The 57,671-nt window shown below is 53.8% G+C and carries 38 protein-coding genes and 1 pseudogene (1 of these 39 running past the window's edge); 24 read left to right on the top strand and 15 right to left on the bottom strand.

What is annotated here, in order from left to right; translation table 11 throughout:
* The 4 genes from LX87_RS07265 to LX87_RS07250 all read right to left on the bottom strand — a co-directional run.
* On the bottom strand, nt 1-715 hold the 5' end (the start) of the coding sequence (locus LX87_RS07265) for a hypothetical protein (RefSeq protein ID WP_111627562.1). The gene continues 1,499 nt to the left of window position 1, outside the view; the window shows 715 of its 2,214 coding nt (coding positions 1-715); the start codon lies at nt 713-715; its stop codon lies off the left edge, out of view.
* 34 nt (nt 716-749) lie between these two features.
* Nucleotides 750-1,961 carry a sialidase family protein gene (locus LX87_RS07260; protein ID WP_111627561.1) on the bottom strand — a complete coding sequence of 404 codons (1,212 nt, stop codon included), beginning with the start codon at nt 1,959-1,961 and terminating at the stop codon, nt 750-752.
* A 3-nt stretch (nt 1,962-1,964) separates the two neighbouring features.
* Entirely contained in the window at nt 1,965-3,029 is a 1,065-nt protein-coding gene (locus LX87_RS07255) for a polysaccharide deacetylase family protein (protein WP_111627560.1), read from the bottom strand.
* A 118-nt stretch (nt 3,030-3,147) separates the two neighbouring features.
* A complete protein-coding gene (locus LX87_RS07250) occupies nt 3,148-5,400 on the bottom strand; it encodes a ligand-binding sensor domain-containing protein (RefSeq protein WP_229310629.1) in 2,253 nt (750 codons plus the stop codon).
* Nucleotides 5,401-5,563: 163 nt separating this feature from the next.
* Here LX87_RS07250 and LX87_RS07245 point away from each other — a divergent pair, with 163 nt between their 5' ends.
* The 11 genes from LX87_RS07245 to LX87_RS07195 all read left to right on the top strand — a co-directional run bounded on the left by LX87_RS07245 (nt 5,564) and on the right by LX87_RS07195 (nt 24,881).
* Nucleotides 5,564-6,949 carry a purple acid phosphatase family protein gene (locus LX87_RS07245; protein WP_111627558.1) on the top strand — a complete coding sequence of 462 codons (1,386 nt, stop codon included), beginning with the start codon at nt 5,564-5,566 and terminating at the stop codon, nt 6,947-6,949.
* A gap of 181 nt (nt 6,950-7,130) precedes the next feature.
* Nucleotides 7,131-7,670 carry an RNA polymerase sigma factor gene (locus LX87_RS07240; protein ID WP_111627557.1) on the top strand — a complete coding sequence of 180 codons (540 nt, stop codon included), beginning with the start codon at nt 7,131-7,133 and terminating at the stop codon, nt 7,668-7,670.
* Nucleotides 7,671-7,839: 169 nt separating this feature from the next.
* A complete protein-coding gene (locus tag LX87_RS07235) occupies nt 7,840-8,883 on the top strand; it encodes a FecR family protein (protein ID WP_111627556.1) in 1,044 nt (347 codons plus the stop codon).
* A gap of 153 nt (nt 8,884-9,036) precedes the next feature.
* The gene (locus LX87_RS07230; protein ID WP_111627555.1) at nt 9,037-12,606 is read left to right on the top strand and encodes a SusC/RagA family TonB-linked outer membrane protein; all 3,570 of its coding nucleotides are present in this window, start codon (nt 9,037-9,039) and stop codon (nt 12,604-12,606) included.
* Nucleotides 12,607-12,633: 27 nt separating this feature from the next.
* Nucleotides 12,634-14,328 carry a SusD/RagB family nutrient-binding outer membrane lipoprotein gene (locus tag LX87_RS07225; protein WP_111627554.1) on the top strand — a complete coding sequence of 565 codons (1,695 nt, stop codon included), beginning with the start codon at nt 12,634-12,636 and terminating at the stop codon, nt 14,326-14,328.
* 173 nt (nt 14,329-14,501) lie between these two features.
* A complete protein-coding gene (locus tag LX87_RS07220) occupies nt 14,502-17,918 on the top strand; it encodes a SusC/RagA family TonB-linked outer membrane protein (protein WP_111627553.1) in 3,417 nt (1,138 codons plus the stop codon).
* A gap of 18 nt (nt 17,919-17,936) precedes the next feature.
* A complete protein-coding gene (locus tag LX87_RS07215; RefSeq protein WP_111627552.1) occupies nt 17,937-19,577 on the top strand; it encodes a SusD/RagB family nutrient-binding outer membrane lipoprotein in 1,641 nt (546 codons plus the stop codon).
* A 60-nt stretch (nt 19,578-19,637) separates the two neighbouring features.
* Nucleotides 19,638-21,014, top strand: coding sequence for a PhoPQ-activated pathogenicity-related family protein (locus tag LX87_RS07210; RefSeq protein WP_111627551.1), 1,377 nt, complete (start codon nt 19,638-19,640; stop codon nt 21,012-21,014).
* Between the two features lie 62 nt (nt 21,015-21,076).
* A complete protein-coding gene (locus LX87_RS07205) occupies nt 21,077-22,861 on the top strand; it encodes a purple acid phosphatase family protein (RefSeq protein ID WP_111627550.1) in 1,785 nt (594 codons plus the stop codon).
* Nucleotides 22,858-23,649 (top strand): glycerophosphodiester phosphodiesterase, encoded by a 792-nt coding sequence (locus tag LX87_RS07200; RefSeq protein WP_111627549.1) that lies wholly within the window; start codon nt 22,858-22,860, stop codon nt 23,647-23,649. The genes LX87_RS07205 and LX87_RS07200 overlap by 4 nt, the downstream gene beginning before the upstream one ends.
* A 188-nt stretch (nt 23,650-23,837) precedes the next feature.
* Nucleotides 23,838-24,881, top strand: a complete 1,044-nt coding sequence (locus LX87_RS07195) for a sugar phosphate isomerase/epimerase family protein (RefSeq protein ID WP_111628315.1) — start codon at nt 23,838-23,840, stop codon at nt 24,879-24,881.
* 25 nt (nt 24,882-24,906) lie between these two features.
* Here the strand turns inward: LX87_RS07195 and LX87_RS07190 are convergent, their stop codons facing one another.
* Nucleotides 24,907-26,190: a hypothetical protein gene (locus LX87_RS07190; RefSeq protein ID WP_111627548.1), complete on the bottom strand. Its 1,284-nt coding sequence runs from the start codon at nt 26,188-26,190 to the stop codon at nt 24,907-24,909.
* 128 nt (nt 26,191-26,318) lie between these two features.
* On the opposite strand from LX87_RS07190, the gene LX87_RS07185 reads away from it, so the two are divergent.
* The gene (locus LX87_RS07185; protein ID WP_111628314.1) at nt 26,319-27,560 is read left to right on the top strand and encodes a DegT/DnrJ/EryC1/StrS family aminotransferase; all 1,242 of its coding nucleotides are present in this window, start codon (nt 26,319-26,321) and stop codon (nt 27,558-27,560) included.
* A 63-nt stretch (nt 27,561-27,623) separates the two neighbouring features.
* The gene (locus tag LX87_RS07180; RefSeq protein ID WP_111627547.1) at nt 27,624-29,942 is read left to right on the top strand and encodes a hypothetical protein; all 2,319 of its coding nucleotides are present in this window, start codon (nt 27,624-27,626) and stop codon (nt 29,940-29,942) included.
* A gap of 7 nt (nt 29,943-29,949) precedes the next feature.
* On the opposite strand, the gene LX87_RS07175 is transcribed toward LX87_RS07180, so the two are convergent.
* The 4 genes from LX87_RS07175 to LX87_RS07160 form a co-directional block, all read right to left on the bottom strand.
* Complete coding sequence (locus LX87_RS07175; RefSeq protein WP_111627546.1) at nt 29,950-30,621, bottom strand: 3-keto-disaccharide hydrolase; 672 nt, start codon at nt 30,619-30,621, stop codon at nt 29,950-29,952.
* A gap of 118 nt (nt 30,622-30,739) precedes the next feature.
* Nucleotides 30,740-31,903 carry an AraC family transcriptional regulator gene (locus tag LX87_RS07170; RefSeq protein ID WP_111627545.1) on the bottom strand — a complete coding sequence of 388 codons (1,164 nt, stop codon included), beginning with the start codon at nt 31,901-31,903 and terminating at the stop codon, nt 30,740-30,742.
* An 89-nt stretch (nt 31,904-31,992) separates the two neighbouring features.
* Nucleotides 31,993-33,243 (bottom strand): MFS transporter, encoded by a 1,251-nt coding sequence (locus tag LX87_RS07165; RefSeq protein ID WP_111627544.1) that lies wholly within the window; start codon nt 33,241-33,243, stop codon nt 31,993-31,995.
* Nucleotides 33,244-33,319: 76 nt separating this feature from the next.
* Nucleotides 33,320-35,899: a family 20 glycosylhydrolase gene (locus LX87_RS07160; protein ID WP_111627543.1), complete on the bottom strand. Its 2,580-nt coding sequence runs from the start codon at nt 35,897-35,899 to the stop codon at nt 33,320-33,322.
* Nucleotides 35,900-35,986: 87 nt separating this feature from the next.
* On the opposite strand from LX87_RS07160, the gene LX87_RS07155 reads away from it, so the two are divergent.
* The 3 genes from LX87_RS07155 to LX87_RS07145 all read left to right on the top strand — a co-directional run bounded on the left by LX87_RS07155 (nt 35,987) and on the right by LX87_RS07145 (nt 41,631).
* On the top strand, nt 35,987-37,126 hold the full coding sequence (locus LX87_RS07155) for an acyltransferase family protein (RefSeq protein WP_111627542.1): 1,140 nt from the start codon (nt 35,987-35,989) through the stop codon (nt 37,124-37,126).
* A gap of 113 nt (nt 37,127-37,239) precedes the next feature.
* Nucleotides 37,240-39,117 carry an exo-alpha-sialidase gene (locus LX87_RS07150; RefSeq protein WP_229310578.1) on the top strand — a complete coding sequence of 626 codons (1,878 nt, stop codon included), beginning with the start codon at nt 37,240-37,242 and terminating at the stop codon, nt 39,115-39,117.
* 87 nt (nt 39,118-39,204) lie between these two features.
* The gene (locus LX87_RS07145; RefSeq protein ID WP_229310577.1) at nt 39,205-41,631 is read left to right on the top strand and encodes a hypothetical protein; all 2,427 of its coding nucleotides are present in this window, start codon (nt 39,205-39,207) and stop codon (nt 41,629-41,631) included.
* Nucleotides 41,632-41,720: 89 nt separating this feature from the next.
* On the opposite strand, the gene LX87_RS07140 is transcribed toward LX87_RS07145, so the two are convergent.
* Nucleotides 41,721-42,701, bottom strand: coding sequence for a Gfo/Idh/MocA family protein (locus LX87_RS07140; RefSeq protein ID WP_111628312.1), 981 nt, complete (start codon nt 42,699-42,701; stop codon nt 41,721-41,723).
* 38 nt (nt 42,702-42,739) lie between these two features.
* Nucleotides 42,740-43,564 carry an HpcH/HpaI aldolase family protein gene (locus LX87_RS07135; RefSeq protein ID WP_111627540.1) on the bottom strand — a complete coding sequence of 275 codons (825 nt, stop codon included), beginning with the start codon at nt 43,562-43,564 and terminating at the stop codon, nt 42,740-42,742.
* Nucleotides 43,565-43,770: 206 nt separating this feature from the next.
* On the opposite strand from LX87_RS07135, the gene LX87_RS07130 reads away from it, so the two are divergent.
* The 4 genes from LX87_RS07130 (at nt 43,771) to LX87_RS07115 (ending at nt 47,429) form a co-directional block, all read left to right on the top strand.
* A complete protein-coding gene (locus LX87_RS07130) occupies nt 43,771-44,478 on the top strand; it encodes an orotidine 5'-phosphate decarboxylase / HUMPS family protein (RefSeq protein WP_111628311.1) in 708 nt (235 codons plus the stop codon).
* 67 nt (nt 44,479-44,545) lie between these two features.
* Nucleotides 44,546-45,571 carry a zinc-binding dehydrogenase gene (locus tag LX87_RS07125; protein ID WP_111627539.1) on the top strand — a complete coding sequence of 342 codons (1,026 nt, stop codon included), beginning with the start codon at nt 44,546-44,548 and terminating at the stop codon, nt 45,569-45,571.
* Between the two features lie 82 nt (nt 45,572-45,653).
* A complete protein-coding gene (locus LX87_RS07120; protein WP_111627538.1) occupies nt 45,654-46,430 on the top strand; it encodes an SDR family NAD(P)-dependent oxidoreductase in 777 nt (258 codons plus the stop codon).
* Between the two features lie 102 nt (nt 46,431-46,532).
* Nucleotides 46,533-47,429, top strand: coding sequence for a sugar phosphate isomerase/epimerase family protein (locus tag LX87_RS07115; RefSeq protein ID WP_111627537.1), 897 nt, complete (start codon nt 46,533-46,535; stop codon nt 47,427-47,429).
* Between the two features lie 95 nt (nt 47,430-47,524).
* On the opposite strand, the gene queG is transcribed toward LX87_RS07115, so the two are convergent.
* Nucleotides 47,525-48,466, bottom strand: a complete 942-nt coding sequence (queG, locus tag LX87_RS07110; protein WP_111628310.1) for a tRNA epoxyqueuosine(34) reductase QueG — start codon at nt 48,464-48,466, stop codon at nt 47,525-47,527.
* A gap of 192 nt (nt 48,467-48,658) precedes the next feature.
* On the opposite strand from queG, the gene LX87_RS07105 reads away from it, so the two are divergent.
* A complete protein-coding gene (locus LX87_RS07105; protein WP_111627536.1) occupies nt 48,659-49,258 on the top strand; it encodes a nucleotide exchange factor GrpE in 600 nt (199 codons plus the stop codon).
* Between the two features lie 82 nt (nt 49,259-49,340).
* Nucleotides 49,341-50,483 (top strand): molecular chaperone DnaJ, encoded by a 1,143-nt coding sequence (gene dnaJ / locus LX87_RS07100; RefSeq protein WP_111627535.1) that lies wholly within the window; start codon nt 49,341-49,343, stop codon nt 50,481-50,483.
* A 53-nt stretch (nt 50,484-50,536) separates the two neighbouring features.
* Here the strand turns inward: dnaJ and LX87_RS07095 are convergent, their stop codons facing one another.
* The 3 genes from LX87_RS07095 to LX87_RS07085 form a co-directional block, all read right to left on the bottom strand.
* Nucleotides 50,537-50,809, bottom strand: coding sequence for a hypothetical protein (locus LX87_RS07095; protein WP_211325281.1), 273 nt, complete (start codon nt 50,807-50,809; stop codon nt 50,537-50,539).
* Nucleotides 50,810-50,911: 102 nt separating this feature from the next.
* A complete protein-coding gene (locus LX87_RS07090) occupies nt 50,912-53,896 on the bottom strand; it encodes a glycosyltransferase family 117 protein (protein WP_229310576.1) in 2,985 nt (994 codons plus the stop codon).
* A 280-nt stretch (nt 53,897-54,176) separates the two neighbouring features.
* Complete coding sequence (locus tag LX87_RS07085; protein WP_374755119.1) at nt 54,177-56,264, bottom strand: M3 family metallopeptidase; 2,088 nt, start codon at nt 56,262-56,264, stop codon at nt 54,177-54,179.
* Between the two features lie 369 nt (nt 56,265-56,633).
* On the opposite strand from LX87_RS07085, the gene LX87_RS07080 reads away from it, so the two are divergent.
* Together LX87_RS07080 and LX87_RS07075 are read left to right on the top strand one after the other, a co-directional pair.
* Nucleotides 56,634-57,233, top strand: coding sequence for an outer membrane beta-barrel protein (locus LX87_RS07080; RefSeq protein WP_111627532.1), 600 nt, complete (start codon nt 56,634-56,636; stop codon nt 57,231-57,233).
* A gap of 62 nt (nt 57,234-57,295) precedes the next feature.
* Nucleotides 57,296-57,671 (top strand): annotated as a pseudogene (locus tag LX87_RS07075) (DUF6909 family protein); the annotation flags it as partial.

The following is a 57,671-nucleotide window of genomic DNA, read 5'->3' as shown; positions in this document are numbered from 1 at the left end:
CGCCCACTTGCTTTTTCGCAGCTACGTCGAATTCCAGGTAGCCGTCAGTCGTTCCGACCACTACTTTTTTGCCCTGAGCCGCCAGATCAAAAGCCGTAAAGTTGGCACCGTCCAACACTTTGGTCAGTTTAGGACCCGTCACCGAAACCGTCGATAACGATTTTTTACCCAGCACCCAAAACTGATTGGCGCCGGGTTGGTACCGGATTCCGATTACCTCATCGTTGGGCAAACTACCCGTCCAGAGGCTTTTGGAATCTTTCAGCAACGTCAGCGATGAACCGTCCGAAACCAAAAACGTAAACCCCGGCGCACCGGCAAAAAACCGGGCTTTCGGCAGCGAATGTGCCGAGAAGAGCTTGCCCGCCCAGGCGTTGCTGAACACTACTTTATCGGTGAGGTACACCAGTTGCTGGTCGTACAGGCCCAAAGCCGTCAGGTTTTTATCCTTCGTAAACCGGTAATACTGGTCGGGTTTCAGCGTACCGGGGTGCAAAAACTGTCCGTCATGCGGGTGTAATAAATCGCCATTGGTATTAATAATCTGAATGGCCCCGTTGCGGTCGGTATAGGCGGACTGGAGTGTCCCACTGAATTTATCGGCGTAGTATTTAATACTGTAGTCCTGCCAGAACGGCTTGTCCTGATACACGGACTGGGCGTACGTTCGGCAAAAAATAAAGGCAATAAGGATGCAGTAACGAAATGTTCGCATAATCAATTGGGGTTGTATAAGTAAATGAAACCGCTCAGGGTTTGTGAGCAGTGACGGCTTGGGACGCAACGGCCACCGGATCAACCACGACGTGTCGAATCGACTTCTCGCCTTTTTCCAGGTGGTGCGAATACGTCATGTGCAGCAATCCGTCGGGCGTCTGAATTAGCGAGGGGTACGAAAACGCCCCCTGATTTTTCTGTTTGTCCTCAATCCGGATTTTCCATTTCCAGGTCTGGGCCTCGTCGTCCGACAGATACAGACTCAGCCGGTGACGGCCATTGTCGATGTCGTTGCCCAGAAAAGCCCACTTTCCATCCCGCAGCCGGAGCAGCTCGACGCTGGCGGTATTTGGAATCTCGGACTTGACAGTAGCCTTCCAGCTTTCGCCGTTGTCGGTTGATTCGCTAACGTGGACCCGGCTGGGCATATCGCCACTGTCGCGCATGTAAGCGATGATGGTTCCGTTGTTCCGGCGGGCCAAAGCCGGTTGAATGGGGCCGCGCCCCACAATCGGCAGGCTGGGCCGCCAGGTGGCCCCGTCGTCGTCGGAAATGGCAACCAGCGACATGTTCAACCCGTCGGAGTAGAGCGGCAGCAGAATCCGGCCGTTTTCCAGCAACAGCGGTTTGATGCGCGTCATCCAGCCCGTGCTGCGTTTCCGCAAATCCTGGCTGGCTTCCTGAATCATATCGTCGTATTGGGGGGCGTATTCGGCCCAGCCCGATGTATTTTTCGGCAAATCCTTGAACCGCTTCTCAACCTCCTCAGCAAACCGTTTGTCCGGCTTCAGCAGAATATTGTCCTGCCAGCTCCAGACCGGCGCACCCGGTTTGGTATAATCCGTAGCCGTTTTAAATCGAAGGATAGAGTTTTCCCAACGGTTGGCCACAACGGCAATCCAGACCAGAAACAGCTTCCCCTGACGGTTCAGAAACAGGACGGGATTGCAGTCGGGCAGGTTGGGCGTATCGGCCATGACAAAAGGTTCGCTCCAGGTGGTCTGGCCTTTACGCTGCCGGGCACCCATAATTTTCACATCGTCGGCCGAGCGTTCTCCGGTGCCCTCAAACCAGGCCGCCAGCAAATCACCATTGGGCAGGGCTACCAGGCTGCTGCCGTGAACATGGTGCTGCGTTTGATAAGGAAAGATAATCTCCCCCCGAACAACTGCCGATTTCGACTGCGCCAGTACGCTGGTCGTTAACAGAAACAATACTCCAAAAACTGTATACAACTTTTTCATTTTTTATTTAATAGATTTCCGACGTGCCATTAATTCACGCCAGGTGGTCAGCACGATGCCTTCCGATTGGATAAATGCTTTGAGTTCCGGGTCCATCATCGACAGCATATCGGCATACCGCGAACCGCCCGACCCGCTGATGTACTTAAATGTTTCATTCTGATCGTTGCTGTGAATGATTATCATGGCAACACCCGGTTTCATCTTGGTCAGAATTTCCTTAAACCGCTGCGTTTTGTATTTCCCCCAGGCTTCCGGGCTGGGGTTCGGATTGTCTTTCGGTTTCCAGCCACCGGTATCGGCATAGAGGTCATCCAGCACGGGCAGACCAGCTTTCCAGATTTTTTCGCCGATGGCCGGAGCTTGTTTGATGGCTTCGGGAATGGGCAGATTCATCCCTTCTTTCCATTTGCCCTCCGCTTTCAGCTTGTCGATCACCGGCTGAATTTCGCTATCGACCAGCAGGGTGTTGTTGCCACCGGGAAACATAACCGGAATACCGTACTCCACGCCCACTTTGATGTACCGTTCCAGAAAAGCCGGGGTAGCAAACAGGGTACCCATGTGCGAATCGAGGTGCGTCGGTTTTAAACCCATGTTCAGCGCCCGGTCAATCTGCGCCCGCATTTCCTGCTCCAGTTCGTCCGGACTCGCATTTTTCACCACTTCTGCCACCGACGGCCACAACGCGCCTTCTTTGTCGGTCAGGGTCGGCACCTGTTTGATTCCGGCCAGGGGCGCCCAGCGGTAATCTTTCCACTCGGAGGTCAGCGTCAGGTGAATACCGGCATCAATCGTCGGGTTTTTCAGCACATAGTTGACAAAACTGGCCGCCCAGGCGCAGGGCATCATGATGCTGGTGGACGTTGCGACCCCCTGCTCAATGGATTTGATCGTGCCCTGATTGGCGGTCAGGTACATTCCGGCGTCGTCGACGTGAAAAATGACAATCTTTTTGCCCTTCGGATAACCGAGTTGCTCGGCGTAGGTGGTTTTTGGCTGCGTGTGTCCGGTGAACGCTCCGGCTGAAAGCGACAGGAAAAGGGCCAGCGTCTTTAGTTTCTTCATCTTAATATATATCCGTAAGTTGTTTCGCGGAGGTAAGCAGAGGTTAATCAAGAGGTTAGCGGAGTCTCTGCTTAACGTTAAAAACTCCGGTTATCTCCGTGAAATAGCCCTTATTACCTCATTCAATCATTTTTAAATACCGTCTCATCCAGTATGGCAGGAGCCAGAAAACCGGCTCGCGTTCGATGCTGGGATCGCCGTTAATGGCCGCCCACGGGTTTTTATCCCAACGCACTACGGTTCGGATACTGGCAGGAGGCAATTCGTTAATCTGTAATTCGTCCAGAACCGGCGAACGGCTTATTTTCACATCTTCCCGCTGCGTGTGATCCACCACCCAGTTCACCAGATCGAGGGGCGTATCGACCAGAAAATCCACCGACGCAGGAAGGTCGGTTTGCTTATTCCGGCTGTAACAGTAAAAGAAATTGACCAGCGGATTGTGGTCGTTCCGGCGCCGGTCCATCCACGCATCCATGTGCTTTTCGTAAAACCCGCGCAGTTTCGGGTCTTTTTCGCATTGGATCAAAATCGGATAGACATAGGCTTGCAGCATTACGTCGAAATAAATAAACCAGGCCGGGTTCTGCTGCGGAATGGCGGCCATGTTGTCGAGGTAATGTTCCTGGTCGATCAGCCGACGGTATTCTTTCTCGTACTTTGGCTGACCGGTCATGTGGTAGGCCAGTTTCAGAAACGCCAGCATCTCCATCGAATTCTGGCTTTTGTCGGGAGCCCATTCCGGATCGCGGTTCAACTGCTCCGGCGACCACACTGCCCAGCGCGTTGGCCTGCCATCCACATCCACAAAATTGTAATTGTGCTTCATCAGGTAATCGACCAGCCGGGCCACGTGCTGCCGAACAATCGGCTTCTCGGCTTCGTCGGCCACCAGTTCGTAGTACAGAAAATAGCCAATCATGTGGCCGCACATTTCGTCGCTGCTTGTGTCGCCTTTCCAGAGCCACTTGCCGTCTTTCGACCTCCGCCAGCGTACTTCAACGGGTTTAAAGCGCGGTTCTTTCACCAGTTCGTCGGCCAGCTGGCGGGATGTGAAGGTCCGGTTTCCATCGTCCACTTCGGTCCAGTTGGCAGGCACGATGGTACGAGCAAAAAAACCGTCGGTGTCCGTCACTTCCTGCAATAATTTCAGAAACCGGAATGCTTTGGCGGCTTTTTCTCTGGCATCCGGATTTTTCGTAGCAGCGTACCGGAAACACTCCATGGCCAGGTAATTGCCCGTGTATTCGCCGTCGTTGTCGTCATCGTCGGGCGCAAAGGTCGTTGTATCGCCGGGCACATTCAGCTTGCACTGGCCCGCAATCCAGGGGTCTCGGATGTGCCGCTTCATCAATACCGTATAGAAATAATCATTCTTCTGGGCCAGGTTCATCTTCCGCTTTTTGATAGCGCTCACCCCCCGGGGAGTGGCAATCCAGGCGGTTCCGGCGGCATCGAACGCAATGGCATTCACTTTATCATCCAACAGCCACCGCCGACTGAACCGCAGCGAGTGATTGCCATTGGGCAGGTAGCGAACCACGCCCACTTCGGTGCCCACCCATATGGTGCTGTCCGGCGCGCGCTCGACGCAGGTGACGTAAATGGACGACAGGCCGTTTTCGGGTTTCAGCGTTTTTTCCAGTTGATACCCGTTCAGCACGCTGACGCCACCCAATCCGCCCGCCCACAGTTTTTGCTGCGAATCAAACGCCAGCCCTTTCACATAGGCGCTGATCAAATGATCGGTTTTATAAAAGTAATCGGTTAAATCGGCTTTGTAATGATACAAGCCCACATCGGTTCCAAGCCATAAACCGCCCCGACCGTCCGAGACGGCTTTTCGGATGGAACGGACATTGGGCAATTTCACCCGTTTCCAGCCGGATGCTTCCTGTCGCCAGACACCTTTGGGCCCACAGGCATAAACGCCTTCTGCGGCTACGCAAAGCGCCGAAATAGGCGCTTCCGGTCCATTTATACGTTCGAGTTCTCCGGCCCGATGCCGGTAGAGGCCGTTCCAGGCCCCCAGCCAGATGGCCGATTCCCGATCAACAGCCACGGCAAAAGCGGGTCCGCTGTCGGCTTCCGGCAGGACGGCTTCCCAGGTCCGCCCACCGGCTTTTTTCCGAAAAACACCGGTGGCAGTGGCCGCCCAGACGGTATTTTTCCCATCGACGGCCAGGCTCCGAACCTGGTTTTCTTCCGGATTCGGGCCAATCGGATACGGTTCGTGGTACTCCTGCCAGAAGGCGGTATCCTGATAAACCGTCTGCTGGCCCGCTACCTTGTCTGACTGGCGACAGGACCAGCCGGACAAGGCAAGCAGGCAGCAAACAACAAGCAGGTGGGTTAACCGGAATTCCCTCATCAAATCAACTTCAATTTCCTATTATACTCAACGGGCAGGTTTCCGGGCTATCCGAAAGTCTGAGCAATTTTACGGTTTTGTTAAATTGAAAAGTTTCATCGGGACACAATAGTCCTTTTACTGGGTTGGTCAGTACTTTTGATAGTCCTCATAAATAGTCCCTATGCGCGTCCGATTTAGCACTTTTTCTTGTTGGCTCCTTCTTCTGGCATCCAGCTTTCCGGCCCTGGCCCAAACACATAAAGACTATCTGCCCTCACCGTATCCGGACCGGCTGACGCTGGGCTGGCAGGACAATCCGGCTACGTCACAGTCGGTCAACTGGCGGACGGATTCGACGGTAACCAACGCCGTAGGGGCCATTGCCGAAGCCGACCCCTCGCCGGACGTGGAAAAGAAAGCCACGATTGTTAACGCCACAACGCAACGGGTTCAGCTCGACGGCACGACCAAGCTCTACCATACCGTTCAATTCAAGAACCTGAAACCGGGCACAAAATACAATTACCGCGTGGGTAATGGCACGATCTGGACCGAATGGTTTCAGTTTACAACCGCCAGCGACAAACCCGCTCCGTTTTCATTTATTTATTTCGGCGACGCCCAGAACGACATCCGGTCCCTGTGGTCACGGGCCATTCGGGGGGCGTATTCGACCATGCCCAGGGCGGCTTTCATGATTCACGCGGGCGACCTGATCACCACCTCTAATGCCGACTGGCAGTGGGGCGAGTGGTTCGAAGCGGGCGGCTGGGTAAACGGGATGGTGCCGACCCTGGCGACGCCCGGCAACCACGAGTATTTTAAGGACGATGACAATCGGCGGAAAGTATCGCGGCATTGGCGGCCCTCGTTCGTGCTGCCGGAAAACGGTCCCGAGAAACTGAAAGAAACCGCGTATTATATTGACTACCAGGGCACCCGGTTTATCTCACTGGATTCGCAGGGTGCTTTGCTCGATTCCACGGTGCTGGATCAACAGGCCGACTGGCTGGTGCAGGTGCTGACCAACAATCCGAACCGGTGGACCGTCGTGACGCACCATCACCCGATTTACTCCACCAAAAGCGGACGCGACAATGAGGAATGGCGGGCCAGAATGGAGCCGATTTACAAAAAGTATAAAGTAGACCTGGTGTTGCAGGGGCACGACCATACCTACGGTCGCGGGTTGAACATGCCGTTGGGCAAAGCCCGCAAATACCCCGATGGTCCAATTTACGTCGTCTCCGTCAGCGGTCCAAAAATGTACGACATTGGTTTGCAGGACTGGATGGACCGGGCGGCATCCAATACGCAGCTTTACCAGATTGTTTCCATCGACGGCGGCAAACTTTCCTACCAATCCTTTACGGTAACGGGTGAGTTGTACGACGCCTTCGATCTGACCAAAAACGCCAAAGGGCAAAACCAGTTGACCGATCGGGCACCGGCCCAAACCGCCGAACGGCTTGATCTGCCCTCGGAGTATCTAAAACGGTTTAAGCCAGAGCAATTAGAAGAATACAACCGTCGGTATAAGGAATACAAAGCCCGCAGAAAGCAGTAATAATCCGAATAACGCCCGTTGCGCAAATCGAGGATAGATTTACGCATTTTGCGACGCAGTTATTTTCCTAAATAATCTATATTAGCTTATCAGAAGTCTACACAACTGGTCAATCCATACCTAAGAAGAAGTACGAGTACCCAACGCCCGTAATTTTAACGATTCCTAATCACCCATTACAATGGATTGTCTTGATGAACGTATTCTCCGCAAAGTGATCCAGGGCGATCAGGCTGCGTTTGCGGAGTTATATAAGTACTACCGGACGCCCGCCCTTAAATTCTGCACGGCCCTTCTGAAGGATGAAGAAGAGGCCGAGAACATCATTCACGAAGTATTTATTAAACTCTGGGATCGTCGGAGCCAGATTAACCCAAGCCTGAACTTTACCTCTTACTTATTTACCTGTCTGCGGAATATGGCGTTCGACCATCTCAAGAAGATGGAGAAAAATAACCAGCTTAAGCAGGTGTATCTGGAGAAAATGGCAGCCGCCCGCGAGGAAGAAGTAGACGACAAGGAAGTTAAATTCCAGCTTCTTTACAGTGCCGTCAGTTTGTTGTCTGAAAAGCGCAAGCAGATTCTGTATCTGAACATTGAAGAGGGCAAATCGTACCAGGAAATTGCCGAAATGCTGATGATTTCCAAGAATACCGTTAAAAACCAACTGGTAAAAGCAAAACAATTCCTACGGGAAAAAGTCGATATGGCCACCCTGTAACTTGTCTTATTCCCTGTCCCGAACGCCATTCCAGCCCTGCGCCGGAATGGCGTTCACTTTATAAGCGACCGCAAAAACCTTTTCAGTTTTTTATAAAAATATTTCATTGAACAATAGCCTTTTAAAGAGAGCGGGCAGTATTATAGTCAGCTTACCAAACTCAACTGGAATGGTACGGTCCCGCGCCGAATATTTGATTAACAAGCTAATCAGCAACACATTGTCTGAGAAAGAACTGGACGAGTTGTTGGAAGGATTAGGTAAGGATGACGTGCTGAATGAATACTCACCGATTCTCGAACGCTATTTCAATGAATTAATTGAAGAAGAAAACCAGACTTATAAACCCGAATGGCGAATCAATCCGGACAATAAAACAACTTCGGCCAAACCTGTATCAACGGCCAGACACTTTCAAAATTTTTACGCTGATTACCGTCGGGTAGCCGCTTTTGTCGCCCTGCTGTTTTGTCTCGGCACGGCGTATTATTTCATCTCCGGCGACCGCATAAACCGGTTGCAGACGCTGCTTGAGTCTAACCGGGGCAGCCAATCCAGAGCGGGTCTTATCACGCAGGAGGAAATTGCTCCGCGCGGAATCCGGAGAAGTGTACAGCTCAGTGACGGGAGCCTGGTCAAGCTCAATTCAGACACCAAAATGAGCTTTCCGCAGACGTTTAACGGGAGCAAACGGACGGTTGCGCTCAAAGGAGAAGCCTTCTTTAACGTGGAGCGTGACGAGTCGAAACCCTTTATTATCTCGCTGGAAGGCGTTACGATTAAAGTGCTCGGAACTTCTTTTAATGTCAAGAATTATACCGACGAACAGGAGGTCGAAGTAACCGTCCGATCGGGCCGGGTTAGCGTGAGTCTGGAATCAGATTCCAGCGCATCAATAATCCTTGAAAAAGACCAGAAATTAACCTTCAATAAAAACACCGATACGTTCCATATAACGGGCGTTAACGCCGAACAGGAAAGTAGCTGGATAAACGGATCGCTTCAATTTAATAAAACACCGCTGCGCAATGTAGAACACACGCTTGAAAAGTGGTATAATGTTGATATTATAATCCAGGACGAATCGCTTTACAAGGCCTCATTAACAGGTAGCCACTTAAATGAAAGCCTTGTTTCCATGCTTGAATCAGTCACCTATGCGATTGGTGCTCAGTACAAAATACAAGGGCGAACCATTGTTATAGGAAATTAACAAATTCTTAAATGATAAAACAATGAATCCAATCGCTAACTCCTCGTAATTTGATGTGGAAAGTAGATGAATTGACCATACAAAATCCAACCTATCTACAAATATAATTCCCTTTTTACATCCCTTATGAACTCAAACTTTATCTTCCACCGAATGCTAAGGCACCTCTTTGCAGTAGCCTTACTCGCGGGGATTTGTTGCTCCGCAGCCTGGGCCGACCGACCGGAAATCGACCTGGAAAACGTCAAAATAAACCTATCCCAAGAGGAAGGAAAAATCAGTACTATTATTGATAAGATAACCAAAGTTACCGGGTATGTTTTCCTCTACGAAGACAACCTGAAAACGGATCTTGACAAACGCGTTCGTATCGAAAATGGAACAACTCTACAAACTATCTTAAACAGCATTTCCCAGCAGTCGGGACTGGAATTTAAAGCCGTCAACAAAAACATTGTTATCCGAAAAAAGGGCGGTTCGGGCCTCGAGCCCGGCGACGCGAAACAAAGCCGTAAAGTAAGCGGACGCGTCACTTCCAAAACCGATGGTGCGGCCCTGCCCGGCGTCAACGTCGTCCTGAAAGGCACCCAGACGGGTGCTAATACCGACGGAGATGGCCGGTACTCAATCGACGTGAGTGGCTCAAGCCCGGTGCTTGTTTTTTCCTACATCGGTTTTGAAACCCAGGAAATAGCGGTTGGCAGCCGCAGCACCATTGATCTGGTGTTGAACGAAAGCGCCGAAACCCTCCAGGAAGCGGTGGTAACGGCTCTCGGTATCAAACGCGAAAAACGCTCGCTGGGGTATGCCGTGTCTGATGTCAAAGGCGATGCCATCACGGCGGTTGCCCAGGAGAACGTCATGAACTCCCTGGCAGCCCGCGTGCCGGGGGTTGCCATCAACCAGACCAGCGGAGCCGGTTCGTCCATCAGCGTCGTGATCCGGGGGGCCAAATCCCTCACCGGCGACAACCAGCCGCTGTTCGTCATCGACGGCGTTCCGGTAGCCAACAGCTTGAACAACCTTCGCTCGATGGGGGATCGGAACAACGTTGACTACGGTAACGCCATCTCCGACCTGAACCCGGAAGATATCGAAAGCATTTCGGTACTGAAAGGCCCCAGCGCAGCCGCCCTGTACGGATCACGGGCCGGTAACGGGGTTATTCTGGTAACAACCAAAAAAGGCGTCAAAGGCAAAGGCGTCGGCATTACGTTTTCGACCAGCAACGTCTTCGAACAGCCCTACCGCTACCTGGATTTTCACTACAAGTACGCCAACGGTGACCGCAACAACCGGCTCGACGAAAGCTCGGCCTACTGGGGTGGACCGGCCCTGGATGCGGGCAACACTGCCGTTCAGTGGAACAGCCCGGTAGGACCCGACGGCAACAAGATTGCCACTCCGCTCCTGTCGTACAGAGACAACATGAAGAACTTCCTGGAAACCGGTATTACCTCGACCAACAACCTTGCGTTGGCGGGCTCAGGGGAAAAAACCACCTACCGGATTTCGTTCAACAACATGACCAATAAAGGCCCCATTCCGAACTCCGATCTAAACCGGAACTCACTGGCCTCGGCGGTAACGTTCGACATCAGCAAAAATTTCAAGCTGAACACGAACCTGAACTTTGTTCGCTCGAACTCCAACAACCGTCCGTCGACCAACAACCGGGGTGCTAACCCGCTGGAGGCCGTTTACCTGTATCCGCACGTGGATGTTCGCGCGTTGAAGGACTACTGGATTCCGGGAAGTGAAGGAATCCAGCAACTGACTCCGTCATCGAATGGCGATAACCCGTATTTCCTGGCCTATGCCCTCACCAACGGATTTAAGCGGGACCGCGTTTTTGGAAACCTCAAGCTGGACTGGACCATCACGCCGGAACTGACGGCTTACGTCCGGGGCGCACTCGACAACTTTGTTGAAAACCGTGAAACCAAAATTCCCTGGAGCTACTCACGGGGTAAAAATGGTGGGTACTACCTGCAGGACATCTCCCGTACGGAAACCAACGTTGACGCTATGGTCACCTACCGCAAGAAAATCAACGATTTCGACTGGAGCATCTCCGGGGGCGGTAACGTAATGAACCAGAACTACCGCGATTCGTACATGGGTGGTGCGCAGTTGACAATTCCGAACCTGTATCGGATCTCCAACGTGCCGAATACTGCCCTTGGGTTTACCAACAGCACCGCCCAGAAAGCCATTTACAGCTTGATGGGAACGGCCAATCTGGGTTATAAGGATCAGGTCTATCTGGATCTGACCGCTCGGAACGACTGGTCAAGTACCCTGCCGGCCGCGAACCGTTCGTACTTCTACCCCTCCGCGTCGTTGAGCTGGTTGGCCAACTACACCTTCAACCTGCCGCAGGAAATCTCCCTGCTGAAACTTCGCGCCAACTGGGCACAGGTGGGTAACGATACCGATCCGTACCGGCTGGTGCCGGCGCTGGGAACAGGAACCTGGGGTAGCCTGATCACCACCAACTACCCCGGAACGCTGTTGAACCCGCAATTGAAACCAGAAATTCAAACCTCGACCGAATTTGGGGTAGAACTGAATCTGTTTAGCAACCGGATCCGGTTAGACGCTACGTATTATAACGCCGAAAACCGCAACCAGATTCTGTCGGTTACCACCCCGACCTCTTCCGGTTATGGCAGCAAGCTGATCAACGCCGGGGCGCTGGTGAGCAAAGGCTGGGAAATCATGATTGGGGGTACGCCCATCAAGGATGCCAACGGCTGGAACCTCGATCTGAACATGAACCTTACCCGCAACCGCACCACCATCAAGGAACTGGCTCCGGGTATCGACTTCTACCAACTGTGGGACGACAACAACGGGGGATCGTTCTCCTTTGTGGGCGAAGAACTTGGCAACCTGTATAGTCGCGGTTTTGCGACCGTAAAAGACCCGAATTCTCCGTACTACCGCTGGCCCATCCTGAGCCAGAATGGCGAATGGATTGCCCAGAACAACCGCGAAGACCGCGTGAAAGTGGGTAACTTCAACCCCCGGTTTATCATGGGTATGCAGGCTTCGCTTTCGTACAAACGCTTTACGCTGAATGCCAGCTTCGACTGGCGGAGTGGCGGTAACTTCCAGTCGTATACGTACCGCTACGGAGAGTCTGACTGGCGGTCACAACGGCAATTGGACAACCTGATTCAGGGCGGAAATTACTCCGCAGCGGAGCTGGCGGCCCTGCTGAAATCAGATCCGGAAAAATACATCATTCCGCAAAACGGAAACTTCCCCCGCGTTGGCGGCCACACGAAAGAAACGGGTGGTATGGGCTTCGACTCCAACGGCGACGGTGTGCTGGAATACGACGGCGGTTTTATCCCGGGTGTCATTCAGAATGCCGATGGCTCGTACACCGAACACCTGGGCGGCCCCGGCACGAAAGTCTATCCGATCACCGACACGTACCCCTGGAGCTACAACCAGCAGATTACCTTCGACGCGTCGTTTATTAAACTGCGGGAACTCTCTTTTGGCTATAGCGTCCCTAAATTGTTTGGTCTGCGCAACGCTAACATCTCCGTTTACACGCGGAACATCATGCTGTGGACGGCCTCTAAAATTGGTATCGACCCCGAGCGCGCCTTCCAGGCCGATGGCGGCCGGTTCCGTCAGGGCATCGAATTGCAGAACGTAATGCCCTGGATGATTCCGGTTGGCTTTAAACTTGGTTTCAGCCTGTAATCGTTAAGTTACCAGAAACGAAAGAACATGAAACGAATTACCTTTTTTTCCAAAGCACTTTTCGTAATGGCTCTGCTAACGTTCTCGTCCTGCGAGGACAAACTCACGGAGCTGAACGAAAACCCCAACGTGGTTGCCCCTTCCTCAGCCAACCCGAATATGCTCATGCCGACGGTCATGGCTGAAGCGGCAAAAAAATACCTCGACTGGGGATACGGTGATGCCGCCGGTATCGTACAGCACACCCAGAAAGATGGCTGGTTCTCGGGTCACAACCACTACGACTGGTCGCCGACCGACTGGAGTGACTACTACAACCAGTTGCGGAACAATGATTTCCTGTATAAGCGTGCGGTAGCCCTCAACTATAAATTCCACCAGGGTGTCGCCCTGACGATGAGAGCTTTCCTGTTTGGTAACATCACCGATCTCTGGGGTGACGCGCCGTACACCGAAGCCCTGAAAGGCGACGTTTCGGATGACATGATTCGTCCGAAATACGACAGCCAGGAAGTGATTTACAAAGGCATTATCGAAGACCTGAAAGCCGCTTCATCCCTGTTTGCTTCCGGTGATGTAACCGGTTATCGGACGGGATACGATGTGTATTACAACGGAGATCCCGCCAAGTGGCAAAAATTTGCCAACTCGCTCCTGCTCCGGTATTACATGCGAGTTTCGGCGAAACTGCCGGATGTCGCCAAAGCCGGTATCGAGAGCATCTACTCATCCGGTATTTACATCAAAGCGGCCAGCGAAGATGCCGCGATGGACTATGCTGGCGGTGTAGCAGGCAACTCCTGGCCCGGTGCTGCCGAGTTCAATACCGATCCTTCAGAGTTCCGTCGGCGCAAGCCCGCCAAATTATTGATGGATCAACTCATTGCCACCGAAGATCCGCGGTTGAAAGTGTGGTTTCAACCAGTCTACGTTCGCTGGGTAGCTGATCCGACGCTGGCAACGCCCGTTGATCAATTCATTCGCAAAAACGGTGTTATCCAGACGGGAACGGTTTCCTTAACGGATGCTCAGTTCTTAACGGAAACGAAAGCGGGCAACAAGTTCACGCGCCACTATAATCCGAACACCTTCACGGTAGCCGTTGACACCCGCGAGTATGTGGGGGTTCCGGCGGGTCTGATTGATCCGAGCTCGTTCAACTACAACCCAACGCCGGGTCAGGTGGTACAGAACCAGCACGTTTCCCAGTTGTCGGAAACCTACCGGGGCACCAGAGGTGGTTTGTTGAAAGCCCGTCTGATCTCAGCGGCCGAAGTTTCGTTCATTCTGGCCGAAGCCGCTCAGAAAGGCTGGTCGGTTGGTGCTGCTGAAACGCACTACAATAACGGGGTCAAAAACTCGCTCGATACCTGGGGAGCCAGCAGTTCCTACGCTACCTTTATCGAGAAAAACGGCGTGAAATTCAACAACACGCTGGCGCAGATCATGGAGCAGAAATGGATCGCCAGCTGGACCTCGGCCATCGAAGCCTGGATGGACTACCGTCGGACCGGTCTGCCTGCGTTCAAAGCAGGTCCGGCAGCTCCTGAAAGTGTGTTGCCGGTTCGGTTTATCTACGGTGATAATGAAACCAACTTCAACAATGCGAATTCGGTGAGTGCGCTGGGCAAACTGGAAGAAAATACCCACACCAAAATCCGGGGTAAAAACAGCCAGTGGGCCAAACCCTGGGTTATTCAGGGAACCGGCAAACCCTGGTAATTGGGTAGCTGGCACATAGTAGTACGCAACATACGAAAAAGGGTGGATTTGCGTCCACCCTTTTTTTCGCGCAAATTATTTATATTATAGCGTCATATCCTTATAGTTTACCTCCTTATCTCTTTTTCGAATCGCCGTACACCTACATTTCTAAACCTCTACACAGAAAACCTATGAATCAAACTTCTATTCATCCGCAAAGGCTTCGGTGTTTGCTGGTTGGCCTGTGGTTACTGGCGCTGGGTCTGTCTTCCGCCTGGGCACAGACGGCCCGTCGGGTAACCGGAACCGTCCGGTTAGGCACCGACAACTCCCCCATTCCCGGCGTCAACGTACTGATCAAAGGCACCCAGACCGGTACCACCTCCGACCAGAACGGTCGGTACACGCTGGATGTCAGCGGAGCCAGTCCGGTACTGGTGTATTCGTACATTGGCTACAAAACCGAGGAAGTACCCGTTGGAAACCGAAATATCATTGACATTACCATGACCGAAACGACGGAAACCTTGCAGGAAGCCGTCGTAACAGCCCTTGGTATTAAACGCGAGGAGCGTTCGCTCGGTTACTCGGTCGGCAAAATTGAGGGCAAAGACCTGACCCGCGTGGTGCAGGAAAACGTACTCAACGGCCTGGCCGGAAGGGTAGCCGGAGTCAACATTAGCGCCACTGGCGGTACGGGTTCGTCGGTCAGCATGGTGATTCGGGGAGCCAAATCACTCAGCAACGACAACCAGCCGCTGTTTGTGGTCGATGGTGTTCCGATTGCCAATACGCTCAACAACGTCAGTCAGATCGGTACCGACAACCGGGTGGATTACGGCAATGCCATCTCCGGCCTGAACCCCGACGATATCGAAAACATTTCCATCCTGAAAGGACCGAGTGCAGCCGCGCTCTACGGAACCCGGGCCGGTAACGGAGTGGTCCTCATCACCACCAAAAGTGGCTCCAGAGTTAAAAAACTGACGGTTAACATTACCTCGAATACCGTTCTGGACCAGCCGTATAAATTTCTGAAATGGCAGACCGGCTTCGGTTCGGGGCAGTTTTCGGCCATCCCGGTTTCGGTCAGCAACAACCCGCTCACCAATCCGTTTGGCAAACTGGTTCAGGAAGAAATTGGCGCTACGTACGGCGCAGAACTGGACAAAGGGTACGAGGAAGTGCAGTGGAACAGTCCGCTGGACGCCAATGGCAAACCCATTCCGATGCCGCTGGTTTCGCACAAAAACAACGTCCGGAATTTCGTGCAGACCGGTATTACCACCACCAACGGAATTTCCATTGCCAACAACACCGACCAGATCACGTACCGGATTTCGTACTCCAACATGCAGAACCGGGGCATTATCCCGAACACCGACCTGTTCAAAAATACCTTAAACCTGAGTTCTTCCCTGAAGCTGAACGATAAACTCCGGCTAAGCACCAACCTCGACGTAAGCCGCAACAACTCCAACAACCGCCCCGCCGGAAACCGGGGTGGCAACCCGCTGCAAGCCGCCTACAACACCTCACCCCATATCGACATCCGGGATATGCGGGATTACTGGATGCCCGGTCAGGAGGGATTGCAGCAGCGCACCCAATACAACGGGGTTTATAACAACGCCTACTTTCTGGCGCACGAGATCAACAACAGCTTCACGCGCGACCGGATTTTTGGCAACCTGCGCGCCGACTGGCAGATTACGAAGGATTTCAGCTTCATGGGCCGGTATTCGCTCGACACCTACCAGGAGCAGCGCGAAACCAAAATTGCCAACAGCTACGTCAACGATCCGCGCGGAGCCTACGGTCTGATTAACATCGGCTCGTTTGAAAGCAACGCCGACTTTCTGGCGACCTACAAAAAAGACATAAGCAACTTCGGACTGTCGGTATCGGCGGGCGGAAATTACCGCTACCAGACCGGCTCGAACATCACCAATGCCACCCGCAACGGCACCGGCCTGATTGTTCCGGGCGTATTCACCATCCAGAACATCGCCCCCGACAACCTCGATTACAACAGCAACAAGTTTTACCGGGGCATTTACAGCCTGTACGGTCTGGCCAACCTGAGTTTCAAAGACATGGTGTACCTCGATCTGACGGCCCGCAACGACTGGTCGAGTACGCTGCCGGCCAACAACCGTTCCTACTTCTACCCGTCGGCGTCGCTGAGTGTGCTGCTGAACGAAATCCTGCCGGTTTCCAACACCATCAGTTTACTCAAACTGCGGGGTGGGGTCGCGCAGGTGGGCAACGACGCCAATCCGTACATGCTCCTGAGCACACTGACCAACGCCGGGACCTGGGACGGTATTCCGCGCCTGAACGTACCGGGAACGCTGCTGCTGTCGGGCCTGAAACCGGAAATTGCCACCTCCTCGGAGTTTGGCCTTGACCTGAACCTCTTCCGAAACCGGCTGCGGGCCAGTGCCACGTATTACGTCTCGGAAAACCGAAACCAGATTCTAAGCACCAAATTACCGCCTTCTTCGGGGTACACGACCAAAAACATCAACGCGGGTCTGCTCGTCAGCCGGGGTGTAGAACTGACGCTCGGCGGCACACCCATCGAGAAAAACGGCTGGCGGCTGGACGTGAACGCCAATCTGACCCGCAACCGCACCACCATTGAAAAGCTCTCCGACGACCTCCCCTACTTCACGCTCTGGACCGACGCCAGGGGCGGGGCCTGGACGTACGTGGGTGACGAAATCGGTGATATTTACGACTCGAAAGTGGTGACGGTAGAAGATAAAAATTCCCCCTACTTTGGCTATCCGATTCTGGACCAGACCGGTAAATGGCAGTACATCGACGCCATCGATACAAAGAACAAAATCGGCAATTTCAACCCCCGGTTTCTGCTCGGTCTGCAAACTTCGCTCACCTACCGGGGTTTCAGCCTGAACATGACCTTCGACTGGCGGAACGGCGGAGATTTTGTTTCCCAAACCTACCGCTACGGGGAGGAAGATGGCCGCTCGCAACTGTTCTACGACAAGCTGATTAACCCCAACGGCCTGACCGGCGACGCCCTCCGCAATTATCTGGTGGAGAATCAGGACCGAATGATTCTGATCAGCGGCAACAACTTCCCGCTGGTGGGTGGCCCGACACCCGAATACGGCAGTTTCCCATTTAAGTACGGTCCGTACACACTACCCCACGGCGGGGTGTTCATTCCGGGTGTCATTGCCACCGGCTACGACGAAACCGGTAATCCAACGGGTTACAAGGAAAATCTGGGCGGCCCCGGTACGATGATGCTGCCCTTCGCCGGAGCAACCACCTGGTCGTTTACACGGGCCAACCTGTTTGATGCGTCGTTCCTGAAACTCCGCGAAGTATCGCTGGGCTACGATTTGCCGCAGGGACTGGTCAAACGAATCGGTTTGCAAAATGCGAACGTGTCGGTCTACAGCCGGAACATCATCCTCTGGACGGCGGCCAAAATCGGTATCGACCCCGAAATGGCGTTTCAGATCGAGTCGGGTGTGCAGGGTTCGGGTATTCAGTTCAAACAGGGTATCGAGCGGTATAACGTCATGCCCTGGGTTATTCCGGTGGGCTTTCGGCTTGGTTTAACGTTTTAACCGGTTTTCTTCATCATCATGAAAATCATATCTCTTCAATTTATCAGTCTCGTTGTTTTATTAACACTGACAGTATCGTCCTGTAAGAATCTGGCCGATCTGAACGTGAATCCGAACGGGGTCAATCCGGCCACGGCTCACCCCAATCTGGTGCTTTCGACGGTGTTAACCGAAACCGGCAGAGCGTTTGTCAACCTGGGGTATCAGGACATTGCCGGGGTGATGCAGCACACGCAGAAAGACGGCTGGAGCGGTGCCCACAACGATTACGAATGGGGCGGCAGCCAGAGCTGGAGTGAATACTACGACATCCTGCGCAACAACCAGTACGTCTACGACCGCGCCGTGGCACTGGACTTCGAACTGCACCAGGGCATTGCGCTGGTCATGAAATCCATGCTCTTTGGCCTAGTTACGGATCTCTGGGGCGATGCGCCCTACAGCCAGGCGCTGAAAGGTGAACTGGGCGGGGGCGAAAATACCTTCCCGGTTTTTGATACGCAGGAAGCCATTTACACGGGCATTTTGGCCGATCTGGAAAAGGCCAATACCCTGTTGTCGAAAGCCAAAAGCGCCTACAACAGCAACGCCGAGTCCGCCGACGTGTACTACAAAGGGGATCCGGCCAAATGGCGGAAGCTGGCCAACTCGCTGGCCCTGCGGTATTATATGCGGATTTCGTCGAAAAAGCCCGATGTGGCCAAAGCCGGTATCGAAAAAATTGTGGCCAATGCCGCCCAGTACCCAATCATAACGGCTTCGGCCGACGATGCCGCCATGCCGTTTGCGGGCAATAGCAACGCCGATTCCTGGCCCGCCAACACGACCTACGACGCCACCGAAAGCAATTATCGCCGACTCAAAATGGCCGACACCTTCGTCAAAGCCCTGCTGGCGATCAACGACCCACGGCTGGCGGTCTGGGCCAATAAGGTGCAGATTCCGCTGGTGGTCGACGCAACGCTTCCGGCTAAAACCGACAAAATTGTGGATGGGAAACGGTATCTCTCGCCCGATCAGGTGGCCGGAAAGGAAGTCAATACCGACCCGAACTATGTGGGTTTACCCACGGCCATTGTGGGTGGATCCACCTACAACCTCAGCCAGACCGGCGAACAGGCCGCCAAAAACCCGCACGTTTCCTGGCTGAACGACATTTACAGAGCCGCCAAAGGTCCACTCCTGAAAGCCCGGCTGATGTCGGCATCGGAGGTCAATTTCATTCTGGCCGAAGCCGCCCAGAAAGGCTGGGCCGCCGGCGATGCCAAAAGCCGGTACGAAGCCGCCATCAAGAATTCGCTGGAAACCTGGGGCGTCGGCGGGGCCTATGCCGCTTACATCGCTCAGAAAGACGTGGCTTACAACGGCACTCAGAAGCAGATTATCGAGCAGAAATGGATTGCGAGCTGGACAGCCGCCACCGAAGCCTGGTTTGATTACCGCCGAACGGGTTTCCCGCAGCTGATCGCCGGTCCGAATGCCAAACGGAAGGTGCTGCCCGTCCGGTTTTACTACATGCTCGACGAACGGAACCTCAACAAAGCCAACACCGATGCAGCCCTGAACCGATTGGAACTAACACCGTATTCGGAAGCGGACGGCAAGAACAGCGCCTGGTCAAAACCGTGGGTATTGCAAAGCACGGGTACACCCTGGTAAGTTTCTAAAAGGCACAACACAACACCGTACCGGTCCACCCATCATCACAAAAACAACACCATGCAAAAACGACTGTTCACTCCTTTCCTGTTGCTTGTTACTCTGGTCCTGGGGTCGTTCGATACGCCGAAGAAAGAACCCGTAACGCCGGAAACCGCCCTCCAGCATTACCTGAATAACGACGATAAAACCTTCCGGTGGGAAGTAAAAGAAACCTTTGAAGCAGGTCCGGCCAGGGGTTATCACCTGCTGCTGACCTCGCAGAAATGGCGCGAACACACATGGCGGCACCAGCTAACGGTTCTGGTTCCGAAAGAAAACCAGTACGACGGCGCGTTGCTGTTCGTTACCGGCGGCTCGAACAAAAGCGAACAACCGAACTGGAAAGCCGGTGCCAACGATCAGGTGTTGCAGGCTTTGGCCGGGATTGCGGCTAAAAACAAAGCCATTGTTTCCATTCTGCGGCAAACGCCCAACCAGCCGCTTTACAACAACCTGACCGAAGATGCGCTGATTTCCTTCACGCTCCACAACTTTAAAAAAGACCACGATTACACCTGGCCGCTGCTGTTTCCGATGGTTAAAAGCGCCGTTCGGGCGATGGATGCCGTGCAGGAATTTTCGAAGCAGACGCTGAAACGCGACATCAACCGGTTTGTGGTTTCGGGGGCGTCCAAACGCGGCTGGACCACCTGGCTGACGGGTGCCAATGATAACCGCGTAACGGCCATTGCCCCGATGGTTATCGACATTCTCAACATGCCCATCAACCTGGATTACCAGATCAAGTCCTGGAATAAATACAGCGTTGAAATTGAGGATTACGTCAATCTGGGCATTCCGCAGACGGCCCGCACCGCAGACGGCAATGCGATTACCCAAATGGTGGACCCCTACTCCTACCGGAAAAAGCTCACCATGCCCAAGATGATTTTCATGGGAACCAACGACCCCTACTGGACCGTGGACGCGATCAAGAACTATTACGACGACATTCCCGGCGAAAACCTGATTCATTACGTGCCCAACGCCGGCCACAACCTGGGCGACGGCAAACAGGCGTTCGAGGGATTAAGTGCGTTTTTCGGTATGACGATGGCTAAAAAGCCGTATCCGGTTTGTAAATGGGACGCTTCCGGCACCAAAACCGGCGTTAAACTGACCATCCAAACCACCGCCGATGCGCTGGTCGATGCCGTGGTCTGGTCGGCGGATTCGGAAGACCGGATTTTTCAGGACGAGAAATGGTTTGGCAAAAATCTGGGTGTCAAGGGAAAGTCTAAAATTGAACTCACCCAACCCTATCCGGCATCGGGCTACCGGGCTTTTTACGTCGATCTGAAATACAAAGACCCCAACGGCGGAGAATACACGGAAAGCACCCGGATGTTTCTGACCGATAACGACGAAGTATTCTTAAAACAAAACTCAATTTAATTGCTGATAGCGTTGCCCCAGTCCGACCGGATTGGGGCGACCTGAACACCCAATACCCACTGATGAAGTACACGCTTAAACTACCCCTGTTTTTTCTTTCTTCCGGTTTATTTCTTGCCTGCCAACACGAATCACAACCCGACACCCAATCCGTCAAAGCCGTCATGGACGGAGCCGTTACCCGGCTTTACGAAACGCTCAAACCCGAGCAGCTCGACACGATCAGCCAGCCGTATGTCCTTCAGTTTCTGTCCGAACCGGAGAAGAACGTCCTGGCTACGCAGTATGTAACGTTCAATGTCGATAAGCCGGTAACGGTTTCGCTGATGCGGCATCAGGATCAGAAAACTCTGCCATTCTGGCTGGAAAGCAGCGGCTTTAAAAAGACCGATCTGCTTGTCAGGAACGAAGAATTTACCTACGAAGTCTGGCAAAAACCGTTCGACGCCGGAAAAGTGGAACTGGGTATCAACGGTTTTGACAAACACCGGCCCGTTTATTTCATCAGCGTCGGCGCTCAGAAACCCGGCGACAAGGTAACGATCAGCAACGTGTATCCGGCTCATCAAACCCTCGATACCATGCGATTGGGCGCGTTCACGTACCACGACTGGAGCGATCTCACCCTAACCGAAATACCGGAATCGCTGCGCGGACAAACCCTGTTTCAGACCATCCGGGGCCGGGCGCGGGAAGCCCATCTGATCGGTGCATTCCGCACAACCAGTACCCCCGCTTCGAGCCAGCCCGACCAAATTCTGCAAACGTGGAGCGGTAACCCGGCCACAACGCAGGATATTCAATGGCGGGCAGCCGCAACAGTTTCGGACGGTTTGGTGCAGTACTGGCCCCTGGGCACGACGGATACGCTGTCGGCCCCGGCTACGGCATTTAAATTGGAAGACCGGCTGTTGCAGAACGATCGGTATGTAAACCGGTTTACGGCCCAGCTTTCCGGACTTAAGCCCGGGAGTATGTATGCGTACCGGGTTGGCTCCAAAACCGGAAGCTGGTCGAAACCCGCAACGTTTAAAACCCAGTCATCCGCTCCCGAAGGCTTTTCGTTTATCTGGTTTGGCGACACCCACAAATCGCCGGACTGGGGCGCAATGGCCCGGCAGACCCTCAGCCGCCACCCCGAAATTGCCTTTTATTCCATCGCGGGCGATCTGGTCAGCACGGGTTTACACCGCGATGAATGGGACCAGCTCTGGCAGCATTCAGGCGGTATTTTCAGCCAGAAACCGCTGATGCCCATTCCCGGCAACCACGACAGCCAGGATGGTCTGGGCGCGTGGATGTATCAGGAAATGTTCAGTCTACCGAAAAACGGCCCCAAATCGGCAGACGTTCCGACCGAGCAAACCTACGCATTTACGTATCAGAACGCACTTTTCCTGATGATCGACGCGACCTCGCCCATTGAAGCGCAAACCGCCTGGATTAAAGAGCAGCTCGCCAACTCCAAAGCCGACTGGAAGTTTGCGTTCTTTCATTTTCCGCCCTACAACTTTGAGGAAGATTACGCCGACATTCGCCGGGAATGGGGCAGTCTCTTCGATCAGTATCACGTTGATATGGTCATGAGCGGTCACGTTCATTATTACCTCCGCACCAGGCCCATGTTTGCCGGAAAACCGGTTGCGTCCCCGTCCAAGGGCACGATTTACACCATTTCCATCGGTATTCCGAGCCACCACGAAGAGTGGCCCGATGAACCTTACGCGCAGGTTCGGTATAACGACGGCCCTTTTTACCAGCATCTGAAAATGGATGGAAAAACGCTGATCTATACGGTTTACGACAAGGATGGCAAGGTTCAGGACTCGCTAACCATTAAAAAATGAAGTCAGTACGGCTTCCTTTCCTGCTTTTAGGCTGGGCGGTTTTCCAGTTTCAGGCTGCCGCCCAGCCCGTCCTTTCCGCCCACCGGGGTTCGTCTCTGGTGGCTCCGGAAAACACGCTGGCGACGTTCCGGGCGGTGTTGACCATGCCGATCCGTTACATCGAAATCGACGTTCGGACCACCAAAGACGGACAGTTGGTGATTCTGCACGACGGCAAACTCGACCGTACCACGAACGGTTCGGGGCCGGTGGAAAACCAGACATTGGCCGAGGTGAAGCAACTTTCCGCCGGAAAAGGCTTCGGTGAGAAATTCAAGGATGAGCGGATTCCGACGCTGAAAGAAGTAGGACAGCTCCTGCGCAACTGGAATCAGACGAGTGCCCGGAAGGTCAGTTTATACGTCGATTGTAAAGCCGTGCAGCCTCAGCCGCTGGTCGATGAACTGGCCGAACTTGGTCTGCTGGCCGATGCCGTTTTTTACGGTTCGGATGGGTTTCTATTGTCGCTGAAACAGGTGTTTCCCAGGGCGAAAGTCATGCCTTCGCTGCGGAGCGCGGATGAGCTACCCGCCAAGATTCAGCAATTGCAGCCGTATGCCTTTGATGTGCGCTGGACGTCGCTGACAGCCGAACTCGTCGGGCAGATTCACGCCCACGGTATTCGGGTGTTTTCCGACGCGCTGGGCTTTTTTGAAACACCGGAACACTACCGAAAAGCCGCCCAAATGGGTGTGGATGTGATCCAGACGGATTATGTAGAGCGGGTAAGCCAGGCGGTGCGCAACTAAATTTGTCGATTATTTTTTCAGTGCCTAACCCATCCGGAACAATCCTGGGCACCATAAGCAGGCACGACCCGTTGTGTTCCGAACGTGAACCGATTCAAAAATTCTGCTACCTTTATTGGAGGCAACCCGTGTTTGCGCTGCCACCAACCGTTACCGACTATTCTCAATCACCCAACCAAGGTAAATTCATGGAAAACAACCAAACCCGGCGCCGGTTTCTAGGTGCCACAACGGCCCTGATTTCGGGTCTGGTACTTAGCAAAAGTCCGGTTTTTGGCGCTCCGGCCCTGATCCGTACGCTGGGCGACAAACCCAATTCGCTGATCGACGGGGTGCAGATCGGCCTCATTACCTATTCGTTCCGGGAAATGCCCGACCAGAGCGCCGAAGCCACCTTACAATATGTCTTGGACAGCGGGGTGAGCGCCATCGAACTGATGGGCGATCCGGCCGAAACATTTGCGGGTGCGCCAAAAAGCAAGGTTGATATGCGGGCCATCGGGCCACTCATGCGCAAGCGACGCGAGAACCAGACCCTGACGGACGATGAGCAGAAGACCCTGACAGAGTTTGAAGCGCAACGGAAGGCGTATCAGCAGGAACTGGCCAAATGGCGGCTTTCGGCCCCGATGAACAAGTTTGAGCAGGTCCGCAAAATGTTCAATCAGGCCGGGGTGCAGATTTACGGCTTCAAGCCCTCTACCTTCGGTCTGCAAAGCTCGGACGCCGAAATTGATTACGGGATGCGGGCGGCCAAATTGCTGGGTGCCAACCAGGTAACACTCGAACACCCGGCCAATGATGCGCACACGCTCAAGCTCGGCCAGATGGCCCAAAAACACGGTCTTCGTGTGGGATACCACGGCCATGAGCAGCAAACACCGACCTTCTGGGATACGGCCCTCGCGCAATCACCAGCCAACGCGCTTAACTTTGACCTGGGGCATTATGTGGCCGCCGGTAATCCGGACCCGCTGGTGCTTATCAAACAAAAGCACAACCGCATTGCCAGCATGCACATCAAAGACCGTCAAACCGCCGAACATGGCAAAGGCAACCTGCCGTGGGGACAGGGCGATACGCCGTTAACGCAGGTTCTGAAGCTGATGCGCGATCAGAAGTATAAATTTCCGGCAACGGTGGAGCTGGAATACCAGATACCCGCGGGTTCCAATTCGGTGGCTGAAGTCAAAAAATGCGTCAATTTCTGCCGGAATATCCTGGTAAGCTGACCAAAAGGGGTGGGCACTCCACCCCTTACTCAAACCGCCTGTTCATGCCCCCCAGTTCGCCGTGGCTGTTGATGGCCACCAGCGTAATCAGCGCCATGAAAATCAGTACCAGCGCAACCCCCATCGCCCACCGCCCCGCATACAGTCCACGCTGCGAAAAATCCGGTTTTGTCCGACCCATCAGGAGCGCAATAACCACCAGATTGACCAGATAGAGATACTGCTCGATTCGATGGGTGCTGATGATGGCCCCGGTAATGAGCAAGCTTAAGGCGGTATACAACCCCAGGTGAACCAGAAAAAACGTCCGAACTTCGTTGTATTCGTAGCGTACCCATTCGGTGGTTTTATTCCAGTAATACCGGATAAACCAGACTCCGCCCGTGGCCAGCACAGCGGCCAGTGCCCCCAGCCGAACACTCCAGATCAGGCCCAAATCATCGCCGGCGCCCACTTTGTCGTACTTGTCTATCACACGTTTCAGCCCAAAGCTTTGCTCCCAGACCACCAGCGGAATCACCAGTGCTACCATAAGCAGTGGGAACCAGATGCCCCGTTTGGGAGAGCGATCTTCAACCGGTTCCCAGGAGGACGTAAAGGTTCCGTAGGCCATTCCGGCGCCCCCAAAAAATCCCAGCGAGTATTCCATCACGTTCCAGAAATTAAACGAAATGCCGGACACATTCCCCATCACTTGCAGGAAATTCCCGAATGCAAAACCGAAGCCCCCACCGAGCCCGGCAAAAACCGCTACCCGTAGAGCGGAATACTGTTCGGTCCGGTACATAAACCAGGTCAGGGCCAATGCCATACCCAGACAGGCCGCCCACATTTCCGAGCGGGGCGGAGTCATGAGCCAGCCCCATTGCTCGATGAATAGAAAGTAGATAACAACGGCCCCGGCCAGCATTTCTACCAGAATTTGATGCCAGCGGACGGGTTTTTGGGAGGAATCGGCCAGGGCCAGACCAAACAGACCGCCCCCGATAAAACCGTACAGACCGCCGATCACGAACAGCATCATCAGGCCGTAATACACATTCACAAAATCAGTCCCGCGACCGTAGCCCACCACCACACCGTAGCTCATGATGCCGCCAATGCCCCAGCCGACGGCTCCTGCCAGTGCCACCTGAAACATCCGGGCGTACCAGTCGGCGCGCTTGGCCACCAGCAGAACACTCAGCGCACCAATACCACCCGCCCAGGCCGCGCCATGCTCATGCCCAAACTGACCGCGAATAGCCCAGGCCGTGCCCATCGACAGCCCCGCAACGAGCAGGCTATAAGAAAGTGCTTTTGCATTCATTTTAATTCGGATAAGGGTTTGCGGTAATACGTCATCCCCCGCCAAACAGGCTATTTCTCTAAAAATATATTCAGTAACCATAGCCCGAAACCCGGTGAGCCGCGTATTTTAGAATGAGTACCGACCCTATGGAAAAGACGACAACCCTGGCCTTTGACGGTGGCAAAAAAGCCGTCCAAACGACGTTCCCCTGGCCCCTCTTTGACGAAACCGACGTGCAGGCCGTGGCCGAAATCGTTCGAAGCGGTCGTTGGGGTAATCCGGATTGTGGTGATTCGGTGGAGGCATTCGAACAAGCGTTTGCAGCTTACTGCGGCACAAAATACGCCGTCACCTGCGTCAACGGTTCGGTGTCGCTCCGGCTGGCGCTGATGGCCTGCGGAGTGCGGCCCGGCGACGAAGTAATCGTTCCGCCGTACACGTTTATCGCAACGGCTTCGACAGTGCTCGAGGTCAACTGCGTACCGGTTTTTGTGGACATCGACCCCGATACGTATAACCTCGATCCGAAAGCTATCGAAGCGGCCATTACGGAACGAACCAGAGCGATTATTCCCGTTCATTTTGCCGGTCTGGCCTGCGACATGGACGCTATCATGGACATTGCCCGCCGTAACAACTTAAAAGTCATCGAAGACGCGGCCCACGCCCACGGTGCCGAGTACAAAGGCCGTAAACTCGGCTCCATCGGCGATGTGGGCAGCTTCAGTTTTCAGTCGTCCAAAAACCTGACCAGTGGCGAAGGCGGTATTGTGGTCACCAACGACGAAAGTCTGTACCGCATGATGGCGTCGCTGCGCAACGTGGGCCGGATGGAAGGCCACCAGTGGTACGACCATTTTAACCCCGGCTGCAATTACCGCATCACCCAGATGCAGGCCGTGCTGCTATCGCAGCAGCTCAAACGCTTGGAAGAACAGACGATTCTGCGCAACACCAACGGGTTGTACCTCAATGAATTGCTTACCAAAATCGACGGTATTACGCCCCTGAGCCGGGGTTCTGAAGAAAACCGGCACTGTTACCATCTGTATATTTTTAAATACGATCCGTCGGCGTTTGGAGGGCTTTCCCGCCAGGATTTTGTGGCCCGGCTGGCGGCTGAGGGTGTGCCTTGTTCGACGGGGTATCCGCATCCGCTGTACAAACAGCCGCTGTTTCAAAACAAAAATTTCATGTGTTATGCCATTCCCGAATCGGTGGATTATTCGGCGGTGAGTTGTCCCGTGGCCGAGCGAGCCTGTCGCGACGAAGCCGTCTGGATTTTTCAGCACGCCATGTTGGGCAGCCGCGAAGACATGCAAGCCTTCGCCGAAGCCATCCGGAAGATTCAACGGGTTGTCATACAGCCGGGGCCGACCGTCGGTTAATTCGAATCCGGCACAGAAAACGGCGATTCGCCCCGTGTCATAAGCTATTTTTACGAACTCCAAATGAAAGTCTACCCCCTTTTCCTTTTCCTGCTTACTGCTTTTGAGCTTATTGCCCAGCCCATCAACCTGAAAAATGCGGCTATTCTGGTTTCGCCGTCCGTTCCTGCTCCCATGCGGACCACGGCCCCCCAGATGCTGACGGAAGAAATTGCAAAACGCACCAATACCACTCTGAAACAGGTGCAGAACTGGCCCGGCAGCCGGAGCATAACCATTGCACTGGCCCTGTCTTCCGAAAAAGAAGTGGCCGGAAAAGCCGTTCCGAACCGAACCGGCACCGAACTGGCGGAGCAGAAACCGGAAGGCTTCCGGGTGGTTAGCGAAGGTAATACGCTCTGGATTCTGGGGTCCGACGCCCGGGGCATTCTGTTCGGGTCTGGCTGGTTGCTGCGGAATCTGAAAATGGATGCCAAACGGCTGGAACTGGCCGGACCGGTCGATGTGGCCAGTGCGCCCGCTTACCCGATTCGTGGGCACCAGTTGGGCTACCGCACTACAGCCAACTCCTACGATGCCTGGACCATAGCCCAGTTTGAGCAGTATTACCGCGACCTCGCCATTTTCGGCACCAACGCCATTGAAGGCATCCCCTTCCACGAAGGCGAAATACCGAGCGCCCTGTTTCCAATACCGCCGAAAGAAATGCAGATACGCATGAGTGAACTGTGTCAGAAGTACGACATGGACTACTGGGTCTGGACCCCGGCCACATTCGACCTGACCGACGGCGTAAAACGGAAGGCCGAAATTGAAAGACACGAAGCCTTTTACCGCGCCTGCCCACGGCTCGACCACATTTTTTTCCCCGGCGGTGATCCCGGCCATAACCACCCGCGCGAGGTGATGGCGTTCCTGAAAGACCTGCACGGTAAACTAATCCAGTACCATCCGAAAGCGAAAATCTGGATCTCCCTGCAAGGCTTTAACACCGAACAGATTGATTACTTTTACAAGTACCTTGCGCAAAACCAGCCCGACTGGTTGCAGGGGCTGGTATCGGGACCGAGCAGCCCGCCAATGGCCGAAACCCGCTACCGACTGCCCAAAAAATACCGGCACCGCCAATACCCGGACCTGACGCACAACGTCCGCTGCGAATTTCCGGTTGAGCGCTGGGATCAGGCGTATGCCCTGACGCTGGGCCGCGAAGCCATCAACCCCCGCCCGTTTTTCTTCGCCCGGATTCACGGCAAATACGCGCCCTTCACCGACGGTTTTGTGTCGTATTCCGATGGGTGTCACGATGATATCAACAAAGTCATCTGGAGTATGCGGGGCTGGAACCCGGACAAGAATGTAAACGAAATTCTGGCCGAATACAGCCGGTTTTTCTTTGGCTGGCAACTGGCAAACCAGGCCGCCGACGGTATTCTGGCACTGGAAAACAACTGGCAGGGGCCGCTGGCCCAGAACGGCGGTGTGGAAGCCACGTTTGCGTTCTGGAAAAATCTGGAAACGGCTCATCCCGAATTGAAAACCAACTGGCGCTGGCAGATGCTGCTCCTGCGCGCCAACTACGATACCTACACCCGTCGGCGGTTGCTCTACGAAGAAGGGCTTGAAAAAACAGCCAATGCGATCCTGACCCGGGCAACCGAAACCGATCTGTCTAAAACGCTTGATCAGGCACTCGCAACCGTGAACCGTGCCGATACGGAGCCCATTGCGCCCGAATTACGGCAGAAAATAGAAACGCTGTGCGCGGATTTGTTTGCTTCCATTGGCCTGCAAACCAGTGTTCCGAAATACAAGGCGAAGGGGCCGGAACGGGGCTGTCTGCTCGATTTTGTGGATTATCCGCTCAATAACCGCTGGTGGCTGGCCGACGAATGCCAGAAAATCCTGGCCTTGAAAACACCCGCCGAACAACTCGCCCGCATCCATGTGATTGCCAACTGGGAATCCCCCGGCATCGGCAGTTACTACGACGACGTATCGAGCGGCAGCAAAAGTCCGCGCGTCAAAACGATTTCGGACGATGCCACCGACATCGCCTGGTGGGACAACGGCCTGAGCCGCACCCGACTTTCTACCCAGACATTCCAGGCTAGTCCGGCGCTGGACTACAGCAACCTCGACCCCGGCGCTCGCTATGTCATCCGGGTGGCGGGGGCTGGCGATGCGCTGCTGCGGGTTGATGGCAAACGTCTGCATCCGACGGTTTACCACAAAGACCTGGAAACATTCAAAGAGTGGATTGTGCCGCTCTCGCTCACGCAGGATGGCCAGATTTCCGTGAGCTTCGACCAACCGGAAGAATCGCACCTGAACTGGCGGCAACGTTCAAAGATTTCGGATATCTGGCTCCTGAAGCAGTAAGAACGGGTTATAACGCCCGAATCCGGATGTTGCGAAAAGCGGCTTCGTCGCCGTGGTCCTGCAACAGCAGATGGCCTTCTTTGATCGTGCCGAAATCGTCCACGGCTTTGAATTTGCTTTGGGCTTTAGCGGCCATAAACCGGGCGTCACCGCGTTCGTATTCCAGAACTTTTGTGCCGTTCAGCCAGTGTTCAACGTGCGTTCCGTTCACCACAATCCGGCCTTCGTTCCACTGTCCGATCGGTTTCAGCTTCCGTTGCGAGGGCGCAAACAACTCATAAAGTCCGGCGGTTCGGCGTTTGTCGTCCTTGTCGGCGGCAATATCTTTGTTGCCCATATCATCAATAAGCTGGTATTCACACCCCAGCAGGGCCCCGTCCGGGTATTTTTTGACGAAATACTTCAAGCCCGTATTGGCGCCGGGCGTCAGTTTAAATTCAAACCGTAAATCGAAGTTGGCAAATTTCCGGCGGGAAAGAAGGTCACCGCCCCGCTTGCCTCCTTTGTTGGTAATGAGCACCTTGTTTTCAACGGCCCATCCTTCCTTCGGAAACTGATCGGATTTGGCGCTCACCCACTGATCGGTCGTTGTGCCGTTAAACAGCCAGATCCAGTCCGACGGGGTCTTTTCTGTGGTCCAGATAGTGATGAAGAGAAGGAGGGTGATCAGGGTTTTCATGGTTGGGTCGTTTTTAAAAGGTTGTTACACAGGGTTATCAGAGCCAATCAGAGCTTATCACAGGCTCCGCTTAACGCTAATAAGCTCCGCGAAACTCTGCGATATAACTCTTCAGACTCTACTTGCCCGCCAGGTATTTATTTCGAAATTCAATCGGCGTACAGCCCTTCACCTGCCGGAACTGCCGGGCGATGTTCTTACTGTCTGTCAGCCCCATATCGAGGGCGATTTCAAACACCGTCATGTCCGTTTCGAGCAGCTTCTGCGTGAATTTTTCGATGCGCAGGTTAAAGATATACTTGTAAATCGGATAGCCGGTAATGGTCAAAAATCGTTTTTCCAGGGCGCGTCTCGACATGGGCACCTGTCTGACCACTTCGTCCACCTGTAGGTTTTTATCGATATTCTGGTGAATATACTTCAGCGAAGACGCGATGTAATCATCGTCGGTCGCGTAAATATCGGTCGAATGGCGCGTCACGATCTGCATGGGTTTGACCACAATGTCGTAAAAATTAGTGGCTCCCGTCCGGATCATGTGGTCGAGCAGTTTGGCCGAGTCATAACCGCCTTTTTCGGCATCCAGCGCGATGCTCGACAGCGGTGGGTCCGACAGTTCGCAGATCATTTCGTCGTTATCGACGCCCAGCACGGCCACCTCTTCGGGTATCCGGATGCCGGTTTGCCGACAGGCTTCCGTGATGTGCTGCCCCTGCCGGTCGTCGCAAGCCATGATGGCAATGGGTTTGGGCAACGATTGCAGCCACTGGCTCAGCGCACTGGGTTTGTAATACCACAACTCGCTGGACTGCGCCTTGGTGTGTTCAAACGTATGGACTGTATACCCGGCTTTTCTGATGTGGGCTTCAAACCCTTCCGACCGCTCCCGCGACCAGACAATGTCCCGAAAACCGTAAAACGCGAACTGGGTAAATCCTTTTTTGAGGAAATAGTCGGCCGCCATCGCCCCGGCTTCGTGGTAGGCGCCGGTAATGTTCGGGATGTCGTCAAACCGTTCCCTGAAGTCCTGGGCAATTACCGCAATACCGGCCTGAATGAATTCCGACACCTCGTTGTCGTTGTAAAACTGGCCAATGATACCGTCGGCTTCCCACTCCTTCGCCCACTGCAAAATGCCCTTAATACCGATGGTTTCGCGGTAGAACAGCGGCATCCGGCAAAACACCCAGGGACCGTGTTCCCGCGAGTATTTCGTCACGCCTTTCAACAGGCTTTTGCTGTAATCTTCCGCAAAGTCGATGAGCAGGATGATTTTGTACATAAAGTTGTTACACAGGGTTAATCAGAGCGCGTCAGAGAAAATCAGAGAAACTCTGGTATGCTCTGATTAACCCTGTGCATAACTCCCTCCTACGCAAATAGCTCTTTCAAACTTTTCACCGTCGCGTTGTTCACCAGGGGCCGGGCCCAGACGCCGATGCTGAAAATATAGCCCAGCGTCAGCAACAGAAACAACATCGCAAACCGTAGTCCGACCAGTTCGGCCAGCCCACCGACGATCAGCGGCACGACGGCTCCCCCGGCAATACCGGTACACAGAATACCGGAGAACGTACCGTGGTGGTGCGGCACCGAGTTCAGCGCCAGCGAAACGATGATTGACCACATCACGGAAGCAAAAAAGCCCGCCATCGGAAAAGCGTAAATGGCCGCGTCTACCGGGCCAAACAAACCCGTCAGCAGCGACACAATGGCCCCAGCCGCAAACAGCATCAGCACCCGCCGACTGTCGAAAATTTTCAGGAGCAGCAAGCCGAGCAGGCAGCCAATCGTCAGCAGGCCCCAGAAATAGGCGATGACGGACGCACCCGTGGTGGCCGGATCAACCCCGTGGTAGGTTTGCAGAAACTGCGACGTCCAGTTGGCAATCCCTTGTTCGGTACCGACATAGGCAAAAATTCCGCAGAAAAACAGCAGGACGGTTTTGTTGCCCAGCAGGTCTTTAAACGCTTTTTCGGTATCAATCCGCTCATCGTCTTTCAGTTCGACCTTCGGAAACCGCACAAAATAAATGATAACCACCATCAACAATGCCGTCACCGCAAAAACCCAGTACAGTGAAACCCACTTCAGGTTTTCGGGAACGAGCTGGTCAAAAACGGCCAGCAAGCCGGTGTTGCTTCCCGAATGCACACGGCTGACCAGATAGCTGTACAACTGCGGACTCAGGAACGAAGCGGCCCCAAAAAACAATTGGGCCAGCACCGAATTGAAGGCAAACTGGGCCTCGCCACCCGCTACCCGCAGCAACGGATTAATCACGACCTGAAGCATCGCCATGCCCAAACCGATCAGGAACAGCGACAGCAGGGCCACGGAGAAACCCGGAATCAGCGCAAACAGCAACGCACCGGCAAACGCCAGAAAAAACGCCACCAGCAACACCGGTTTTTCACGGTATTTCTCGACCAGAATCCCCGACGGAATGGACATGACCCCGTAGGCCACAAAGAAGGCAAACGGCAGAAAACCGGCCAGCCCGATGCTGAGCTGAAAACTCGTGATAATGTCCGGGATGATTGGTCCCAGAATGTTGGTCAGAAACGAAATAACAAAAAATATGAGCAGAATCAGAATGACAATCAGGGCGTTGTTCTTCATGGTTTCAACGGTTTTGGTGGCTTTCCGGCCAGTTGGCCGACGTACTTAAACGGCTAAACGAATCAGAACCGATCCGTTAGAGCTGCGTTCCATCCACCACCGCCGTCCGGCTCGACCGACCGGACGCATCGAAACTTTTCAGCTTAACCGACCCCGACACTTTCACCGGAGCCGTGTACAGCGCCGACTGAGCCGTTGGCTCCGACCCGTCGGTGGTGTAGCGGATGCTCAAACCCGGGTATTCGACGTTGGCTTTCAGCGTTCCGTTTTCGAGAACCACCCCCGGCATCGGCAGCCGGTAATTGTAACCGCCGTTGATCGTAGCCAGCCGGGGCAACTCCCGTTGGGCCAGCGTATTGGCAAAAATATTCCAGCCTGCCTGAATAGCCTTTTCGCGTGCGTCTCGGTTTTCGATGGTTTCCCAGGGGCGTTCGGCCGCCCAGGCACTTTCGGCAAAACCCAGCAGTTTGGGCAGCGAATAATACTCCATCATATCCCGCCCTTTGACAGTTTCGCACCAGAGCTGCGATTCCAGACCGATCACGTTTTTGCGGGCTTCCGGCTTCATTTTTTCCAAACCGGCGAAATTCAGCGGTTGGCCCATCGAGGTCCGGTACGTGGTTTTAAACATATCGAAGGGCGCAAACGTCCAGTTGGCCCGCACATCTACAAAACCGCCCCAGTACAGCCCCGGCTCCTGCGGATCGTTGTTGTAGGCCAGGTCGAAATAAAAGTTTGTCACATTACACAGTACCACCGGATAACCCGCGTTGGCTAGTCGGTTGCCCAGATCGAGGTCGTAGATGTTATTCCAGACGTAGGGCACCAGCTTTTTACCCACAAACTCCGGATTCGGCAGGTATTTGCCTTCCGGCGATTTGGTCAGGGCCACTTCCTCCCAGCCATGAATGGTCAGATTGCGTTTTTCGAGCCGTTTCAGGAGCTTACCAACAAAATACGACTGCAAGTTTTTAGGATCTTTGATGGCCGGATTTTCTTTCAGCAACTGGGCCGCCATTGGTGATTGGGTCCAGACCCCTTCGGGCACTTCGTCGCCACCCGCGTGGAACGTATCGAGCTTTAACCCGGCCTCGGCGTACATTTTGGCAATTTCGTCCACCACTTTTTCATAAAAATGGTACGTCGATTCACGGGCTACGCTCACCACGTTATCCTTGTAAGCCTGCGCCGACAGGTACACCGATTTGTCGTCGGGATCGATCAGGCGGTATTCGTTGGCTTCCTTCTCCTTGCCTTCCTTCATCAGCCGTTCGTACCGCGCTTCCATCGACTTAATGGCCGCCCGCGCGTGGCCGGGAAAATTCAGTTCCGGAATCACTTTGATGTGCCGCTCGTTAGCGTATTTCAGGATTTCGATGAAATCGGCTTTGGTATAAAAACCGCTGCCGTGTTTGCCTTCGTCGTAGGCTTTCGGTCCCGAACCGTACGACGGATGCAGCACCGGGGCGGCCATGCCTCCGGCGGTGTGTTCGCGCTGGGCACCCACTTTCGTTAGCTCCGGCAAACCGTCAATTTCGATCCGCCAGCCTTCGTCTTCAGTGGTATAAAACAGAAAATGGTTGATCTTGTAGACGGCCAGCAGGTCGAGCCAGCGCAGCACGGTTTCCTTGGTCTGGAAATTCCGGCTCACATCCAGATGCATGCTCCGAAACGGAAACCGGGGCGCATCTTCCACCTGCACAAAACCCAGGGCCACGCTGGCAGTCGGTTTCAAATAGGCTTCGGTCGGCATGAGGGCCAGCAAACTTTGCACGCCATAAAACACACCGGCGGCATCGCTTCCCGTAATGGCCACCCCGTTGGCGTCGATACCGAGTTTGTACGCTTCTTTACTCACCCCGTTGACCGAAACCGCGCCGGTCGTCAGGACAATGCCTTTTCCGGCTGTTCCGCTCTGCACCGGAAACTCCGTCCCCGTCAGGTCTTTCAGTTTTTTGCTTAGAAAACGGGCTTCGTTTTCCAGCCCGGCACCGTAATAAATGGGCAGTTTGCTATCCAGCGTTAATGTACCCGTGCCCGTTGTCATCTTCACCGGCGACGGAACGATTTTCTGCAACTGATTGGCACCAACCAGACTGAGCGCCAGATTGTCCTGATACCGTTTGGCTGCCGTATGGAGCGGCATCTGATCGTCTTTTCCACGTAGTTGCTGCTCTTTTTTCGCGAATGGTAAGACACGGTAATTGGCGACCTCCACCACATTTTCCTCTTTGCCGTCTTTGTCGTAGAAAACAAAATAAAGGCCCATTGGCGCGTCGGTCAGTTTGATCACCCCTTCCGTTCCCAAATACCGGATTTCGGCGGATTGGCCGGGGGCCAGCGAAAATCCGGCGTTGGGCATCATTTTGTACCAGTCGCCGTTGATGTGCTGAACCGTAGCCGGTTGCGGAGTTTTGTTCGCCAGAATAGGCCGGGGCGACATATTGAAGAACAGCGCCCAGTTTTTCTCATCAAGCGCCAGATCGCTGTTGTTCACCAAGTTGAAGCGGGCTTCAAAGCCGTGTTCCACCTCGGTAAAATTGCTTACCAGTTCCCAGGTAACGGCGATTTCGCGGGCTTCGTTTTCGGAAGATTTGCAACTATTCAACAGAAATAAAACAGCCAGAATGGCCGTAAAGCAAAAAAAGTTACGCATTGAGGGGTCAGTTAAGTAGCCTTAATAATACGGAATCGAGTAGTAAAAATACCACTGGTTCCAAAGACTTTTTCAACAACCGCTTCGATGATTGCCCCAACGACCCCGTCAGCCTTCTCGACCGGCTCCCTGGAATTCAGCCCAACCCGGCTGATTTCGCTTGATGCTCTGCGGGGCTTCACGATTGCGGCCATGCTGCTGGTCAACTTCCCCGGCGACGGCGACCATGTGTATCATCCGTTGCAGCACACGAAGTGGAACGGCCTGTCATTCACCGACCTGATTGCCCCATTTTTTCTGTTCATCATCGGTGTTTCCATTGTGTTTGCCTACTCGAAACGGCTGGAAAGCGGAGCGCCGAAAAAGGTATTGTACCGCAAGATCATCGTCCGCTCCGTCAGGATTTTCGCCGTCGGCATGTTCCTGAACCTGCTGCCGACCTTCGATTTTGCCACCATTCGCTGGACCGGCACGCTTCACCGCATTGCCTTTGTCTTTCTGATCTGCTCCGTTATTTTCCTGAATACCAACTGGAAACAGCAAGCCTGGATCGGTATGCTGACGCTAGTTGTGTACTGGCTGGCCCTGACGCAGATTCCGACGCCGGGTTACGGCAAAGTCATGCTCGAACCGGGTGCCAATCTGGTGGCCTGGTTCGACAATCTGTATTTGCCGGGCCGGATGTGGCAGGGTACCTGGGACCCCGAAAGCATCCTCAGCACCTTCCCGTCGGTGGTTTCGGGCCTCACTGGTATGCTGGCCGGACGCCTGATGGTCAGCCCCATCCCCCGGCTTGAAAAAGTAGCTTACCTGATGACGGCGGGGCTCTTTACGGCCACAGCCGGTTACTTCTGGAACCTGACGTTTCCGAGCAACGAAAACCTCTGGACCAGCTCGTTCGTATTGATTACGTCTGGTTTTGCAGCCCTTTTGTTCGGGGCGGTGTATTTTCTGGTCGATATCCTGGGGCGTACCAAAGGCACCCGGCCGGGCATCATCTTCGGCGCAAACGCCATTGCGGTCTACGTCATGGGCGATTTGCTTTCCATCCTCTTTTACTACCTGAAACTGGGCGGACATTCGCTCAATGAATACGGTGTTTCCGCCCTGACCGGTCTGGGTTTCGACCCACGGTTTGGGAGCATGGTCTACGCCCTGTTTTTTGTGGCCGTCAACTTCATTCCGGCGTATATTCTCTACCGGAACAAAATCTTTATCAAGCTGTAAGGTTTCGTTATGAGAAGATTATTGCTTTTTCCCATTACCTGCTTTATCCCTACGACTGACCCGAAATCCGGGAACGAATCCTGCGATTTTCGCCCGTGTATCCCTAGTATAGTATGACGTTCTTAAACCCGACCCTCTTTACCTTAAGTTTGCTTTTGGCGGGACTTACCGCCCAGTCCCAAACCGGCAGCCCCGCCGAACCGGTTCGCTACGTAGGTGGCGAAACCGTCGATCCGACGGTTCACGAAGGTCGCCTGCGGTACGCCATCGGTACGGAAAGCCGACAAACCGTTCGGGTAAACCGTACGCATCCGGAATTGGCCGACGATCACGGCTGGACGTACAACCACGCCCCTAATCTCTGCTACTGGAACAACACCTTTTACCAGCAATACCTCAGCAACCCCGTCGACGAACACATTGCGCCGGGACAAACCCTGATCACGACCTCGAAAGACGGACGGCAATGGTCCAAACCAACGGTCGTTTTTCCGCCTTATGTACCACCAGCAGGCGTCACGATTCCGGACAGTTCCAACGGCTATATGATGCACCAGCGCATGGGTTTCTACGTCGCGCCAAACGGCCGACTGCTCGTGCTGGCGTTTTACGGTCATGCCGAAGACCCGTTCAAGGAAGGCGGGATTGGGCGCGTGGTGCGGGAAGCCTACAAAGACGGTTCATACGGCCCGATTTACTTTATCCGCTACACCAGCCACAAAACCATCAACGGTGTGCAGTGGAACGAGCGCAATACAAGTTATCCATTCTATAAAAAATCCCCGGACGCCGGTTTTATCGAAGCCTGCGATGCCCTGCTGGCCGACAAACTCATGACGTTTCAGTGGTGGGATGAAGACCGCGGACTCGACGGTTTTTACGGCGTAAAGGAGGAAGCCCGGGAAGCCCTGTCGTATTACCACCGTAAAGACGGCAACGTGGTGGCATTGTGGAAATGGTCGCACAGTGGGTTATCATCCGACAACGGGCAAACGTTTTCCAAACCGGTCAAGGTGCCGAGCTTTGTGATGGCGGGCGGAAAGCAGTGGGGTCAGCGGACAGACGATGGTCGCTACGCCATTTGCTATAACCCGACCGAATACAATGAGCACCGGTTTCCGCTGGTTGTCGTTTCCGGCGATGATGGCATTCTCTACGACAATATGCTGATTGTGCAGGGAGAAGTGCCGCCCCGGCGTTTTTTCGGTCGCTGGAAGGATTTCGGCCCCTGCTACGTGCGCGGTATTGAAGAAGGCAACGGCAACCCGCCCGGCCACGACCTGTGGCTTTCCTACAGCATGAACAAGGAAGACATCTGGGTGAGCCGGATTCCGACGCCCATCCGGTATTCGGTCAAAGGGCCGGTGGCCGACAATTTTGACGGTTTGACCCTGAATGCTGCCGTGACGGACTGGAACATTTACGCGCCGAAATGGGCGCCGGTGACGGTGGTGAACAGCCCGAACGGAACCGGCAAATGTCTCGAGTTATCCGACAAAGATCCGTACGATTACGCCCGCGCCATCCGGGTTTTCGAAGAAGGAAGCCGTGTACAAACCCGTTTGAAAGTCCGGCCCGGCCAGCAGAACACCGGTACGCTGGAAATTGACCTGACGGATCGGTACGGCAACCGTCCGGTGCGGATACGGTTTGACGAAAAAGGAGCCATTGTTGCCACCGATGGCAGTCAGGAAAAAGTGCTGCAACCCTACCGCGCCGGGCAGTGGTACGAACTGACGATCAGCGCAAACGCCCGTTTGAACGGTAGTTATGACCTGCGGATCGACGGAAAAACCGTCCTGGAAAAAGCCGCGCTGGCCGAAGCCGTCAAGTCCGTCGAACGCCTGTCCATCCGAACCGGGCCGTACCGGAATTTGCCCAATCGAAAGACGCCCAACGAAGACCCGGAACCTCCCCTACCGGGAGCTGACGAGCCGGTAACGCCCGCCGTGTTTTACGTGGATGATGTGCGGGTCAACGCCATCAACTAACCCGTATACCGACGGTTTGCCCCGCGTCGGCGGTACGTATGATGAACCCGTGCGCTACGAATTCCTAACCCTTACTATGCATTTTTCATGTATCGATTTCCTCCCATCCTTCTTTGCCTGATCAGCTTTTTTGTTTTAACCGCAACTTCTGTCTTTTCCAGTCCCATCGATTTATCCAGGGCTCAGATTTTCTGCCCGATCAAAGACAAAAACAGCCTGCGCCGAAGTCTGGACGTCTTGCAGCAGGAAGTGGAAAAACGGACCCGGATTCGGTTACCGCTGGCCCGGAAATTACCGGCTAGCGGAAAACCCGTTATCGCCCTGACACTGGAAACTGATCTGGCTTCCTTTCCGGTCACCATTCAGACGGCCCTGCGCGCCCTGCCCGCCATTCAGAGCGAAGGGTTCAAACTGCTGGTGCAGGATGACAATTCGGTCTGGATTGTGGGGAAAGACGCGCGGGGACTCCTCTACGGTGTGGGGCAATTACTCCGGAAAGCCGAGATGCGACCCGGCCAGATAACTATTTCCACTGAAGCCACAATTGCCAGCAGCCCCCGGTATCCGATTCGCGGGCATCAGCTCGGTTATCGTCCCAAAACGAATGCGTACGATGCCTTTACGGTGGCACAGTTCGACCAGTACATCCGCGATCTAGCCCTGTTTGGCGCGAACAGCATCGAAATCATGCCGCCACGCACGGACGACGATTTTACGAGTCGGCACATGAAACTACCGGCCATCCGGATGATTGGTGAACAATCGCGTATCTGTCAGGAGTACGGTCTGGACGTCTGGATGTGGTACCCGAATATGGGGAAAGATTACGAGCATCCCGATTCGATTCAGCGGGAATTGAAAGAACGGCATGAAGTGTTTGCCGCCGTGCCAAAGCTGGACGCGGTGTTTGTTCCGGGTGGTGATCCCGGCGACCTCGAACCCGACGTGATGTTTGCCTGGCTTGCAAAAGAAGCGCAGGTGTTACAGAAGTACCACCCAAAAGCCAAAATCTGGGTTTCTCCGCAGGTGTTCCGGCCCACCCAGGCCTGGTTCGATGCGTTTTTCAAACACGTCAATGCCGACTATCCGTGGTTTGGTGGCGTGGTGTTCGGACCGTGGGTGAAAATACCGGTGCAGGAGATTCGCAAACTGGTCAAACCGTCGATTCCGATTCGGCATTACCCCGACATTACGCACAATTATAGCTCGCAGTACCCCGTGCCGCATTGGGATCTGGCCTGGTCGATGACGCTGGGCCGGGAGAGCATTAACCCGCGACCGCACGACGAAAAAGCCATCCACAATGCGCTCGATGAGTTCGGCGTGGGCAGCATCAGCTACTCGGAAGGCACCAACGACGACGTGAATAAATTCGTCTGGAGCGATCAGGACTGGAATCCCGAAACGCCGGTGATCGAAACCCTGCGCGACTTTGCCCGGCTGTTCATCGGTCCGGATTATACCGAAACCGTTGCCCGCGCCCTGATTTCGCTGGAAGACAACTGGCGCGGCAATCTGCTCACCAATCAGGCCATCGGTCAGTCGCTGCGGCAGTGGCAGGCGCTGGAGAAACAGGTTCCGCCCACGGTTTTGCAGAACCCTCGCTTTCAGATGGGCCAGATTCGGGCGTACTACGATGCGTACATCCAGCGACGGCTGTTGTATGAAACCGAACTGGAGCAGCAGGCCCGCGATGTGCTGGCAAACGCCGAAAAAACCGGTACCCTTCCCGCGATCCAGCAGGCCCGGGCCATTCTGGAAAAAGCCTGGAAAAACCGCATCTGGCCCGAATACCGGGCGAAATGCTTCGCGCTGGCCGATTCTCTGTTTAAGTCGATTGGTGCGCAGTTGACGATGGAAAAACACGGAGCCATGTCGGGGCGGGGCAATTTTGTGGACAACATCGACATTCCGCTGAACGATTCGCCCTGGCTGATGGACCAGTTGGAAACCATTGAGAAACGGCCCGATGAAAAAGAAAGGGTGGCAAAAATCAACGAACTGCTGCACCGCACCGACCCCGGCCCCGGTGGTTTTTACGACCATTTTGGCGCTCCCGAAAGTTGGTACCGGGTGGTTCCGGGCGAAAGTTGGGAGAAAGACCCCGGCAGTCTGCGGTCCCCGCGCATTGGGTTTGGCGTGGGCCTGGTGGGCGAAGAGTGGGTGGACGAAATCAAGGCGACCGGGTTTAAAGGGCAGATTACGCCCCGCGTCTGGATGAAACAAGCCAAAACGCTGTACGACCAGCCGTTAAAGATTCAATACAACGAGCTTGACCCGACAGCATCGTACCGGATGCGGATTGCCTACACGGGCCGGTTTCGTTCCCGCATGAAACTGATGACGGACGACGGTTCGGTTATTCACGATTTCATTCAAACCGGCGAGCAACCGATTTTTGAGTTCGACCTCCCTAAAGTAGCTTCTTCTGATGGAAAAGTAACGTTCATCTGGACCTGCGGTGAAGGGGAACGCGGCTCGCAGGTAACGGAAATCTGGCTGATCCGGAAGTGAGGGGATTAGACAAGCGAGGTGAGACAAAAGACAAGAGACGTTACCAATCCGACTCTCTTGTCCCTTGTCTCACCTCGCTTGTCCAACTGCTATTTCGCTGTAATCCAGTCCATGATCAGGTTGGAGCGCGCGCCGGATTCGCCCGTGCTGGGCGATTTTCCTTCACCCCGCAATTCGTTCACAATCGCTTCAATAATGGGCTGCTGAACGTGTTGAGGATAGGGAATGGTGTATGTTTCCGTACCGGCTGCGGTTTCGACCTTGATGTCGAATTTCTCGAAGAATGAGAACGTAATTTTACCCTGGGAACCAAGCAGATAGGCTTCGTCGATACGCTGTTCTTTGCTGACGGTAAAACACCAGCTTCCGAGTCCGAGCACGCCGGATTCAAACTCGAAGTTAGCCACCACGATGTCGTCGGCCTGATAGAGTCCGGCCTGATTGCGGGCCAAGCCGTGGGCGGTTTTGATCGGTCCGAGGGCAAATTCGAGGAAATCGAACTGATGGGCCGCCAGATCGTGGAAATGGCCCCCGCCAGAGATTTCCGGAAAAACCCGCCAGCGCGGTCGCGCATCCTCCCCTACCTCCTCGGCATAGGGTTGCGTATGCAGGTGAATATCGACAAACCGGATGTCCCCGATCACTTTCTGGTCGATCAACTCTTTTACTTTCAGGAAATAATCGAGCGACCGGCGGTAATAGGCCACAAATAACGGCACCCCGGTTTCGCGGCTCACCTGATTCATGGCTTCGCATTCGGCGGCATTCCGCGCCATCGGTTTTTCCACGTAAACGGGTTTGCCCGCCCGCAGCGCCCGAATCGCGTAGTCGGTGTGCGAACCGGGCGGAGTAGCAATGTACACCGCGTTTACGTCGGGGTCGTTGATTAAGGCGTCCGCATCGTCATACCACCTGGGCACCCCGTGTCGGTGAGCGTAATCGGCAGCCAGTTCGCCATCCCGGCGCATGACAGCCACGAGTCTGGAATTCGGTACTTTGTTGAAAGCCGGGCCGCTTTTGACTTCGGTTACATTCCCGCAACCGATAATGCCCCATTTGATCTCATCCATCATAACCGGGTAAGCGGCAGCCGCCCCCATTCTACTTGCTAAATGACAAACGACGCCCCTTCATCGGTGGGCAACAGGTCGCCGACGGCCTTTCTGATGCTACCGATATCGTTGCGTAACCGCTGTCCGAACAGGGCGACATCAAAACTATGAACGATGATGTTGACCCCCTGCCGTACCCAGTGAATCTGGCGCTCCGGCGACTGTGAAAAGTGAATACCGACCGAAAGCCCTTTGCTGCGGGTGGTCTGGATGATTTTCAGGACAGCCGCTTCAAAATCTGGATGATCATACTGCTCAGGAAGCCCCAGACTAACCGAGAGATCGTGTGGCCCAATGAAAACCGCATCCAGACCGGGCACCGACAGCAGATCGTCCAGCCGTTCCAGAGCCGGTACGCTTTCAATGTTGGCAATGCAGAGGTTTCCGGCGTTGTGGGCTTCAAGGTACTGCCGCAGATCGTCCGGCATTTGCTCTTTTCCGCTCAGGTAACGGGCCAGCCGTTCGCCTTTTAGCGGACGGTATTTGGTAGCACCCACCAGATCCGTGATCTGATCGACGGATTCGAGGTAGGGAGCAATGACGCCCACGGCCCCGCCATCAATGGCCATACAGGCCAGAAACGGATCGGGTTTCGGCACCCGCACAATGGGCGCAATGCCGTAAGCGCGAAAAATCTGGCACAACCGGGCGAGCTCGGACCGGTCCAGCGGAATATGTTCGGTATCGAGGAATACAAAATCCAGCCCCGCCCGTTGCAGGGAAACCGGCCACATGGGGGCCGTGGAGGTAATGCAGGTTCCGTACACATTGTGACCATTCTTCAGCTTCTGAAGCAGGGTCGATTTGGGCGCTATGGCCATTTTTTTAACGGGTTAAGGGCAACCAGCCCGACACATCAGGTACTCAAAACCATAGTACTCCATTCGCACTCATTCCGGCTATCCTGAAAAGAATTATTTGGACACGCGTGGCCTTATTTATAAAAAACGAGTATTTATTGACAGTAAAATGCTATTGGATTAAAAACCGTTATTCAGGTCCCATTCACCTATATTCCATTCTCTTGATGAAACCCATCGTTCAAATTTCCCTTGATCTGACCAACATTGATGAAGCGCTCGAAACGGCGGCTCTGGCCATGCGGGCCGGGGTTGACTGGCTCGAAGCGGGTACGCCCCTGATTCTGGCCGAGGGCTTGCACGGTGTCCGGAAGCTACGCGAAGCCTTCCCGAATGTACCGATTGTTGCCGACCTGAAAACCATGGACGGTGGTTATCTCGAAGCGGAAATGATGGCAAAAGCCGGTGCGACCCACGTGGTGGTGATGGCCCGCGCCCACGCCGAAACGATTAAGTGTGTTGTGCAGGCCGGACGTGATTTTGGCGTTAAAGTGATGGGCGATAACATGGTTTGCCCGGATATGGTGGAGGGCGCGAAATGGCTCGAGGACCTGGGGTGTGATTACATTATCCACCACACTGGCTACGACGAGCGCCGGGGTATTGCCGCTCAGGGCCACCGGATGCCCAGCCCGCTCGATCAACTGCGTGAAGTGGTGCAGGCCGTTAGCGTACCGGTGCAGGCCGTGGGTGGTCTTACGCTCGAACAGGCCATCCGCTGCCCCGAGTACGGCGCTCCGCTCGTGGTGCTGGGCGCTCCACTGACGATTGACGCCGACGCCTTCAAAACCGCCGACGGTGATCTGGAAAGCTCCCTGCGGCTGATCTGCGAAAAAATCCACGCGTACGGCGACGTGGCCGTAGGAGTGCATTAAACCAAGTGAGATTCCGAAGATGACGTCAACGAAGGTCATCTTACTTTTAACCCTTACACACCCAGGAATGAATTCTGCTGCTGTTGTCAATTTTGCCCCCGAGAAAGGCTCGGTGGAAATCCGTGAAATCCCCAGACCGTCGATTGGTGAAGAAGATGTATTGCTGGAAGTCGCCAATGTCGGCGTTTGCGGCAGCGATCTCCACCAGTGGACCGCCGACCATAGCTGGCCCGTTAATTACCCCGTTGTGCTCGGCCACGAGTTTGGCGGGCATATTGTCGAACTAGGCAGCCGCGTGGTGGGCTGGAAAGAAGGTGACCGCGTGGTGAGCGAAACCGCAGCCGTGATCGACCCCAACAACCCGATGTCGCGCCAGGGGCTGTATAATCTGGACCCTACCCGCAAAGGCTTTGGCTACGGTGTCAACGGGGCTATGACCCGCTACGTTCGGGTGCCGATGCGCTGCCTGCACCGGGTGCCGGACGAACTGGCTTTTGAGCAGGCCTGCCTGACCGAGCCTTGTTGTGTGGCCTTCAATGCTGTCGTGGAAAATTCCCGTCTGAAACCCGGCGACCGCGTCGTGGTATTAGGGCCGGGCACAATCGGGATTCTGTGCGCGGCTATGGCGCGGCTGTGCGGAGCCGAGGTGGCTGTGGTGGGTCTGGAAGCCGACCGGCACCGGCTTGCCATTGCTCAGCAATACGGCTGCGAGACCATCATCGGTGATGCTACCGAATGGGCTAAAAAACGCGACGGTATGGGTGCCGACTGCGTGATCGATGCCGCCGGAGCGAGTATAACGCTTAAAATCGCCCTGCAACTGGTGCGCCCCAACGGCCATATCACCAAAGTAGGCTGGGGACCGCAACCGCTCGGTTTCTCCCTCGATCCGCTCGTGCAGAAAAACGTGACGCTTCAGGGCAGCTTCAGCCATAACTGGCCTATTTGGGAGCGCGTTCTGGCGTTGCTCGCCAGCGGACAACTGGACGTAAAACCCATCATCGGGGGGGTATGGTCCATTACCGACTGGCACGAAGCGTTTGAAAAAATGCACCTCGGCGAAGTAATCAAGAGCGTTTTAAAACCGGTATAGATCGTATATTAAGAGGAAAGACAAGAGGGAAAAGACGTTTCGTTTATCTCTCCTGTCTCTTCTTTCCTCTCTTGTCTTAGCCATGCGCTTAAACCAGAAAGTTATTATCGTGACCGGCAGTTGCACCGGTATCGGAAAAGCCATTGCCAGGCAGTGCATGGCGGAAGGAGCCCGGGTTGTTGTACACGGTCTGGAACCCGATCTGGGGCAGAAAGTCGTGCAGGAACTCGGTGCGGATAATGCCGTACTGCATATTGAAGATCTGGCGACGGAAGGCGTTGCCCAACGACTGGTTGATCTGGCGGTAAACACATTCGGTCGGCTGGATGCCGTGGTCAACAACGCAGCTTTGGTTCTTTCGTCGAACCTCCACACAACGGATCTGGCGTTTTTCCGGCGAATGCTCGAAGTAAACACCCTCGCTCCGTTTGCGCTGATCAAAGCCGCCCTGCCACACCTCAAACAAAAACGCGGTTGTGTGCTGAACATCGGCTCGGTGAATGGATGGAGTGGCGAACCGGACCTGATGGCTTACAGCGTGTCGAAAGGCGCCCTGATGACCCTGACCCGCAACCTCGGCGATACGCTCCACCGGGAAGATGGCGTGCGGGTGAACCAGATCAATCCGGGCTGGGTCATCACCGAAAACGAAGCCCGGCGCAAACACGAACAGGGATTACCGGAAGATTGGTACAAAGATATTTCGCCGGTTTTTGCGCCATCCGGCCGGATTCTGTGGCCCGCCGAGATCGCAACGGCAGCGGTCTACTGGCTGGCGGATGAAAGCGGCCCCATCAGCGGCCAAATCGTTGATCTGGAACAATATCCGCTCATTGGCCGAAACCCGCCCAAAAATTAATGTATGCCCGGGCTACCCGTTGGGCGTACGCAAAACCGTATTATTTATTTACGATCAAAACCAAATCACGGACTAACACCCGCTTGGCCCGTATAGATAGTCATGCCAAAATTAGCTGCTTTTCCCAAAGCCTTTATGCAGGCCCTCTGCAAAGACGGTTCCATGACGGTTTCCGAATGGATTGAACTCGCCGTCCAACTCGACATCGACGGACTGGAGTGGTACGCCGGTTTTCTTGAAATGGCCGACGAATCCAACTGGAAACGGTTTCGTCAGCAGGTTGAAAGCCACGGCAAGGTGATTCCGATGATGTGCTGCTCGCCGGATTTCACGCATCCCGACCCGGCTTTCCGCGCCAACGAAATTGCCAAACAGAAACGCTGGATCGACATGACCTACGCCCTGGGCGGGTCGTACTGCCGCGTGCTATCCGGCCAGCGTCGTCCGGAACTGACCATTGAAGAAGGCGTCAAACTGGCTGCGGAGTCGATTGAAGCGTGTTTGCCCTACGCCCGCGAACACGGTATTACGCTCATCATCGAGAATCATTACAAAGACGATTTCTGGGAATATCCGGAATTTGCGCAGAAAATGGATGTGTTCTGCCAGCTCGTCGACCGGATTCACGACCCGAATTTTGGCGTCAACTACGACCCGAGCAATACCTTTCTGGCGGGAGAAGAACCGCTGGAACTACTCGACCGGGTGGTTAACCGCGTGGTGACGATGCACGCCAGCGACCGGTACCTGCTTTCGGGTACTATTGAAGACCTGCGCCGGGAAGAAGGTGGGGCCGTTGGGTACGCTAAACGCCTGAGCCACGGCGAAATTGGTAAAGGGCTCAACGATTACGATGCTATTTTTACCAAATTAAAAACCGTTGGCTTCGATGGCTGGATCAGTATTGAAGACGGTGTGGACGGCATGGCCCAACTGGAGCGCAGCGTGGCGTTTCTCCGGCGCAAAATGGCGGAATACTGGCCCGCCGTGCCGGTTTAATATCCATCAACCTCCGTTGTTTCTGTACTCCACAAGCCTTTCTGGATACCCTTGTACGCAGTGCAGGGGTATCCACAGTCAAAGGTTGAGATACTCTACCACCCTTCCGTTTTAACGAAGGCAATATTTCGTTTCAGCCCTTCCAGTTTTGTTCGTTTCACGGCGGATCGGCGGAAGATCTCCTGAAAAACTTCCTGCGTGATTTCCTCCCAATCGTTTTTGCTTAATTCACTAAGGCCCGGATTTGGATCAAACGCGGGGGTGCGGTGCGGGCGGGCAAAGCGGTTCCAGGGGCATACGTCCTGACAAATGTCACAGCCGAAAATCCAGTTTTCAAACTTCCCCTTCACTTCGTCGGGAATGGCGTCTTTCAGTTCAATGGTAAAGTAGGAGATGCACTTGCTGCCATCGACCACGTAAGGCTCCGTGATGGCGTCGGTCGGGCAGGCATCCAGACAGCGGGTGCAGGTACCGCAATAGTCGGCCACGGGACCGTCGGCTTCCAGTTCCAGGTCCAGAATCATTTCAGCGATAAACACAAAGCTGCCCATCTCGCGGGTAATCAGATTGGTGTGTTTACCTACCCAGCCCAGACCGCTGCGTTTGGCCCAGACCTTGTCCATGACCGGTGCCGAATCGACAAAAACCCGGCCATTGACCTCGCCGATTTCTTCGTGAACCAGGGCCAGCAGGTCTTTCAGTTTATCCTTGATGACAAAGTGGTAATCCGTGCCGTACGCGTATTTCGAGATTTTATAGCCGTCGCCCTCCTGGGCAATGGTTTTTTCAGGATAATAATTCAGCAACACCGTCACCACCGATTTGGCACCCTCAACCAGCAACCGGGGGTCGAGCCGTTTGTCGAAATGGTTGGCCATATAGCCCATCTGACCGTGCCGATTCTGCCGGAGCCACGTTTCCAGCCGGGGAGCTTCCTCTTCCAGAAATTCGGCTTTGGAAACCCCGCAGAAATCGAAGCCCAGTTCGGCGGCTTTCGACTTGATCAATTGGGTATGTTTTTTGATTAAATCAACCATCATTCTGTCACAAACAGCACGTAACCTTCTTTCTAGTAACCCGAACCGAACCTGACACGTTCCGTGTTAAAATCAAAAGTTAACCGTCGTGTAGGGTGAATAAAAATGTCATCTTGTCAGTATTCCGGAAATTGGCAGTTAATTTGCATTTTTTAAATCACTATGTGGTGGCGACGAAATACAAGCAAGCGTATGGAAAATAAGGAAACTTTGAACACCGAAGAACAAGAAAACGTGCAGCAACCTGACAATACCGTCAACGAATCAACAACTGATATCCCTGCGGCTGACAATACGTCGGAAGAACCCGTTGCGGAGACCGCTGAAGATCAGGGCGTACTTTCCGAGTTTGATAAAGTAAGTGGCGAACTGACCGATTTGAAAGATAAATACCTGCGGCTCTACGCCGATTTTGAAAATTTCCGCCGGAGGACCGCCAAAGAAAAAGTAGATCTGATTTCGAACGCGAATGAAGGACTGCTGGTGAAACTGCTTCCGGTACTGGACGACTTCGAGCGGGCACTGAAGTCAGCCGAAACGTCTTCGGACGCCGAGGCCCTCAAAGAAGGCGTACAGCTGATCTATAATAAATTCTATAAAGTTCTGGAATCCAAAGGGGTTAAATCAATGGAATCGGTTGGTCAGGCTTTCAACCCCGACCTGCACGAAGCCATTACCCAGTTTCCCGCACCCAGCGATGATCTGAAGGGGAAAGTCATCGACGAAACCGAGAAAGGTTATTTCCTGAATGACAAAGTAATCCGGTTTGCAAAAGTAATTCTGGGTGCCTGAACGATGCGATACGGATGATTAGACGGAACGGATGGTAGGCGCCAATCCGTTCCGTCTAATCGTTTTTTCAACCAACTTATACATGGCTACGAAACGAGATTATTACGAAGTGTTAGGGGTCGATAAGAACGCTTCGCCGGACGACATCAAGAAGGCGTACCGGAAAATGGCGATTAAATACCACCCCGATAAAAACCCGGACGACCCCTCCGCCGAAGACAAATTCAAGGAAGCCGCCGAAGCCTACGATGTGCTGAGCGATCCGCAGAAAAAGGCCCGCTACGATCAGTTCGGCCACGCAGGCATGGGCGGTGCAGCGGGAGGTGGTCAGTCTATGGACGACATTTTCTCGCAGTTTGGCGATATTTTTGGCGACGAAAGCCCCTTTGGCAGTTTCTTTGGCCGGGGTGGTCAGCAGCAGGGTCGGCGCGTCCGGCGGGGTTCCGATCTGCGGATCAAACTGAAACTGAACCTCCAGGAAGTCGCTAACGGTGTTGAAAAGAAAATTAAAGTAAAACGGCACGTTGCCTGTACGACCTGTGGTGGCAACGGTTCCAAGAACGGTATGGCGGTCACGACCTGTAGCAGCTGTAACGGTACGGGTCAGGTCCGGAAAGTAGTCAATACCATGCTGGGTCAAATGGTTTCCACCAGCACCTGTCCAACCTGTAATGGTGAAGGCAAAATGGTTACGGAACGCTGCGATGCCTGCTTTGGAGAAGGCCGCGTGCTCCAGGAAGACGTCATTCCGATCAAGATTCCGGCCGGAGTGGCCGAAGGTATTCAGCTTTCTGTAACGGGCAAAGGAAACGTTCCTCCGCGCGGGGGTGTGGCCGGCGACCTGCTGATTGTGATCGAAGAAGAGGAAGATGAGAACCTGAAACGCGACGGAAATAACGTCGTTTACGATCTGCACATCAACTTTGTCGATGCGGCTTTGGGAACTTCCGTCGAAGTGCCCACCATCGATGGCCGGGCGCGGATCACGCTTGAACCCGGTACGCAGGGCGGCCGAATTCTCCGGCTGAAAGGCAAAGGCATCAAGGAACTGAACGGTTATGGCCGGGGAGATCAGCTCATTCACATCAATATCTGGACTCCCAAAATACTTAGCTCCGAAGAGCGTGGTATTCTGGAACGGCTCCGTCACTCACCGAATTTTCAACCCAAACCGGGTAAGAACGAAAAAGGGTTCTTCGACAAAATGAAGGACTTTTTTCACTGACTGATTAGCTAACAAAACAAAGCAGCCCGACCAATTGGCCGGGCTGCTTTGTTTTACGGTTTACCCTTCTGCCGGGTTGAATCCTCAGAAATTGATCCTTCCTGCGGTAGCTGCATTGAACGCAGCCGAGTTCCTGAGTTGGGCATCGGTATCGTTTTGCTTTCGTCGTGCTTATGAACGGGCATGTCCGGCTTAAACGAAGGCTTCGCGTTGGGCATAACGTCCACCTGTTTCTCTTCAGGAATTCCCGTAATTTCCGGCAGATTCTTCGGCAAACGGCTGGTGTCGGCTGGTGTGCTGACACTCAGCAAGAAATAACACAGCATCGTTACCATAGCAAGATCGATTAGAGATTTGTGAAACTCAACTCGTACTTACTAAATTGGTCGTCGGCCAGTAAACGCGTTTACTGGCCGACGCTTTTACGATCATCCTAACGCGTTCAGGTGTTTCTGGAAGATGGCTTCGTACTTCTTAGCCAGAGCCTCCTGCTTTGTCTCCCGGAACGCATTCACAATGGTTTGCAGGTTGTATAGATCGAAGTTGGCATCATTGCCTCCCCCACCGGTTTGTTTAATATACGTCAGGCTCTGGTCGGCCCGCGTCGCAATAACATCGGCCATTTCCTGCGCGGTTTTGAGGTCACCGACCGTCAGCAGAATCTGGATGTAATTGGTCGAAATCTGGTCGTACGGAATGCTCTTATCCGGAATCACCTGCAACGAACGGTGCAGTACTTCCTTCGCCTGGGCGTTTTTGCCCTCACGCATCAGCTGATCGGCCAACCGCAGGAACGCAATCCGGGCCGAAACCACCGGCGAACCGCGGTATGTATCGTCATAATACGAATCCGGGTTGTTCATCTCCCGCCAGAAGGTTTTCGTCATCATGGTTTTATACATGAGATCGGTATTCACAAAACCGTCTGACGCACCCGGCACCTGCACCGGCAACAACCGATAGGCATAGCCTTCCAGTTGCATATGATCTTTCAGGTTCAGGTAGTTCGACTGTCCCAGCGTGGTTGAGAAGTAAATGGGCCGCTGCCAGTTGTTGGTCGCAATAATATCGAGCATGATCAGGTCCGGCTTATAGATGTCCTGCTTGCCAAAATTCCACACCAGCGTATCTTTCACCATCGGCTGAAACTTCGGCGACACAATACCCAGCTGCTGGACCGCTGCTTTATCAACCGGCAGGAAGAACGTCGTCGACGGCAGGATGTTGGTCATTTCGCCCGTCGTCAGCGGCACCTGAATAGCCGGATTGTTTTGTTTGATCAGTCCGATATACTCTTTCAGGTTAATACCGTTTTTTACCGCCGGAATCTCATAGAACGGAATTACGTCGTTTTTCCCCTTGTTGAACTGGGCAAACTCCAGCGAAATCGGCAAGGCTTCCGACTCGTATGTTTTGCGTTTCATCTGCTGGATATACCACTCGGTTCCGAGCAGGCTCAGGTTACAAACCCGTACGTCGGTCCGGAAGCCTTCCACCTCCTGCACATACCATAACGGGAACGTATCGTTGTCACCGCCCACAAACAGGATGGCATTGGGTGCGCAGGAGTTCAGCAGATTTTTGGCAAAATCAACAGAATGGTAACGGTTGGAGCGGTCGTGGTTATCCCAGCTTTTAGCCGCCATCATCACCGGAACGAGCAGGCACAAACCCGCTACCAGTCCGACGCGCAGCTTCTCGTTTTTCAGATAAGCGGATACGCCATCAATCAGCGCCACCACGCCCAGGCCAATCCAGATGGCAAAGAAATAGAACGACCCCACGTAGATGTAATCCCGTTCGCGCGGTTCGGAGGGCGGAGAGTTCAGGAAGATTTGCAGGGCGATACCGGTAAAGAAAAACAGCAGCCCCACAATCAGCAGATCCCTCGACCGCCGGAAATATTGAATAACGACACCAAACAAACCCAGCAAAAAGGGCAGCATGTAGAAGTTATCCCGCGCCTTGTTGTTCTTGATCAAATCCGGAAGCCCCTGGTCGCTCGTCCAGGGCAACAGATACCCGGAGCCTTCCTGGTCGCCCGCGCGTCCGGCAAAGTTCCACATCAGATACCGCCAGTACATATGTCCCAGTTGATACTGGAAGAAGAATTGCAGGTTGTCGCCCATCGTCACTTTCCGCGTCGGCTGCCCCGACTGATCGAGCGGAATATTAAGCATTTGCGAATAAAGCTGCGCGTGGCCCGGCTGGTTGCTGTAAATACGGGGAAACAGCATCTGCTTGTCGCCATCATAGACATATTCCGGCGCGTGGTCAAACACTACGTATTTTCCATCCCGCTTTTCATACTGCGGAGCGCCTTTTTTCTGATCAACAGGCCGGGAAAAAAACAGCGGGCCGTAGCTCAGCGAGCGGCTACCGTATTGTTCGCGTTTGAGGTACGACACGAAATTGATCACGTCGCTCGGGTTGTTTTCGTTGATCGGCGTATTGAAATCCGACCGAATCAGCACCTGAATGTACGACGCGTAGCCGATCAGCACGAACGCCAGCCCCAGCAAGGCGGTATTCAACATCGGGCGGTTTTTGCGGGCCGACCAGATAATACCGTAGATCAGCACGCCAAGAAAGAGCGCTGCGAAGACGTAAATACCCGTTGTGTAGGGCATTCCAAAGGTGTTCACAAAAAACCGTTCAACGGCGAAAGCAGCCGATGGCAGACCCGGGATAATTCCTGAGTTGATGATGCCCAGAATGACCATCCCAACTCCGAATGCGGCCACACCACCCCAGAGAGACACTTTTTGGGTTTTCTTGAAGTAGTAAATCAGCGCCATAGCGGGCAGCGTCACCAGGTTCAGCAAGTGGACGCCAATGGAAAGACCGATCAGATAGGCGATAAAAATCAGCCAGCGATTGCCCGCAGCTTCATCCTCAATCAGCTCCCAGCGGAAAGCCGCCCAGACCACAATGGCCGTAAAGAACGACGACATCCCGTACACCTCCGCTTCGACCGCCGAGAACCAGAACGTGTCCGAAAACGTATACGCCAGCGCACCCACGGCTCCCGCGCCAAATACCGTCCACATTTCAGTCTGCGTCAACGCCCCAAACTGTTTGTTGAGCAGTTTGCGGGCCAGCATGGTGATGGTCCAGAACAGGAACAGGATGGAGAAGGCACTCGCCAGCACCGACATCATATTCACCCAGTAGGCCACCTGGCTTACATCGCCCAGCGACAACAGGGAGAAAAGCCGCCCCAACAGCAGAAAGAACGGCGCACCCGGTGGGTGAGGCACCTGAAGTTTATAGGCACAGGCAATGAATTCTCCACAGTCCCAGAAGCTGGCGGTCCGCTCAACCGTTGCCGTGTAGGTGAACAGGGCAATGGCAAAAAGCACCCATCCAATAATGTTATTCAGGCGTTTATACGAAGACTGGGACGCTTGCAAGGACGTCCCGGAAGTAACGTTAGATTCTGTTCCTTTGAAGGTTTGCATTGGGTAACAGCCTTAAGCCGAAAAATATTTTCTCCAAAATTACGAAAATAAACCCCGCTTCATGCCGGTTTTTGTCGTTAAAGTTTGTTAAAGCCGTCTTAATAGCTTCGGAAACACAATAAAAAAGAGTTATACCACAGAGTTTATCAGAGAATACCAGAGCTTAGCGGAGCCTCTGATTAACTCTTTTTACACTGATAAACTCTGTGGTATAACTCTTCAAATTCACTTCTTAAAGCGTCAGGCCGCTCCGGCGAAGCATGGCCTGTGGTGACGGTTCGCGGCCCCGGAACTTCTTGTAAAGCTCCATCGGTTTTTCCGTACCGCCTTTTTCCAGCACATTCTTACGGAATTTATCCGCGGCTTCGCGGTTTGAAAGTCCTTTTTCCTTGAAGAACTCAAACGCATCAGCGTCCAGCACTTCCGACCATTTGTAGCTGTAATACCCGGCTGAATAACCGCCCGCAAAAATGTGCGAGAATGCCGGACTAAACGCCGTACCGGGTACTTTCGGAAACAGGTTTACCAGCGAATCCACGTGCGATTCCACCTGCTCGACGGTTTCCCCTTTCGGCTCGTTGCCGTGCCAGTACATATCCAACAGACCGTACCGTAACTGGGTCAGGTTCGACATCCCGGCCATGAAATTCTGGCTGGCCCGGATTTTCTCGATCAAATCGTTTGGAATTACTTCGCCGGTCTGATAGTGCTTGGCAAACAGTTTCAGAGCTTCGGGGTCGTAGCACCAGTTCTCCATGACCTGCGAGGGCAGTTCGACAAAATCACGGTAAACGTTTGTGCCCGACAGGCGTTTGTATTTGCCATTGGCCAGCATCCCGTGCAAACCGTGCCCAAACTCGTGGAAGAGCGTGACTACTTCGTTGAAAGTCAGCAGCGACGGTTTGGTTTCGGTAGGGCGCGTGAAGTTGCAGACGTTGACAATGTGCGGACGAACGTTCACGCCGTTTTCAATCTTCTGGCCCTGAAGGTCGTTCATCCAGGCTCCGCTACGCTTGCCTTCCCGTGGGAAATAGTCACCGTAGAAAACCGCCAGAAACTTGCCGTCCTGATCGAACACATCGTAGGTTTTCACCTCCGGATTGTACACCGGAATGTCTTTCCGCTCCTTGAACGTCAGGCCGTAAAGTTTGTTGGCAATCGTGAAAACGCCTTCAATCACATTTTCCAGCTTGAAATACGGTTTCAGGATTTCGTCGTCCAGCGCGTATTTCTCTTTTTTCAGTTTTTCGGAGTAATAACCGAAATCCCAGCGTTCCAGCCGTTCCTCCTTAAAGCCGTTTTCTTTGGCGTAGCGCGTCAGTTCGGCCAGTTGTTTTTCGGCAACGGGTTTGGCGTAGCCCGCGAGTTCACTCAGAAACTGCTTTACCTTTTCCGGCGAACCGGCCATGCTTTCTTCCAGAATAAAATCGGCGTGGGTTTTATAGCCCAGCAGTTTGGCGCGGTCGTAGCGCAACTGCACCATTTTTCCGATCAGTTGCTGGTTGTCGTTTTTATCACTCTGGAAGCCACGCGAGTTGTAGGCAACAAACAGCTTTTTCCGCAAATCACGGTTATCGGCATACGTCATAAACGGCTGGTAGCTCGGGGCTTGCAGGGTAAACACCCAGCCGGATTTTCCTTTCTGCTTGGCCGTCGCTTTGGCGGCTTCCCGGGCAAATTCCGGCAAACCGGCCAGGTCTTTCTCGTCCGTAATTTCCAGGATGTACTCGTTTGTCTCGTTGAGCACATTCTCACCAAACTGCAACGACGCCTGCGACAACTCTTTGTTGATGGTCCGGAACTTCTCTTTATCGGCGGCTTTCAGATTGGCCCCGTTGCGGGCAAAGCTCTTATACGTTTTTTCAAGCAGCATCCGGTCTTCGCCGTCCAGCTTCAGTTTCGCCCGCTGGTCGTAGACGGTTTTGATGCGTTTGAAAAGTTGCTCGTTCAGCGTAATGTCGTTGCCGTATTCAGTCAGCAAGGGCGACGCTTCCCGCACAATTTTCTGCAAGTCGGGGCTGGTTTCTGCGCTGTTCAGATTGAACATCACCGACGACACCCGGCTCACCATCTGTCCGGCGCGTTCGAGGGCCACCACGGTGTTCTCAAACGTCGGGGCGGCTGAATTGCTGACAATGGCATCGATTTCCTTGCGGCCCATCGCCATGGCGTCTTTCAGGGCAGGCAGGTAATACTCGTTTTTAATCTGGTCAAAAGGCACCGTTTCGTGCGGTGTCTTGAACGGTTGCAATAGCGGATTAACACTCATTTTTGCTTTTTCAGGAGAGGGCTGGGCGTGTAATGCCGGGCTTAAAGCCATCAGCAGCGCAGCCGTTTGGGTCATTTGTCGAAGTGTAAACATTTTAGTTTGCTCATAGGGTTTCCCACAGTTTACAAAAATACGGTAAAAAAAGAAACCGTATTCTAAATGAGCGGCAATTCCGGCAAATAACTGGTAATCAGTTCCCGAACCCTTGTGTGCATTATCCTTCCGGTCACCGTTTTCTGACCATCCCATTTCCGGCCAGCTTCGTATCCTTTACGGCCCCGTTGCTCTAAAACCGAAAACTCACAATTAAGATACCATTCTGCAAAAACAAAAAACTACTTATTTACGTATACCGTAAAAACACCTATGTTTGCAACTTCATGTTAACCTCTTTTCACTTTTATTAAACTTCTTTGTCCAATGTTCAAGAATTTACTGTTTGCTTTTTTCACCTTCATTACCCTCTCTGCAACCGCCCAGGAATTCAAACCGTTTAAAGTCAATGTTTCGTTGGGCTATGCCCGCCCTGCCGGTTCTGGCGTATCCGCCGGACTCCTGACGTCATTGGAACCTAAATACGGCATTACAGACAATCTGGACTTAGGACTGAGAGCCGAAATAGCCGTTATGGCCCGGGCCATAACCGTCAACGGTCAGGACGGCGATGTGAGTGCCAAAGGGATGGGCTCTTACCTGTTAACCGGTACGTACTACTTTTCCCAAAATAATTTCCGCCCTTACGTCGGTCTGGGGGCTGGTCTTTACAGCATCGCCGGTACGTCGGTAACCATCACGGATGGGCAGATTGAAGGTGAAAATCCCGATGACTATACGGTGGAAGCGACTAATAAATTCGGAGCCATGGCCCGGATCGGTTTTAAAGCCAGCCATTTTAACCTGGGGGTTGAATACAACATCGTTCCTACGTCAAAATCGGATGTTCTCGGGCAGGCCATCAACAGCCAGAACGCCTATCTGGGGATTAAACTGGGCGTTGACATCGGCGGTGGTCGAAAATAAGCTACCCACGTAGAGGAGTCGGTGGCGATGGTGTATCTTGCGGGTAATTTTTATCAATCTACATGCACACCGATTTTTCGCCACCGCTCACCCGCGCTCAGGAGTCCCGCCTGGCTATCGAACGGCTTTATATCACCATGCGTCACCTGTTCAACCGGGGTTTTTATAAACCGTCGGGCGTATCGGGTGAAGAAATCCGGCAGGCGCTGCTAACGCTCCGGCCCGAGATTTACGGGTCGGTCAACGATCCGCAACGGGTTGAACTCGACGGGCTGGTTTACGTAATGGACCGCCTGCCGAAAGGCATCGAAGCCTGCCGGGTCATTACGCTGGTCTCGCGCGAAGGGTTCGAACATTCGCGGTTTCCGGTACTGATACCCGCCAAACGCCGTCGGAACTGCTACCGGGTCGATCAGGAACAGATGGTGATTGAGGTCA

Origin of the sequence: Larkinella arboricola (genome assembly GCF_003259745.1) — a bacterium.
In the GTDB taxonomy this organism is placed as follows: domain Bacteria; phylum Bacteroidota; class Bacteroidia; order Cytophagales; family Spirosomataceae; genus Larkinella; species Larkinella arboricola.
Note: the sequence above shows the minus strand (reverse complement) of the source record. Positions and strands in the feature narration are given on the sequence as shown.

Bases quoted from the DNA above. Each gene is read 5' to 3' on its own strand.
- LX87_RS07260 (WP_111627561.1), bottom strand. From the start codon at position 1,961: ATGAAAAAGTTGTATACAGTTTTTGGAGTATTGTTTCTGTTAACGACC.
- LX87_RS07255 (WP_111627560.1), bottom strand. From the start codon at position 3,029: ATGAAGAAACTAAAGACGCTGGCCCTTTTCCTGTCGCTTTCAGCCGGA.
- LX87_RS07250 (WP_229310629.1), bottom strand. From the start codon at position 5,400: ATGAGGGAATTCCGGTTAACCCACCTGCTTGTTGTTTGCTGCCTGCTT.
- LX87_RS07245 (WP_111627558.1), top strand. From the start codon at position 5,564: ATGCGCGTCCGATTTAGCACTTTTTCTTGTTGGCTCCTTCTTCTGGCA.
- LX87_RS07240 (WP_111627557.1), top strand. From the start codon at position 7,131: ATGGATTGTCTTGATGAACGTATTCTCCGCAAAGTGATCCAGGGCGAT.
- LX87_RS07235 (WP_111627556.1), top strand. From the start codon at position 7,840: ATGGTACGGTCCCGCGCCGAATATTTGATTAACAAGCTAATCAGCAAC.
- LX87_RS07230 (WP_111627555.1), top strand. From the start codon at position 9,037: ATGCTAAGGCACCTCTTTGCAGTAGCCTTACTCGCGGGGATTTGTTGC.
- LX87_RS07225 (WP_111627554.1), top strand. From the start codon at position 12,634: ATGAAACGAATTACCTTTTTTTCCAAAGCACTTTTCGTAATGGCTCTG.
- LX87_RS07220 (WP_111627553.1), top strand. From the start codon at position 14,502: ATGAATCAAACTTCTATTCATCCGCAAAGGCTTCGGTGTTTGCTGGTT.
- LX87_RS07215 (WP_111627552.1), top strand. From the start codon at position 17,937: ATGAAAATCATATCTCTTCAATTTATCAGTCTCGTTGTTTTATTAACA.
- LX87_RS07210 (WP_111627551.1), top strand. From the start codon at position 19,638: ATGCAAAAACGACTGTTCACTCCTTTCCTGTTGCTTGTTACTCTGGTC.
- LX87_RS07205 (WP_111627550.1), top strand. From the start codon at position 21,077: ATGAAGTACACGCTTAAACTACCCCTGTTTTTTCTTTCTTCCGGTTTA.
- LX87_RS07200 (WP_111627549.1), top strand. From the start codon at position 22,858: ATGAAGTCAGTACGGCTTCCTTTCCTGCTTTTAGGCTGGGCGGTTTTC.
- LX87_RS07195 (WP_111628315.1), top strand. From the start codon at position 23,838: ATGGAAAACAACCAAACCCGGCGCCGGTTTCTAGGTGCCACAACGGCC.
- LX87_RS07190 (WP_111627548.1), bottom strand. From the start codon at position 26,190: ATGAATGCAAAAGCACTTTCTTATAGCCTGCTCGTTGCGGGGCTGTCG.
- LX87_RS07185 (WP_111628314.1), top strand. From the start codon at position 26,319: ATGGAAAAGACGACAACCCTGGCCTTTGACGGTGGCAAAAAAGCCGTC.
- LX87_RS07180 (WP_111627547.1), top strand. From the start codon at position 27,624: ATGAAAGTCTACCCCCTTTTCCTTTTCCTGCTTACTGCTTTTGAGCTT.
- LX87_RS07175 (WP_111627546.1), bottom strand. From the start codon at position 30,621: ATGAAAACCCTGATCACCCTCCTTCTCTTCATCACTATCTGGACCACA.
- LX87_RS07170 (WP_111627545.1), bottom strand. From the start codon at position 31,903: ATGTACAAAATCATCCTGCTCATCGACTTTGCGGAAGATTACAGCAAA.
- LX87_RS07165 (WP_111627544.1), bottom strand. From the start codon at position 33,243: ATGAAGAACAACGCCCTGATTGTCATTCTGATTCTGCTCATATTTTTT.
- LX87_RS07160 (WP_111627543.1), bottom strand. From the start codon at position 35,899: ATGCGTAACTTTTTTTGCTTTACGGCCATTCTGGCTGTTTTATTTCTG.
- LX87_RS07155 (WP_111627542.1), top strand. From the start codon at position 35,987: ATGATTGCCCCAACGACCCCGTCAGCCTTCTCGACCGGCTCCCTGGAA.
- LX87_RS07150 (WP_229310578.1), top strand. From the start codon at position 37,240: ATGACGTTCTTAAACCCGACCCTCTTTACCTTAAGTTTGCTTTTGGCG.
- LX87_RS07145 (WP_229310577.1), top strand. From the start codon at position 39,205: ATGTATCGATTTCCTCCCATCCTTCTTTGCCTGATCAGCTTTTTTGTT.
- LX87_RS07140 (WP_111628312.1), bottom strand. From the start codon at position 42,701: ATGGATGAGATCAAATGGGGCATTATCGGTTGCGGGAATGTAACCGAA.
- LX87_RS07135 (WP_111627540.1), bottom strand. From the start codon at position 43,564: ATGGCCATAGCGCCCAAATCGACCCTGCTTCAGAAGCTGAAGAATGGT.
- LX87_RS07130 (WP_111628311.1), top strand. From the start codon at position 43,771: ATGAAACCCATCGTTCAAATTTCCCTTGATCTGACCAACATTGATGAA.
- LX87_RS07125 (WP_111627539.1), top strand. From the start codon at position 44,546: ATGAATTCTGCTGCTGTTGTCAATTTTGCCCCCGAGAAAGGCTCGGTG.
- LX87_RS07120 (WP_111627538.1), top strand. From the start codon at position 45,654: ATGCGCTTAAACCAGAAAGTTATTATCGTGACCGGCAGTTGCACCGGT.
- LX87_RS07115 (WP_111627537.1), top strand. From the start codon at position 46,533: ATGCCAAAATTAGCTGCTTTTCCCAAAGCCTTTATGCAGGCCCTCTGC.
- queG (WP_111628310.1), bottom strand. From the start codon at position 48,466: ATGGTTGATTTAATCAAAAAACATACCCAATTGATCAAGTCGAAAGCC.
- LX87_RS07105 (WP_111627536.1), top strand. From the start codon at position 48,659: ATGGAAAATAAGGAAACTTTGAACACCGAAGAACAAGAAAACGTGCAG.
- dnaJ (WP_111627535.1), top strand. From the start codon at position 49,341: ATGGCTACGAAACGAGATTATTACGAAGTGTTAGGGGTCGATAAGAAC.
- LX87_RS07095 (WP_211325281.1), bottom strand. From the start codon at position 50,809: ATGCTGTGTTATTTCTTGCTGAGTGTCAGCACACCAGCCGACACCAGC.
- LX87_RS07085 (WP_374755119.1), bottom strand. From the start codon at position 56,264: ATGGCTTTAAGCCCGGCATTACACGCCCAGCCCTCTCCTGAAAAAGCA.
- LX87_RS07080 (WP_111627532.1), top strand. From the start codon at position 56,634: ATGTTCAAGAATTTACTGTTTGCTTTTTTCACCTTCATTACCCTCTCT.